The organism is Anaerocolumna xylanovorans DSM 12503 (assembly GCF_900143645.1).
GTDB classification, from domain to species: Bacteria; Bacillota; Clostridia; order Lachnospirales; family Lachnospiraceae; genus Anaerocolumna; species Anaerocolumna xylanovorans.
The window spans coordinates 57,672-115,342 of sequence record NZ_FRFD01000011.1 but is presented as its reverse complement, the minus strand read 5'-3'; the positions used below and the strand labels follow the sequence as shown (position 1 = coordinate 115,342).

At 38.2% G+C, this 57,671-nt stretch carries 39 protein-coding genes (2 of these 39 cut by a window edge); 34 read left to right on the top strand and 5 right to left on the bottom strand.

Features of this window, described 5'->3' with window-relative positions; translation table 11 throughout:
- The 21 genes from BUF11_RS18210 to BUF11_RS18100 all read left to right on the top strand — a co-directional run.
- A protein-coding gene (locus tag BUF11_RS18210) for an ABC-2 transporter permease (RefSeq protein WP_073590295.1) crosses the window boundary here: on the top strand, positions 1–525 show its 3' portion. Its footprint begins 114 nt before the window's first position; the window shows 525 of its 639 coding nt (coding positions 115–639); the start codon falls outside the window, past its left edge; its stop codon occupies positions 523–525.
- Between the two features lie 281 nt (positions 526–806).
- Positions 807–2,000, top strand: a complete 1,194-nt coding sequence (locus BUF11_RS18205) for a hypothetical protein (protein ID WP_073590294.1) — start codon at positions 807–809, stop codon at positions 1,998–2,000.
- A gap of 311 nt (positions 2,001–2,311) precedes the next feature.
- Positions 2,312–2,641: an ArsR/SmtB family transcription factor gene (locus BUF11_RS18200; protein WP_073590434.1), complete on the top strand. Its 330-nt coding sequence runs from the start codon at positions 2,312–2,314 to the stop codon at positions 2,639–2,641.
- A gap of 156 nt (positions 2,642–2,797) precedes the next feature.
- Positions 2,798–3,598 carry a nitroreductase family protein gene (locus BUF11_RS18195; RefSeq protein WP_073590293.1) on the top strand — a complete coding sequence of 267 codons (801 nt, stop codon included), beginning with the start codon at positions 2,798–2,800 and terminating at the stop codon, positions 3,596–3,598.
- A 34-nt stretch (positions 3,599–3,632) separates the two neighbouring features.
- Positions 3,633–4,340 (top strand): nitroreductase family protein, encoded by a 708-nt coding sequence (locus BUF11_RS18190; RefSeq protein WP_073590292.1) that lies wholly within the window; start codon positions 3,633–3,635, stop codon positions 4,338–4,340.
- 203 nt (positions 4,341–4,543) lie between these two features.
- Positions 4,544–5,203 (top strand): TetR/AcrR family transcriptional regulator, encoded by a 660-nt coding sequence (locus BUF11_RS18185; RefSeq protein ID WP_073590291.1) that lies wholly within the window; start codon positions 4,544–4,546, stop codon positions 5,201–5,203.
- Complete coding sequence (locus BUF11_RS18180; protein WP_073590290.1) at positions 5,193–6,371, top strand: macrolide family glycosyltransferase; 1,179 nt, start codon at positions 5,193–5,195, stop codon at positions 6,369–6,371. The genes BUF11_RS18185 and BUF11_RS18180 overlap by 11 nt, the downstream gene beginning before the upstream one ends.
- Before the next feature lie 685 nt (positions 6,372–7,056).
- Positions 7,057–8,055: a carbohydrate-binding protein gene (locus BUF11_RS18175; protein WP_073590289.1), complete on the top strand. Its 999-nt coding sequence runs from the start codon at positions 7,057–7,059 to the stop codon at positions 8,053–8,055.
- Between the two features lie 423 nt (positions 8,056–8,478).
- A complete protein-coding gene (locus BUF11_RS18170; RefSeq protein WP_073590288.1) occupies positions 8,479–9,054 on the top strand; it encodes a DUF4256 domain-containing protein in 576 nt (191 codons plus the stop codon).
- A 130-nt stretch (positions 9,055–9,184) separates the two neighbouring features.
- The gene (locus tag BUF11_RS18165) at positions 9,185–9,571 is read left to right on the top strand and encodes a GyrI-like domain-containing protein (protein ID WP_073590287.1); all 387 of its coding nucleotides are present in this window, start codon (positions 9,185–9,187) and stop codon (positions 9,569–9,571) included.
- A 550-nt stretch (positions 9,572–10,121) separates the two neighbouring features.
- Complete coding sequence (locus tag BUF11_RS18150; RefSeq protein WP_073590285.1) at positions 10,122–11,417, top strand: 6-phospho-beta-glucosidase; 1,296 nt, start codon at positions 10,122–10,124, stop codon at positions 11,415–11,417.
- A gap of 4 nt (positions 11,418–11,421) precedes the next feature.
- Positions 11,422–12,414, top strand: coding sequence for an N-acetylglucosamine kinase (locus BUF11_RS18145; RefSeq protein WP_073590284.1), 993 nt, complete (start codon positions 11,422–11,424; stop codon positions 12,412–12,414).
- Between the two features lie 89 nt (positions 12,415–12,503).
- On the top strand, positions 12,504–15,059 hold the full coding sequence (locus tag BUF11_RS18140) for a glycoside hydrolase family 9 protein (RefSeq protein ID WP_073590283.1): 2,556 nt from the start codon (positions 12,504–12,506) through the stop codon (positions 15,057–15,059).
- Between the two features lie 443 nt (positions 15,060–15,502).
- On the top strand, positions 15,503–16,414 hold the full coding sequence (locus BUF11_RS18135; RefSeq protein ID WP_073590282.1) for a carbohydrate ABC transporter permease: 912 nt from the start codon (positions 15,503–15,505) through the stop codon (positions 16,412–16,414).
- 14 nt (positions 16,415–16,428) lie between these two features.
- Positions 16,429–17,304, top strand: coding sequence for a carbohydrate ABC transporter permease (locus BUF11_RS18130; protein WP_073590281.1), 876 nt, complete (start codon positions 16,429–16,431; stop codon positions 17,302–17,304).
- Positions 17,305–17,380: 76 nt separating this feature from the next.
- On the top strand, positions 17,381–18,754 hold the full coding sequence (locus BUF11_RS18125; RefSeq protein ID WP_073590280.1) for an ABC transporter substrate-binding protein: 1,374 nt from the start codon (positions 17,381–17,383) through the stop codon (positions 18,752–18,754).
- A gap of 271 nt (positions 18,755–19,025) precedes the next feature.
- Positions 19,026–20,861: a sensor histidine kinase gene (locus tag BUF11_RS18120; protein WP_073590279.1), complete on the top strand. Its 1,836-nt coding sequence runs from the start codon at positions 19,026–19,028 to the stop codon at positions 20,859–20,861.
- Positions 20,836–22,458 (top strand): response regulator transcription factor, encoded by a 1,623-nt coding sequence (locus BUF11_RS18115; protein WP_073590278.1) that lies wholly within the window; start codon positions 20,836–20,838, stop codon positions 22,456–22,458. Before BUF11_RS18120 ends, BUF11_RS18115 begins: the two co-directional genes overlap by 26 nt.
- 29 nt (positions 22,459–22,487) lie before the next feature.
- Complete coding sequence (locus BUF11_RS18110) at positions 22,488–23,240, top strand: glucosamine-6-phosphate deaminase (RefSeq protein ID WP_073590277.1); 753 nt, start codon at positions 22,488–22,490, stop codon at positions 23,238–23,240.
- A gap of 9 nt (positions 23,241–23,249) precedes the next feature.
- On the top strand, positions 23,250–24,434 hold the full coding sequence (gene nagA / locus BUF11_RS18105; protein ID WP_073590276.1) for an N-acetylglucosamine-6-phosphate deacetylase: 1,185 nt from the start codon (positions 23,250–23,252) through the stop codon (positions 24,432–24,434).
- A 29-nt stretch (positions 24,435–24,463) separates the two neighbouring features.
- Entirely contained in the window at positions 24,464–26,254 is a 1,791-nt protein-coding gene (locus BUF11_RS18100; RefSeq protein WP_073590275.1) for a family 20 glycosylhydrolase, read from the top strand.
- Positions 26,255–26,354: 100 nt separating this feature from the next.
- On the opposite strand, the gene BUF11_RS18095 is transcribed toward BUF11_RS18100, so the two are convergent.
- Positions 26,355–28,094, bottom strand: coding sequence for an ABC-F family ATP-binding cassette domain-containing protein (locus BUF11_RS18095; protein ID WP_073590274.1), 1,740 nt, complete (start codon positions 28,092–28,094; stop codon positions 26,355–26,357).
- Between the two features lie 258 nt (positions 28,095–28,352).
- Here BUF11_RS18095 and BUF11_RS18090 point away from each other — a divergent pair, with 258 nt between their 5' ends.
- The gene (locus BUF11_RS18090; RefSeq protein ID WP_073590273.1) at positions 28,353–29,810 is read left to right on the top strand and encodes a DEAD/DEAH box helicase; all 1,458 of its coding nucleotides are present in this window, start codon (positions 28,353–28,355) and stop codon (positions 29,808–29,810) included.
- Between the two features lie 159 nt (positions 29,811–29,969).
- Here BUF11_RS18090 and BUF11_RS18085 read toward each other — a convergent pair whose 3' ends face one another.
- Positions 29,970–30,473, bottom strand: a complete 504-nt coding sequence (locus BUF11_RS18085; protein WP_073590272.1) for a cupin domain-containing protein — start codon at positions 30,471–30,473, stop codon at positions 29,970–29,972.
- Between the two features lie 354 nt (positions 30,474–30,827).
- On the opposite strand from BUF11_RS18085, the gene BUF11_RS24965 reads away from it, so the two are divergent.
- Both BUF11_RS24965 and msrB read left to right on the top strand, forming a co-directional pair.
- Positions 30,828–31,469, top strand: coding sequence for a CatB-related O-acetyltransferase (locus BUF11_RS24965; RefSeq protein WP_073590271.1), 642 nt, complete (start codon positions 30,828–30,830; stop codon positions 31,467–31,469).
- Between the two features lie 134 nt (positions 31,470–31,603).
- A complete protein-coding gene (gene msrB / locus BUF11_RS18075) occupies positions 31,604–32,053 on the top strand; it encodes a peptide-methionine (R)-S-oxide reductase MsrB (RefSeq protein WP_073590270.1) in 450 nt (149 codons plus the stop codon).
- Between the two features lie 159 nt (positions 32,054–32,212).
- Here the strand turns inward: msrB and BUF11_RS18070 are convergent, their stop codons facing one another.
- The 3 genes from BUF11_RS18070 to BUF11_RS18065 are packed head-to-tail and all read right to left on the bottom strand — an operon-like array spanning position 32,213 to position 33,680.
- A complete protein-coding gene (locus BUF11_RS18070; RefSeq protein ID WP_073590269.1) occupies positions 32,213–33,049 on the bottom strand; it encodes a nitroreductase family protein in 837 nt (278 codons plus the stop codon).
- A complete protein-coding gene (locus BUF11_RS24105) occupies positions 33,046–33,201 on the bottom strand; it encodes a hypothetical protein (protein ID WP_207665492.1) in 156 nt (51 codons plus the stop codon). Before BUF11_RS24105 ends, BUF11_RS18070 begins: the two co-directional genes overlap by 4 nt.
- Positions 33,201–33,680, bottom strand: a complete 480-nt coding sequence (locus tag BUF11_RS18065; RefSeq protein ID WP_330393909.1) for a helix-turn-helix transcriptional regulator — start codon at positions 33,678–33,680, stop codon at positions 33,201–33,203. The genes BUF11_RS24105 and BUF11_RS18065 overlap by 1 nt, the downstream gene beginning before the upstream one ends.
- A gap of 251 nt (positions 33,681–33,931) precedes the next feature.
- Here BUF11_RS18065 and BUF11_RS18060 point away from each other — a divergent pair, with 251 nt between their 5' ends.
- The 10 genes from BUF11_RS18060 to BUF11_RS18020 all read left to right on the top strand — a co-directional run.
- Entirely contained in the window at positions 33,932–40,123 is a 6,192-nt protein-coding gene (locus tag BUF11_RS18060) for a glucoamylase family protein (protein ID WP_084558748.1), read from the top strand.
- A gap of 177 nt (positions 40,124–40,300) precedes the next feature.
- Positions 40,301–42,733: a GH36-type glycosyl hydrolase domain-containing protein gene (locus BUF11_RS18055; protein ID WP_073590267.1), complete on the top strand. Its 2,433-nt coding sequence runs from the start codon at positions 40,301–40,303 to the stop codon at positions 42,731–42,733.
- Between the two features lie 329 nt (positions 42,734–43,062).
- A complete protein-coding gene (locus BUF11_RS18050; RefSeq protein ID WP_242952407.1) occupies positions 43,063–43,854 on the top strand; it encodes an AAA family ATPase in 792 nt (263 codons plus the stop codon).
- Positions 43,855–44,108: 254 nt separating this feature from the next.
- Positions 44,109–44,231, top strand: coding sequence for a hypothetical protein (locus tag BUF11_RS24960; protein ID WP_278277155.1), 123 nt, complete (start codon positions 44,109–44,111; stop codon positions 44,229–44,231).
- A 75-nt stretch (positions 44,232–44,306) separates the two neighbouring features.
- Positions 44,307–44,783 (top strand): GNAT family N-acetyltransferase, encoded by a 477-nt coding sequence (locus BUF11_RS18045; protein WP_073590266.1) that lies wholly within the window; start codon positions 44,307–44,309, stop codon positions 44,781–44,783.
- Between the two features lie 277 nt (positions 44,784–45,060).
- Positions 45,061–45,786, top strand: a complete 726-nt coding sequence (locus tag BUF11_RS18040) for a thioesterase II family protein (protein ID WP_073590265.1) — start codon at positions 45,061–45,063, stop codon at positions 45,784–45,786.
- A gap of 121 nt (positions 45,787–45,907) precedes the next feature.
- A complete protein-coding gene (locus tag BUF11_RS18035) occupies positions 45,908–46,606 on the top strand; it encodes an ABC transporter ATP-binding protein (protein ID WP_073590264.1) in 699 nt (232 codons plus the stop codon).
- Positions 46,607–46,645: 39 nt separating this feature from the next.
- Positions 46,646–48,874: an ABC transporter permease gene (locus tag BUF11_RS18030; RefSeq protein ID WP_073590263.1), complete on the top strand. Its 2,229-nt coding sequence runs from the start codon at positions 46,646–46,648 to the stop codon at positions 48,872–48,874.
- 16 nt (positions 48,875–48,890) lie between these two features.
- Complete coding sequence (locus tag BUF11_RS18025) at positions 48,891–57,119, top strand: non-ribosomal peptide synthetase (RefSeq protein ID WP_073590262.1); 8,229 nt, start codon at positions 48,891–48,893, stop codon at positions 57,117–57,119.
- 21 nt (positions 57,120–57,140) lie between these two features.
- On the top strand, positions 57,141–57,671 hold the beginning of the coding sequence (locus BUF11_RS18020; protein WP_073590261.1) for a non-ribosomal peptide synthetase. 3,747 nt of this gene lie beyond the right edge of the window; 531 of the gene's 4,278 nt are visible here — the first part of the coding sequence; it begins with the start codon at positions 57,141–57,143; its stop codon lies off the right edge, out of view.

Genomic DNA, 57,671 nt, shown 5'->3' with positions numbered 1-57,671 from the left:
GCAGGAATATTGGGCTTCGTTCTAATAACGATTTACTCAGTATTTATGCTTTTACAATATGTATCCTTGAAAGAAACTCAATATCCTAAAGCGTCGGCTTTGCTATGTGCTTTGCCGTATCCTCGTAAAGACGTTGTATTATCAAGATATATTTTCTGCCTGATTATTTACTTGGTGTGTTGCTTGGTCTTTGGAATTGAAACACTTATGTTTCCACGATTAGGTACTTTTGGATTTACAATGCCTGTTATGTTATTTCTGGTAATTTCTTTAATCCTTAGTATTTATTTGCCTGTGCATTATAAATTAGGATTTGAAAAAACAAAAATCTTTTTTATAATTATTATAATGGCATCTTCTTTTGCATTTCCACAATTTATAGAAATTAAAAGCGGTATATATTTAAGTTTTCTTGACATGCTTAGTCCTACAATATTATTAGGTGGTGTCATTTTATTTAGTATTATTATTTTGGCGGTATCTGCAACTATATCTATGCAGATTTATAAAAAAGCAGATTTATGATAATTCAAAAAGGGGGATTGTTTCGCATTCTGTTGACGAAAAAATCCATACTTCCAGAAATAGAAGGTAAATTTCACGATTTAAGTTTTGAATGCTAAGGCCCCACTAGGCTTAAAGGGCATCTTTTTATATCATTTAGTGACAATTTGTAGTAAAATATGAAAAAACTATAAGGCATTAGGGATGTTGCTATTATTCATTTGTCCAATTTTTATTTTGTTTACAGTAGTAAACGCGGCTTATTTACTAAAGGATTGCAGCAGAAATTTGGTCATAATACAATGTTGATTTTTCAGGATGTTGTGCGCAGAGACATCTGGAAGATTGAAGGCAAGCTGTTTATGCAGTCCATAGCACTGCAGCTGCTATCATACATCAGGAAGCAGATGGATAAGAACAATCTGTTCAAAAGATATACCATGCAGTTTTGTACCTTAAGAAAAGGGAAGGGAAAGGACATAAAAATGAAGAAAATTGGTACTATTTTTACGATTATAGGAACAATATTAATGCTGTTTATTGTATTTGCTACCATTATGGTTTACCAGACTTATGCGGATGCTTCTCTAAGTACGCTTTCAAATGGTTATTATAGTCTCATTATAATTAATTTATTGTGTTTTGCTGTTGGTGGCTTCTGTCTGGCTTATAAGCGGTTAAAAAAATGGAGTGGGCAGATAAAGCTAACGCTGGAGACAAGAAAGGCAAAGAGAAGACCGGCAAAAAAATCAATATCCCAGCAGAAGGCTCCGATTCCGGCCGCAATCCGGTTTCAAAAACCGAGTGTGCCTGATAATGTGTCACAACCACAGTGGATTCAGTCATTATACCTTTGTGAGAACATTCATCCGCTGGTTATGATAAGGTATATTGTGGGAATTATAATGATGGTAGGAACATTATTATCAATACCGGCTTTGGCGGATATGCTGCCGCCAGATTACGAATTGGCCTACATAACAGTTGCGACTGTATTATTTTGGAGCGGAGTTCTGATCTGGAGAGCAGCCAGGAGTAATATAAAGCTGCAAAAGACAACGGGTTTTGTAATAACAATGGATGGTTTTCTCTATTATCTTAGTATAGACCGGAGGATATATCAGAATAACAGGATGCCGTTCACAAAGCTCGGAAGAATTATATATAATAGCAAGAAAATTCAACAAATAAGTGAAGCCGAGAGAACACAGGAAGCATTTTTAAATAGTAAAGAGGCAAAAGAGGAAATTGAAGAATGCCTGAATGGAAATCAGGTCCGGGATCTACTTTGTATAACCCGTATGGATGCACCGCATATATTGCGAAGAAATACAAGTAATATTCAAATAAAGTTTTGGAATGAAAATCCGAATCGTATCGAAAGGATAACTTTATTCAAGAATAACAAAGGATTTGAGCAGATTTTAAGTGCCATAAATAAACTGGACCAGAAAATTGACTACAGAGAATTTCAAAAGGTTCTGCGCAGTAAGTGATTACGGCAGCAAGGAAAATTGCCATGACAAAGGGTGAAGTGAGGCTGAAAATGAAAATCTGGACTTAATAAGATTGGACAAGAAATTTGAGATTACATCGAGAAGTTAAAGGTAGAACACACAGGCAAATAGAATTTGTCGAGTAGTTTTGAACTATCAAGATTTGTGGGCTGTTTTTCTATATTTAAGCAGAAGAAAAAAGTTCGTCTCGTCTTGCTTTCTCAATGTTGTATTTATTCTTTTTCAGGGGTATTATGAATATATTAGTTTATTGGTGCGAACCAAAGAACAGACAAGGTGAGGTGCTGTTTATGGATAAAAAAGAACAAATTCAGATGATACAAGAAGATTTTAAGAATGCACAATCGGTTTTGACAGCAATTGGAGATGAAACACGCCAGATAATACTTCTGGTTTTAATGGAATCCGATTGCAAAAGCGGAATGCGTGTTGGCGAAATTACGGCAAAAACACACCTCTCGCGCCCTGCCGTATCACATCAATTGAAAATATTGAAGGATACAGGGATTGTAAGAATGAGAGAAGAAGGGGCTAAAAACTACTATTATATCAATGTTTCTGCGAAATTAAATTTATTAAAAAAATTGGTTTTGGATATTGAACATTTGATTTTGAGTTAAAAGACGGCGGCCTTAAGATGGTACTCAAATATGATATGCCGTTGGTTATATCAAAGAGCTTAGCGAGTTTCCATATCCTTCTTTGGAAGGGGAAAGAAGCAATTTTCATATAGTGACGAAATCGACTGTGTGAATGAGAATATTGAGGTGTGAATAATGAATAGGAATAGTACCGTAAAAATTGATATAGAAAAATGTATTGGCTGTGGGCTATGTTGTAAAGACTGTCCTCACCACGTGCTTGTGCTGCAAAACGGGAAAGCCGTAATGCTGGCTGAAAAATGCCTTGAATGCGGCCATTGCGTTGCTATATGTCCAAAAGACGCTTTTACTATGAGCGGATATGATATGAATGAAGTCAAAACATATGATAAAAACATCTTCGGTATTGATGAAGATATTCTGCTCAACACAATACAGTTCAGACGGTCGGTAAGGCACTATAAGGATGAGCAGGTCGAAAAGGAGATAATTAAGAAAATTGTAGAAGCAGGACGATTTACTCCTACCGGCAGCAATAAGCAAAGGATAAGATACATCGTTGCACAAAAAAGCATTCCTATGTTTGAAAATAACGCACTGAAAACATTCCGGAAGCGAAAACGTCTGGCGGAAGTCGTGAGCAAATTTGTCAAGCTGCCTTATGATCTAAGCGGATACAAATTAGAACCGGGCTTCTTTTTCCATGGAGCGCCAACAGTCATTTTTATTATTTCGGATGATGATGTGGATGCCTCACTTGCATCGATGAGTATGGAATTGATGGCCGAGGCTATGGGGCTTGGCACATTGTATGTCGGCTTTTTCACTGTAGCGGCAAAACGAAACAAGAGGATTAGAAAAGAGCTTGGTCTTACCAAACAAGAAAATGTAGTGACTTGTCTTGCAATCGGATATCCCGATGTTAAATATATGCGGACAGTTCCTAGGAAAAAGGCTGATATTGAATGGCGATAGAAGCAAATATATAAGAATAATTGGAGGTGATTTTATGCGCAGTGCGATAGAAAATAGAGTTTCACGGAGAAAGTTTGAAAAGGAGCCGATTACAGATCAGGAAAAGGAAAAAATCATTTTTCTGACTAACCAATTAAATGAAGCATCCGGTTTAACAATGGCATTCATGGAGGATGGAAGCGGTGCTTTTCAGAAGTTAAGAAAAAGTTATGGACTATTTACCAATGTGCGTTCTCTTATATTGATGAAAGGCAAGAAAGAGGAGAAAGATTTAAAGGAAAAGGTTGGATATTACGGAGAAGATTTAGTTCTTGCTATAACTGATTTAGGTTTGGGAACATGTTGGGTTGGAGGCACCTTTGATAAGGATGAATTAACTATTGATAGTGGCGAGGAATTGGCTTGTGTTGTCGTAGTAGGTAAAGTGGCAGTTCCCTCACTAACAGAAAAAATGGTGCGGTCAGCTACACATAGAAAAGTAAAGAGCATAGCAGAGAGAATCATAAGCGATCAACCTTTGCCTCAATGGGTACAAAACGGAATGAAAGCTGTATTACTCGCCCCAAGTGCCAAAAACACACAAAAAGCAATATTTAAGTATGAGAACAACATCTTAAGTGCTCAAATTGCGGATGATTATTCAATGGATTTGATTGATTTAGGTATTGCAAAGAAACATTTCGAAATAGGGGCAGGAGGAAAATTTGAATTTGGAAATGGCAGGATTTTCCATTTGAGCTAGTATTATATGTTATCGGGGTTAAGGTTTATAGAGCGAATAGTAAAAACGAATCAACAGCAGATCATTTCATGCCCTTTTTAATAGCATTGCTTTTCATCTTAGGAGAGTTAATTATATATTTGTGATTTATTGCCCTTGACAGCCGGAGGGAAAAATTGTATTATAAAACAAACAGTCAGTCTGTTTGTTTTATGGAGGAGAAGATGAAAAGAGAAGAAAAAACAAAAAGTGCGAAAGAGAAAATAATCAAAGGGGCATTTTCCTTGTTTGCAACAAAAGGTTATGAAGCGACTACAACTCAAGACATTATAGATATTACGCGATTATCAAGAGGTGCAATGTATCACCATTTTAAAAGTAAACAAGAAATATTGGAATCGGTCACAAAAGAAGCTCAACTTCAGGTAAATGTTTTTTTCGAAGGGTTAGTTGCAGATGATTCATTAACAGCTAAAGAAAAAATCTCCAAAATAATTACATACACTGCCAATAATGATGTTCAGAAACAATTGATACATTATAGTTGGATAGAAAAGATTCCTTTCGCATTGCTGGACGAAATACGCAACCTGAATAATATTATTGCTCCTTTTGTATCACAAATAATAAAGCAAGGTGTGGACATGGGAGAATTCCAATGCTCCTATCCCAAAGAATTAGCGGAAATTCTCGCATTATGTATAGATGTTTGGCTTGACCCTGTACTATTTAAAAGAAGTTTTGCTGAGGTATCCAGCAGATTAGACTTTCTATTGTTCATGTTGGAGAAGATTGGGACGCCAATTATTGAGGAAGAAGATATGAAACGCATCAAGGATTTATATAAACCTTTTCTGGATGAGGGTATACATTATGGAAATTAAAGAACAAAAGCTTAAAATATTGATGATAAACTTACCTTTTTCCGGACATACAAATCCTACGCTGGGTTTGGCTAAAGAATTAGTTAATCAGGGCTGTCAAGTCACCTATATTCAAGCTCCTGAGTGGAGAGAAAGGGTAATTCTTACAGGGGCCGGGTTTGTTGCATATGATGATTACCCTGACACACTAAGTCCAACTCAAAAAGAAATAAAAAGTTGGCGGGCGGCTTATAATACTGCGCTGCGCATAGGTTCGGACTATGACTGTATTATTTATGAAATTTTATTTTTTGTCGGAAAAAGTCTTGCGGACAAATTGCAAAAACCATCTGTTCGTCTTTTCTCCACATTTGCATTAAACCAGAATATACTTAATATGTTTGCAAAGACGGGTGGCCTTTACATGACCAGTATTTTCAGATTCAGGCTGTTGTATCGACTGCTGTCACAGGTTATATGCAAAAAGTTTGATTTGAGAACAAATGATATTATAGATGAAATCGTTTCTAACTTACCAGAGCTGAACTATGTTTATACAGTTAAGGAATTTCAAATACTCAATAAGGAATTCCCTGATACGAATTATAAGTTTATAGGCCCCTCCATTTCACATAGGAACAGTAATGTACATATAGCTTTTGATGAAATAAGAAACCCGCTTATCTACATATCACTTGGCACATTGCTCAACGATTCTATATCCTTTTATAAAAAATGCTTTGAAGCATTTGCCTGTGAGAATGTCACAGTCATTCTATCTGTCGGGCAAAACATTCCGCTAAAAAAACTTGGGCAAATACCCGAAAATTTTAGGGTCTACTCCTTTGTTCCGCAATTGGAGGTTTTGCAGCATACTTCTCTGTTTATTACCCACGGGGGAATGAATAGCGTAAACGAAGCTATATATTATGGAGTGCCCATGCTGGTTGTACCAGTGGGTAATGACCAGCCAACTGTTGCAAATAGAGTCAATGAACTTGGATTGGGAAAAAGGCTGAATAGAAAGAAGCTATCCTCCGAGAACTTAAGATGTACCGCCTTTGATGTGATGAATGATGTTAAAGTCAAAAAGACCGTACAAATATTTCAACAAGCAATGAGTGAAGCCGGCGGCAATAGCTTCGCCGCTCACGAAATAATTGACTACGTCCGTAACCAAAATTTCTAATGTGCATAAAGATTATTCATAGAACATAGATAGTCAGCCGACTTTAAAATATTATCAGACAATAAAATATGAGAAGTCGCTTGACAAGAGCCGTAAATAAATATAATAAAGGCATTTAAGAACACGATTGCCGGACTGCTTAAATTTGAGTAGAGGCCAACGTTTCCTTCAGACGGTTGATGAACTGAAAACCCTGATTGGGCAATCAGAATTAAAACACGCTTCGGTTACAAACATCATCTCGATTTACAAAATGGCATTTTGTGTTGTTATTAAATTACTTCATGGTAATATATACCTAATTATACCATTTCGTGTTGCAATATGTAAATAAATGGTATACAATGATTGTGTTGAGAGTATCATATCTATTAGCTAATAGGAAGTTATATATGCTAAAAATTAAAAAGACTTTTAACTTTATTAACAGTATTTGTACTGATGGTTTCCAGTAATAATCTAAATATTATTAGGGCAAATAGTGAAAATGATGATATATCCAAAATGGACATCTACGGTTAAGAAATATACCTCTACATGGGAGCGAAATACAGTATCAAGGAAATAATGATGAACTTGTTGAATTGACTTACCGTGCTTACTTTGATGCATTGAAATAGTACAGTTAAGCCTGTGGTTCACCTCATGAGTGAGCTGCAGAAATAAAATACAAGGAGGTCTGAAAATGGTTAGTAAAAAGTTTTCTTTTAAAGCTCTTATGGTAGTTTTAGCAGTATTCGTATCTACATTTTACCTGGTCTTACCGGTGAGCGCAGCCGCTAGAGGAGCATGGGCTCCAAATACTGCATATGCAGTAAGTGATACAGTAACCTATGATGGAAGCACTTATACCTGTCGTCAGGCACATACTTCCCTCGTAGGTTGGGAACCATCCAATGTTCCCGCTTTATGGGAGAAAGGCGGCAGCGGAACTACACCACCACCAACACCAACAAATGAAGTGACATTTTATGCGGATATAAACTATGGTGGAGCAGCAAAAACACTTGGAGCAGGCAATTATACACTGTCACAGTTGAATGCAAAAGGAATCCCAAATGACTGGATGTCTTCTCTCAAGGTTCCTGGCGGCTGGACGGTTGAAGTATATGAGCATGATAATTTTGGAGGAACAAAATGGACCTATACTTCAAGTTCTTCCTGGGTTGGCGATACTGTCAATGACAAAATGTCATCGGTTAAGATTTATATTGGTTCAACGGCTCCTTCAGTAACAAAGCCCTCCGAAGTTCCAAGCAACATATGGACATATACAATGAATGTGGACAATAAGTTTGGTAAGGGCGGAGATTTTGCTTTATTGCTGTGTGCTGTTATCAAAAAGGAAAGCAGCTTTGGAGCGGGCTTACCAGGCAGTCCATCAGCCGGCGACGGATTGATGCAGGTAGAACCAAACACACGTAATGCTTATTTATCCCAATTCAGCTCAACATTTGGCCGTGCTTATAATCACAGCAGTGAACAAGATCAGGTATGTTTGGGCGCACTGATTTTAAATGAAAAGATTGCTAAATTCGGCAACATATATAACGGTTTATTGCACTATAATGGAGGAGACTACTGGTATCCGGGAGCTACGGATTCTTATGGCCGTCCTATTCTGGCAAATCAATATGCAGATATAGTTTACGCTACATATAAGGGTTATGGGGGTAAGAACTAAGATGTTATTTATCCATTAGATGTAAAATTAAAAATTGTTTGCATATAAAGAAAAGTCAATTTACTGCATTGTTATATCAATATCAAATAGTTTCGTTCCGGCTTGTTCTGTATTTCTTCAATAATGTCAGCGGAATACAGAACAAGTTCAGGAATATATGAAAGTGTGCACTCATTTTAATTGAATGAGTGCATTTTTGCTATAGAAATATGGGGGAATACTTTGTGATTTGAATATTTATGTTATATAATGGAAATTAATAAGATATAATTAATAAAATAAATGAAGCTATTGGAGTGATTCCAGGACACTGTTTTTTAGAATGATCTGCACATAAATTGGATAATTCCTAAGCGTTAGTATATTTTTGGGTTAAATTCACGAGAGTATGAGTACAATACATTTATTCAAAGGAGGTTATATATGAGCAACATTAATGGCAATGTAAGGGAGTTGTCACCCGGACAACGTGAAGAACTATTAAGAGTTTTAAAGGCACGTTTTGAGAAAAACATGGATCGTCATAAAGATATTAAATGGGCCAAAGTGCAAGCAAAGTTAGAAGCTAATATTGAAAAATCGTGGTCCCTCAATGAAATGGAAAGAACGGGGGGCGAGCCAGATGTTGTTGGGTATGATGAAAAGACGGATGAATACATTTTTTATGATTGTTCAGCGGAAAGTCCCAAAGGCCGAAGAAGTATTTGTTACGACCGTGAAGCTCTGGAGTCAAGGAAGGAAAATAGACCAGAAAGTAACGTAATTGATATGGCTGTTACAATGGGCATTGAGCTTTTGACAGAAGAACAATACCGGGAATTGCAGAAACTTGGAAGTTTCGATATGAAAACATCTAGCTGGGTAAAAACACCCGTTAATATTAGAAAACTCGGCGGGGCTATTTTTGGTGATCGTCGCTACGACACTGTCTTTGTGTACCACAATGGGGCAGAATCTTACTATGCCGCCAGGGGCTTTCGTGGTTCCTTAAGGGTATAATTTATCACAAAGATATTTCTCCGTTAAGACCCTGCCAGATGGCGTCAGGCATCATTTTTATATCCTCAAAGCATACAGAATCAGTTCGCATGCTGAAATAAGCGAAAATCTTGATAAATAAGGGGTTCTGATGAATCTTAGAGTTCCGCTGATTAGCGATGGGCTTGTTTTAGAAATGAATCGCAGGATTTTAAATGAACCAATTGATTTTATGGGGATAATTGGTCATGTTCCTATTGCGGGGCAGTTACCCGTTGGAGAATCGACCGGTGTCGATGTGCCCGGCGAAATATGGAGGCGTTTCCACAAGGAGAAAGATCGGATTGCCCGCATACCGAATGGGCGGGAGGTGGGTGTTGCTTATATGGGTGATGCGCCGGAAGGATATTTTACTTACTTTGCAGGAGCAGAGGTTGAATCTGGGATGACAGATGAGAATTTTCAAATATGGCAGCTTCCTGCTCGGGAATATATCATCTGTGGATTTGAGGCAAATGATTTTTCTGAAGATGGGTGAGTACAATCCCAAGATAAAAGAGTTTATTTACTACTCATTCGATAAGTATGCCAGCATTGAAGAAGATGGTAAAAATACCTTTACTTTTGGATATTATTTACCATGCAAAAAAATCATCTGATTGATAGATACATAGATTAACGAGAATTCTGCCGCCAAAGTGATATCAGCTTTGTGCGGCATTTTCTGTCCCCATGCTGACTATCGCCCATCCTCAAGAACCAGTTCTGCCATCTTCTTTATTATATTTGTAACAGAGAGAGGCTGTACATCCAAAGCCCGTGCTAAACGCCTGCTCCGGTATATCCGCTGTCCTTGGCCAGACGGTATATCATTTCAGGATAATCTTTAACAGAAGGGGGGGAAGAAGTGCGTTCAATGGAATAAGAAAATTCAGTGAATTTCAGATTGTATTAAGTAAAAAAAGAAGAAATATCAGTAAAAATATGACATTGAGACTGCCATTGTGCGGGGATATAATTAAATTCATGGAACATATTAAAATAATAATTTATTATTGGTGGCATGAAAATATAGGAGAAACAGGGTTATGAAAAATTTGAAAATTGCAGTTATTGGAGCCGGCAGTACATATACGCCAGAGCTTATGAATGGGTTTATAACAAGGAATAAACAATTAAAGGTTGACAGTTTTTATATGATGGATATTGATAAAGAGAAAACAGAGATTGTAACAGGGCTTGGTAAAAGAATGCTTGAGGCGAATGGAATGAATTCAAGGGTTATAATTACCGACAATGTTGAAGAGGCAGTTGAAGGCGCTGATTACATACTGGGACAGATCAGAGTTGGAAAGCTGGATGCCAGAATAAGGGATGAAAAGATTCCTTTGAAATATGACCTGCTTGGACAGGAGACAACCGGTGCAGGCGGATTTATGAAAGCTCTGCGGACAATACCTGTCATGATGGACATTGCAAAGAAGATAGAAAGGCTTTCGCCGAATGCGTGGTTTATAAACTTTTCAAATCCTTCCGGTATTATAGCTGAGGCCTTGCTGAATAATACAAATGTAAAAATGCTGGGACTTTGTAATGCTCCTATCAATATGATTAAACGTGCGAAGGAAATGCTTCCTGAAAACGTGGCGAAATTTGATTACGATTTTGTAGGCTTAAATCACCTGTTTTGGCTGACAGCATTATATGCTGACGATAAGGAAATTCTGCAGAACTTATTTTTGGGAGGTTATAAGAATAACAGTTTAAAGAATATACCCGAAGTTGTTTACGATGAAGAATTACTAAAAGCAATAAAAGGCCTTCCGGTATCCTATCTAAATTACTATTATTTCAAAGATAAAATGATAAAAAAATGCAAGGATGCCGATATGACCAGGGGTGAGGAATGCAAGGTGATAGAAGCTGAACTCCTTGAATTGTACAAGGATACCAACTTGAAGGAGAAGCCCGGAGTATTGGATAAAAGAGGAGGAGCTCTATACTCGGAGGCTGCGGTTTCAGTTGTAGATGCGATAGAAAATGACAGGAATGAGGTACATGTGGTTGATGTTAAAAACAACGGTGCTTTGAGTTTTATGGATAAGGATGATGTAATTGAAGCCAAATGCGTGATAAATAAAAACGGCGCAACCCCTCTAAAGCTGAATGATTTTAACAATGACCATATTATCGGTTTAATGCAGGGGGTCAAAGCATTTGAAAAATTAACTGTTAAAGCGGGAATTGAGGGAGATTATACGGCAGCATTGGGAGCTTTACTGACACATCCTCTTATTGGGGATTACTCCAAAGCAAAAGATGTACTTGATGAGATGCTGGAAGCCAATAAAGAATTTTTACCTCAGTTTTTCGGAAGGAAATAAAATTATGAAAAAATATGTGCTTGGAATGGATGGAGGAGGAACGAAGACCCATTGTTCGATTTTTGATTTGGATGGAAACATGGTTGACCTGGTAAGCTGGGGAAAAACAAACCATGAGTGCTTAAGCGGCGGCTATGACGAGCTTAAGATTGAGTTGGGCAGACTTTTTACATATATTCTTAATAAAAACGGCATAGGCACAGAGAAATTGGGAAAATGTGTGTTTGGATTGGCCGGAGTGGATACGAAAAGACAGCATGAATTTATTTCTAATATGATCAGGGACTTAGGGATCAGAGACTTTATTCTTTGCAATGATTCTTACCTGGGAATAAAGGCAGGCTGTGAGAATGGTTTTGGAATCTGTGCAATAAATGGGACAGCTTTTTCCATAGGCGGGATTGATTCCAAGGGCAACATGCTGCAGATTGGCGGATTAGGGGAAATCAGCGGAGGAGACTTTGGAGGAGGAGAATATCTGGCAGGTAAGGCTATAGCAGCAACCTATAACTCTATATTTAAAAGAGACCCGGAAACGCTGATAACTGAATTGTTTTTTAATATTTTAGATATAAAATCAAAGTTCGATTTTGTTGAAGCGCTAAAAGGCAAGATTGATGACGGCACCTATAAATATGACGATTTTAATAAATTGGTATTCGAAGCTGCTAATAAAAATGATGCAGTGGCACAGGATTTGCTGGACGATATGGGCAGAGAATATGCAAGGTGCATCAATGCAGTCATAGCCAATCTGGATTTTTGTAAGCAAGAGCCTGTTGAGGTCATATTGGCCGGTTCAATATTTGTCAAAGGTGAAAATCCAAGGGCAATAGAAAAAATCAAGCAGGATGTTTCTTTGAAAAATGAAGACAGAAAAATTTCTTTTAAGGTTTTAAATTCACCGCCTGTGGCAGGAGCTATTTTATGGGCACTGGAGCAAAATGGATGTAAAAAGCATGATAGGGAAAAAGTCTTAAGAGCTTTTGAACAATAGAATTATCACGTTCTAAACACATTTGAGAACTGACAGAATGATTTGGAAAGTCATAATCGAGTATATTAAAGTTTAGGGGAGGGTACAAAATGAAAAGACAAAGCAGGATTATTTCATTTCTGGTCGCGGTTATCATGATTGCAACAGTAATTATGCCGGCAACTGTTGTCCAGGCAAATGCAAGTGGAGTTTTTATCAGAGTAAACCAGGTGGGATACAAACCTTCGGCAAATAAAGTGGCCATGGTTTTATCCAGTACCAATTTAAGCGGAGTAAGATATGATGTTTTTAATTCCAGTAATACATCAGTTCTAAATGGAACTATTTCATCAGCCAATAAAGGAAGCTGGGGCGATGCCGGCGGTGCAAATTGTGCCTACACCTATGCTCTTGATTTCAGTGCTTTAAGTACAATAGGCAGCGGATATTATATAAAAATCAACACATACACTTCACCGGCGTTTTCTGTCAGCGATTCCGTTTACAGCAGTTTAGCCGATCTATCAATGCAGTTCTTCAAGGTACAACGCTGCGGAAATACAAATCCAAAGGATCATGGAGTCTGCCATATATCAGGAACAGGTTCATCGGTGGATGGAAAACCTGATGGAGCTTCCAGTACAATTGACGTAACAGGCGGCTGGCATGATGCCTCGGATTACATCAAATTCATGAGTACGATCGGACATGTCACAGATGTAATGCTTACAACCTATATTCATCATCCGGAAGTTTTTCCTTCACCCGGAAGCACAAGCGGCGTATTGACCGAAGCCAAGGTTGGGCTGGATTTTATACGAAAGATGTGGGATAACACAAACCAGATATTGTATATGGAAGTTGCTGATGGTCTTGATCACGATGTTGAGAATGATGATCTTGATTCCCGCAGTAAATGCTGGCCGGAAAATGACAACACCATATATGGTGCATCCAGGCCCGTCCATCCATGCCCGGCGGGAAAAGGTGCAAATCTGGCGGGTAAAGCAGCAGCTGCCTTGGCACTTGGAGCTAAAATTTGGGGAGACCAAAGCGGACCCAGCTACAATGCCACATTAGCCGGCAGTTACCTTACGGCAGCACAGCAGATATATACCTGGGGCAAGACCAGAACAGGTATTGCAGGAGATGCAGATGAGTTCTACGTGGATACCGATTATAAAGATGATATGGCCTGGGCAGCAGCTGAACTCTACCGTGCTACAGGAACAGCTTCTTATCTGGCAGATGCAAAGTCTTATTGTGACAGTGCCGGAGAATGGTATAACAAATCTGATACCAGCCTCAACTGGTCAAGGGCTTACGCCTGGGCAAACTATGAAGTTGCTTCACTTGATCCGGCCTATAAAAGTACAGTTATAAGCCGCATGAATAATCATCTCAATGTAAAGAAAACCTATGCAGATGCACAGTTCTGGAATAACAGCAGCCAGCCAAAATGGGGCAGTTATGAAGCAATGAGCAATAATGCAATTGAGGCTTTGATGTATCAGGAACTTTCAGGTAATTCTACTTATTCAAATCTGGCGGGACAGCAGCTGGACTTTATGTTGGGTAAAAATCCATGGGGTGTCAGCATGTTAAATGGTGCGGGTACCACCTGGTTTCAAAATCCCCGTCATCGTGTGACAACACTGAATCGTGCAAGCAATCCCGGATATCAGCTGCTTGGAGCCTGGAGCGAGGGATTTGAGACAAGCGCCCAATATGCAGTAGATCAATTGGATCCATTGCTTTCGGGACAAGAAAACCCGAATATAGTGCAATTCAATGATAGTCGTATGGTTTGGCACGACAACAGAAGAGATTATGCAACAAATGAAGTTACTATTTCCGGAAATGCGGCAGGTATGGCAATGGTAGCTTTTATGGGGGGAAGTTATACACAGAGCATACCGTCGGTACCAACCGGGTTGGCGGCTGCTGCAGGGCCGTCTCAAATAAATGTGACCTGGAGTGCAGCAGCAGGCGCAACCAGTTATGACCTTGAAGTAGATGGAACAACAATAAGCAATGCAACCTCTCCTTATGCGCATACAGGTTTGACGCTGGGTTCAACCCACAGCTATAAAGTAAGAGCCGGTAACAGCGCTGGTACAAGTGCATGGAGTACAGCCGTAATTGCAACGACATCTGCCGCTGCTGTTGATTATCCGGCCAATGCCGATGCCTATGTAAGGGACGGAACTTATGCCACAACGAATTATGGCACGGCAACAACAATCGATATCAAAGGCGATCCGGATGCCGGATATAACCGGAAGGGCTTTTTGAAGTTTGACCTTACCGGTCGTTCAGGAACATCAGTTGCATCAGCAACTTTGAAGGTGTACTGTAATGCGGCATCTGCAAAAACACCGTTAGTGATATACGGTCTTTCCGGCACTGATACCTGGGTGGAATCGGGGAGCGGAAGTATAACCTGGAATAATCAGCCCAGCAGTACAGGTGCAGTAACAATAGGAACTTTGAATGTTACAGCTGCCGGTTGGTATACCATAGATGTTACAAGCTATGTGAACAGTCAGATGAGCGGGGATAAGAAGGTGACCTTCAAGCTGCAGGTTGAGAACAATAATGGAGCGACTTTAAGCTTTAACAGCAAGGAGAATGCATCAAATAAACCTGCTTTAACAGTTAATTAGCTTCCAGTATATGATTTGCAAAAGGTCAGTTTTTCACAATGGGACAGCAGGCGCATTCATTCTTTCTATTTTGTGCAAACTGCCTGTAGGCATATTGAAACAGGGCATTTGCCGGGCGAATCATTATATATTTATTAAAGTAAATTAAATATCAGAGATTATAAAAAGGCGGCTGAGAATATTTCAGCTCGCCTTTTTTGCGCCAAACGGAAAGCTGTCTATAAATGAAATTATGGAAGTGACTCCACCCTTGCAATTAAGAGAGATCCTGACCTGGGTAAATCACCCTGTGCTTATTGTAAAATAATCTGCCAAAGCCAAAAGGTAAAAATATAAATATTATACGTAAAAATATAAGATTGAGGCAGTGCAGCCCTGAGTATATAATAAATTTAAGGATTTGGATCAGCATAGTTAAACAAATAATTAAGGAGTCGAAAATAATGGAGTTAACTACTAGAAAGACAAAATCTCTGCGTAAAAATGAAATTTTTGCTGGGTATATGTTTATTTTACCATGCTTGTTTTTTCTGCTGTTTATGGCGATTTTACCAGTTTTCCTAACTGTTTTTATCAGTCTTACCAATTGGGGTTCCGTTGCTACCGATCTTTCGAAGATATCATTTGTCGGATTCGAAAATTACAAGGATTTATTCAAGGATGCTACTTTTTATACAGCTCTAAAAAATAATATTTTGCTGCTTTTTTATACAATACCTATCCAGTTAATATTAAGTTTTATATTAGCCGTATTGATAAACAAGTATTGCTATTTTAAAAACTTTTTTAAGTCCATTTATTTTTTGCCGTATATTTCAAGCACAGTAGCTGTTGCAACTATATGGATGGTTGTTTTGCAGCCATCCTATGGCCCGGTTACAGAAATGCTGAAAGCGATAGGAATTGAAAATACGCCGAAATGGCTTTCTGACTTGCATTGGGCGCTTCCAAGCTTATCAGGAATGGTTGTATGGCAGAACCTGGGGTATGATATTATAATTATTTTAGCAGCACTGCAGACTGTTCCGCTTGAACTTTATGAGTCAGCTGAGATGGATGGGGCAAATTGGTTTGTAAAGATCAGAAAGATTACGCTTCCTATGATAACTCCTACGATATTTTTCCTTATAATCTATGAAACGATGGAAACTTTCAGGATATTTGACCAGATCAGTGTTTTGACGGATGGCGGTCCCGGTGACGCAACACAAGTCCTCGTTTACTATCTATACAAACAAGCATTTAGAAATAGCCATATAAACTATGGAGCAGCGATTACGGTCGTACTTTTTATTATAGTTTTTGTAATTACGCTGGTTCAATGGATAGGCAGAAAGAAATGGGTACATGAATAGAAAAGGGGATTCTTATGAATGATATTGCAGTTAATAACAAAGTTAAGGGTTTGCGCTTAAATAATAAAATTAAAGTAGGAAAGATAGCGGTTACAATCGGTTTATTGACTTTTGGCTTAGTAATGATTCTGCCGTTTATTTGGATGATATCTACATCTATGAAATATGAAGTCGATGTTTTTACTTTTCCAATCCAATGGATCCCTACGAAGTTCAGAATTATCGAAAATTATAAAGAAGTTTGGTTTGGAGACGCTCCATTTGCTCTGTATTATTTTAATTCCATTAAAGTTACAGTAATAACAACCTTCTTTTCTTTATTAATTTCGAGTATGGCAGCATTTGCTTTCTCAAAGCTTAATTTTCCGGGCAGAGATAAAATATTCGTTTTAATAATAGCGACAATGATAATTCCTGATCAGGTTACGCTTATTCCAAGGTTTTTATACTTCAAATGGCTTCATCTGTTTGATACGCATCTCTGTCTGATAATTAGTATGCTGTTCAGCCAGTCAAGTATATTTTTTATTACACAGTTTATGAAGTCATTACCGGCAGAACTTAGTGATTCGGCTAAAGTCGATGGAGCCGGAACGTTAAGGACATTCTTAAATATAATGCTGCCTCTGTCTAAACCGGCTATAGCAACAATGGCAATTGTTAAGTTTATTTGGTCATGGAATGATTATCAGAACGTTCTGATTTTTATAACAAATGCAAAGCTGTTTACTATTCAAATCGGAGTACGAATGTTTACTGACAGATACGGATCATTTTATTCATTAATTATGGCTGCCTCGGTATCGGCAATTATTCCGCTATTCATCGTGTTTGCAATTGGACAAAAATATATAATTGAGGGTCTGACTGCCGGAAGTGTTAAAGGTTAAAAATCTATATTCAAGGTAATTAGGCGTTATAATATAAGGAACGCCGTTATTATAAATACAAAAAAGGAGAGATTTTATGAAAAGATTTGCGAGACTTTTATCAACGGCTTTAACTGCAATATTTTTAATGTCAGCAGCACTTTCCGGCTGTAGTGCTAAAACTGGTGATACACCGGCAGCGCCATCTACCGGAACGCCGGCTAAAACAGTTACCCTTAAGTTCTATACTCCTACAGATGAGGTTACAAACAAGCAGCTTAAATGGCCTGAATTTATTGATGAGTTTGAGAAGAAAAATCCCGGTATTAAGGTTGAAATGGCTCCTTTGGTTGCAAATGTAAATAATGATGAGTATAAGAAAAAAGTAGACCTTATGATTGCGGCAGGTGAACAGATTGATTTGGTGAAATCTTCTGCTTTATATGAATTAACAGAGTGGATTGATAACGGCGTAATCGAACCTCTTGATGACTATGCCAAGAATGCCGGCATTAACTTGTCAGATGAATATAAAGGTGTTACACCTTACAACGGCAAAATTTATGCAATACCTGAGGAAATAACACCATGGTTGGTATTTATTAATAAAGATATGCTTGATGCAGCAGGACTTCCTATTCCTTCAAGAGACTGGACCTGGGATGATTACAGGGAATATGCCAAAAAGCTTACGAAAGGTGAAGGCGCAAATAAGGTATATGGTTCCTTTATGAATGATTGGTCAAATTTCTTCGCTGTTGGAACACAGAGCGAAATAATGGATGATCCTTTTTTTACAGAGGATAATAAACTGAATTTTGAACACCCTGCGTTCAGAGATGGATTACAGTTTAGATATGATATGGAAAATGTGGATAAGAGCCAGGTTCCATATGTAGATATGTCATCACAGAAACTTTTATACAGGAATCAATTCTTTAGTGGGAAAGTAGCTATGGTGTGTATGGGAGCTTGGATGGTTTCTGATATTCAGCTCATTGATAAATATCCGCATACGTTTAAAACAACTTTTGCTACATACCCAAGATGGAGTAATGACAGTAAACCCAATACATCTCAGCTTGATGGGGCTGGATTTGGCTGGTCAATTAATGCAAAGTCTGCAAATAAGGAAGCTGCATACAAATTCTTAACAGCATTAACATCTGAAGGTTTGGAAATGGGACATAAAAAGTGGACACCATGGAAAAAAGCTAATTCTGATGAAGTAATAAAAGGTATTATTGGTCCTGATGAAAGTTTATATGATTTGGAGGCACTTAAAAATGTTATATTTGATCCGCAAAGGGTTGATAACGTTGTGACAAGATCTGGCCCTGGAGAAAGTGAAATCATTGACGCATTTACATCGGAAGCCGAAAAATACTTTGTAGGCGGACAGTCTTTGGATAGTACTATGAAAAACACAATTGATAAGGCAAATGCTATTGTCGAAAAAGCAAAGAAATAGAAAGAGTTCAGGCTTTAGCAGGTGAGATTGGGTAAATGAAGATTAGTTCTATCATTTACCCAGTCTTGTATAGTTTTAGAATTCAATGTTTTAATTATAGGCATAGTTTGAAAAATGCGATGCATTTTTCAAATTTCTATTTGGGCAGTATCGCAAGCGTGCTTGCAATATGCATGGGACATAGTTTGCAGTCTTTGGGAAAGGCATGGCAATTAGTGGGGAGATATGGATATTTGAATTGTGGAATGATATAATGTGAATAGGTGATTTTATGAGAACTATTATCGGGAAATTCCGAAATTTAAGTATAAGAAGAAAGTTAATAATGTCCTTCTCTGTTATTGTGGTGTTTCCATTAATAATTTCTTTATTATTGTCCAATAATATTGTAACAAATTTTATGCTGGACGAAATAGCCAGTTTAAACGAAAATTCAATAAATGATTCTTCAAAAGTATTAAACAGAACACTTGATGATATTGCTTTTACATTATTAAACATATCCAATAATAGTAATGTAAGAGAAATACTTAGTGATGACAATACTAATTATAAAATCCAGTCTGGTAAAATCCAAAGATATGAAAAACAAAAGAAATTTGATAACATATTTGAGAACATTCCAATTTCATTAATGACCTATAACACAAGCATAACCATATTAGGAGAAAAGAATTTTGATTATGGGAACTGGGGAGAGTATTCAAGATATACAAAAGAAATGAAGCAAAATAACTGGTATAAAGAAATAATTAAATCAAAAGATATGAGGATTCGCTGGATAGGAGTCATGCCTGGTGTTGAAAATAATGGTGATTATTTTTTGGAAGCAGCTATGCCTATAAAGATAAGCAGCAGCAGTTTGACCAGAATAGGTGTGGTACATATATGTATAAATGAGAATAATATTTATAAGGCACTAAACTCAAATAACGAAACAAATGAAATTTATCTTTTACAAAATAATGGCAAAATTCTATCATGTAAAAATAAAACAGAAATTTCTAAAAACATAAATAGCAGGCTTAATGTCTCAAAAATAAACGAAAACCTGGGGAAATCGTATATTGATGTAGATAAAAACGGAAAAAAAATAGTTGTTAATAGTGTATCTATTGATAAGGGTAACTGGATACTGGTATCAATGATATCCTACGAGAAGTTGGTAGCACCTTTGACCAATATTAGAAATATTCTTTTATTTATCAATTTGATCTTTATGATTTCTTTTTTAATTGTAGCATTATTTATTTCAAATATAATAAGTAAGCCAATCATTAAATTACGAATGAGTATGCTGAAAGTAGAAAACGGAGATTTTAATGGAAAGGTAGAGGTTGAAAGTGAAGATGAGATTGGAAAACTGAGTCAAAACTTTAATAATATGCTGGATAAGGTCAGTGAACTTCTAGTGCTTACAAAAGAGCAGGAAAGATTAAAAAGAGATGCTGAATTTGAAGCACTGCAAGCCCAAATTAATCCACACTTTCTTTTTAATACCTTAAGCTCTATAAGGTGGGCAGCGGCAGCTTATGGAGATAAAAAGGTTGAAGATATGGTACATGCCTTATCAATATTACTCAGAGCCAGTATTACAAACGGACAGGAGATGGTTTCTCTTGAAAGTGAGATTAATATACTAAAGAATTATCTTGATTTGGTTCAGATGAAGCAGGGTACTGTCATTATTTTTGAATGCAATATAGATGAAATTATTATGAAATACAGGATACCCCACCTTCTACTGCAACCCATTGTGGAAAATTCAATCCTGCATGGGTTTGGGGATTTAAATGAGCCAGGTGTTATCAGTATGACTGCAATAGTAGCAGAAGATTTGTTAAAGATAGAGCTGATAGATAATGGTAAAGGATTACAAGGTAATACTTTAGACAGCATTTTAAATAGAGAGTCCGAGGCACTGGATGATAAAAAGTATTATAAAAGTGTTGGTTTAAAAAACATACATGACAGGATTAAGCTTATTTATGGACAAAACTACGGAATAAATATTTGCGACGGAGAAAAAAACGGGACAAAAGTAACCTTATATCTGCCATTCCAGAAAGAGGGTGTACATATTGCTGACAGTAATGTTAGTAGATGACGAAATTAATGTTATAGAGGGTCTGAAGGTTTCGCTGGATTGGGAAAAACATGGATTTGGGATTATCTGTACAGCGGGTAGTGGGGAAGAGGGATACATAAAGGCTATAGAACATAAACCTGACTTGATAATTACAGATATTTCAATGCATAAAATGGATGGGATTGAAATGGCTGAGAAAATAAGGGAAAAGCAGCCGGAACTAAGCATAATATTTCTGACATGTCATAAGGATTTTGATTTTGCGAGGAAAGCCGTCAACTTAAGTATTGATGAATACCTTATAAAAGATACTATGACAAGAGAGGAAATCTATTTGGCATTGGCTAAAGTCAAAACTGGCATTGAAGAAAGATGGCTAAAAAAGAAAAAGACCAGGGAGCTTTCAATAGAACTAAATCGCAATCGCTGTCAACTTAGTGAAAAACTTATTAATGAATTACTTAAAAAAGAGTTGGCAGACATTAATAGTTTTGAAAGACGTTTAAACATTTACAATTATAATTTATCGAAACAAAAGTATATATTATCATTACTTACGATAGACCGATATATTAATTTGCTAAACAGTAATATGTTTAACAAAGATGCAGAATTAATACAATTTACAGTTTTAAATGTTGTTGAGGAGATTCTTAAAAAAAATGATATCGGGGAAGTATTTCCTAAGAGTGAAAATAATTATGTGATCATTTTTAATTACAACCCTAACCTCAAATATAGTATGTACGAGAAAATAGCTGCTGTTTCAAAAGAAATCCAGAGTTGTATCAAGGAAATCTTAAAAACAACCTGCACAATTTATATCGGAATTCAGGTGGGTTCAATGCAGGAAATTAAGGGTGCATATGAAGATATTTTAACATTAAAAAATAATAGATTTTATATGCAGGATGGCTTCCTTTTGTCTTATTCAAAAAGAGAATCCAAGTTTTCAAATATTGATTTTCATTATGTAAATGATCTGATGAAAGAATTTGATCATCATTTGGAAAATCGGGATATCGAACTGCTCACACATTTGGAATATGTTTTTTTTGATAAAGTTAAGAAGGAAAATATATTTGCTGTAGATGTAAAAATGGTTGTTGAAAGATTGGTTAATAGTTTGAATAAGTATATCGAAAAGAATGTTTTCATGTACCAGCATGTCATTCCGGATTCTTATTTGAAACAACTTTGTATCATTGATAATGTTTATGAATTAAATGAAACATTTCACAGCTTCTTGAAAAATGCCGTAGATGTTTTAAATAAGAACGCTGCATATACTTGTACGCCCGAGATGAAAAAGATTTTAAATTATATTACGGAAAATTTACAGGAGGAAATTAGCCTTGACACCATAGCTGCATTTGTAAATATGAACAGCAGCTATTTCAGCAGATATTTTAAGAGTAAAACAGGAGGCAATTTTATTGACTTTCTAACCAGTATGAGGGTAGAAAAGGCAAAAGAACTTTTAGCGGAGACTGATTTATCAATAGAAGAGATTTCAATAAAGGTTGGACATGTAAATAAAGCTTACTTTACAAAAGTTTTTAAAAAGGTAACAGGCTTTAATCCCGGCGAATTCAGGAAGAGAAGATATTCATAGTTTATAGAAAATTTGGAGGCAGTAAATAGATGTCAAAGGATAAATTGAAGCTTAATGTTTACATAAATAGATCAGAAATGGGTAAGGCAGCCGCGGGAGCAGTTGCTGAAAGAATAATCAGCCTTTTGGAGGTTAAGAGTGAAGTTAATATGGTGTTTGCAGCGGCTCCATCCCAGAACGAGTTCCTTGATACTTTAGTCAGTAATAGGGAAATCAAGTGGGAAAAGATAAATGCCTTTCATTTGGATGAATATATCGGGTTGAGCAGTGAGGCGTCACAAGGCTTTGGGATTTTTTTAAGAAGAAAACTGTTTGGCAAGGTGGGTTTTAAGTCTGTGAATTATTTAAATGGAAGTGATAACGGTGAGTCCGTTGAATGTGACAGATACTCTAACCTTTTAGTGCAATTTCCCCTGGATATAGCGTGTATCGGCATTGGGGAGAACGGGCATCTTGCCTTTAACGACCCGCCGGTAGCAGATTTTAATGATAAATCCTTGGTCAAGGTGGTTGAATTGGATGAGGTTTGCAGGAAGCAGCAGGTAAACGACGGATGCTTTGAGGCCCTTGATATGGTGCCTGCCCGTGCACTTACTCTTACTATTCCTGCAATTATGTCAGCTAAATATATTTACTGTATGGTACCTGGAAAATCCAAAGCGGCGGCTGTTGAGAAAACGATAAATGGTGAAATTTCAGAGGCCTGCCCTGCCTCCATACTCAGAAAACATGAAGCTGCAGAGCTATTTCTGGATGCAGACAGCGCTGCAGGAATAATGTGAGGGAGGACTATGGATAGAATAAAAATTACCAATGGTAAAATCATAACCCCGTACAGGTTGCTTGAGAAAGGAACAATCATCATTGAAGACGGAATCATTTCATGCGTTACAAAGGAAGATGTGCCTGTACAGGATGCGGTTGTAATAGATGCAGAGGGGCATTATGTAGCTCCCGGATTTATTGATATTCATACACATGGGGGCGGTGGCTCTGACTTCATGGATGCAACTGTGGAAGCATACCTTAAAGCGGCAGAAACACATGCCAGGTATGGAACAACCTCTATTGTACCGACTACCCTGACCAGTACAAATGAAGGTCTTAAGCAATCCTTTGAAGCTTTCAGAAAATCAAAGTCCTTAAATAAACTAGGTGCAGAGCTGATAGGAATACATCTGGAAGGACCGTATTTTTCGCAGGAACAAAAAGGTGCACAGGATCCCAGATATATCAGGGTACCATTAAGAGAAGAATATGAAAAAATTTTTGAATGGAGCGACGATATTATAAGGTGGAGTGCAGCTCCCGAAATTGAAGGGGTACTGGATTTTTGCAGATATGCCCGAAAAAAAGGAGTTTTAATGTCCATAGGGCATTCCGATGCAATAGGGGAAAAGGTGGCAGAGGCTTTTGAAAATGGCTTTTCACATATAACTCATTTGTATTCAGCTATGTCGGGTGTAAAAAGAATGAATGCATTACGGGTTTCAGGAGTAATCGAAAGTGCTTTTCTAATAGATGAAATGACGGTTGAGATAATTGCAGACGGAATTCATATTCCGGCTGACCTGCTAAATCTGGTTTATAAAATAAAAGGACCCTCCCGGACAGTACTTGTTACTGATTCCATGCGTGCGGCAGGTATGGGTGAGGGCCCGAGCATACTGGGGAGCTTGAAAGATGGCATGGAAGTCTTTGTAGAGGATGGAGTTGCCAAGCTGCCCGACCGGAAAGCTTTTGCAGGCAGTGTCGCCACGGCAGACAGGCTTGTCAGGACGATGGCAGGGCCCGCGGGAGTGCCGTTGGTTGATGCCGTAAGAATGATTTCCATCACACCGGCCAAGGTTATAGGGATCGATGATAGAAAGGGAAGTCTGGCACCGGGGAAGGATGCCGATATCGTTATATTTGATTCGGATATCGACATCAAGACAACAATCATAAAGGGAAAAACAGTTTATAAAAAGAAATAAAGGAACATTAAAATATAGGGGGTGGACTCATGAATATAATACCAAAGCCCAAAAATATAACAGAAGGCCGGCCTTTGCAGAAGGGTATCTCTTTTGAAAAGAAAATATATACCAATGTAAACGGATTTATGCTGGAATATGCAGCAGTTCTATTCAACCAGGATGTTTTGCCGAAGGAGACAGTCCCATTCTCTTTTTTACAGATTTCGGATGAATTTGGCTTGGAAATGAAGCATTTGCCTGAAGTATTACAGGATAAAGAGGAGGGATATCTATTAAAGGTTGATGCGAAGGGAGTTGTTATTGCAGCTGGGAGCAGCAAAGGTTTATTTTACGGAATACAAACCTGTTTACAGCTAAAAGAGCAGGGCTGTGAAAGGGAACTTGAAATAATCGATTGGCCAGATAATGATATCAGAGGATACCATTTTGAATCAAGATTTGGTATTCCTAAATTTGAAAGAATGATAGAAATAATAGATGAACTGTGCAAATATAAGTTCAACACCATTTTGATGGAATTGGAAGACAAATTCCCCTATGAAGAGGCCAAGGGAATAACTTCGGTGAATGCCCTGGACAAAGATCAATTAAAAGAAATAATCAGGTATGCAAACGACAGATACATTGATATAATACCGCTGCAGCAGACCTTGGGACATGTTGAATACATACTTAAAAATGATGACTATTATCCTATGAGGGAAGTGAGAAGTGGCGCGGTTAACAGCGAACTTCCCTTTTCCTTCAATCCCATTGGCAATCTTTCCTTCAACGATATAGACGAGTTTTGTCCTTCAAATGGAGAAGTCTATGGGCTGATAGAAAAAATGTGCAGGGAGATGGCAGAAAAATATCCTAAAAGCAAGTATATGCATATCGGCTGTGACGAGGCATGGAATTTGATCAATTGTGAATTGTGCAAAGCAAAATATGGAGAAAAGGGCTTTCATAAGGTTTTTCTGGAACACACAAACCGTGTGGCCGGGGTTATTACATCTTTAAATAAAATACCTGTTATCTGGGATGATATGCTAAGGGGCTTTTCAGAAGAAGAATTTGAGCTTCTGGATAAGAACATAGTAATAATGTGCTGGCTTTATTATAATGGTGATTTAGAAAAAGGTATATCACTGATTAAAAAATATAGGGAAGCCGGCTTTCATGTGATAGGGGCCTCCTCGGCGAAATGCTGTGAAGGAATGAGTTCTGATTACCTTGATATGCCCAATATGAAAGACCGCTTGATAAACATAGATGACTGGAGCAAATTATCAACAGAATTTGATTTAATGGGAGTAATAACTACAGTCTGGTCAAATTACACCGGTACAATAGCTCCTCCACATCCATTTTTTGATACCATGTGGTATCCGCTTATTTTTTCGGCAGATAAATATTGGAATACAGCTTCCGACAGTAAGGAATTTGAGGAGAGATTTCTGGAGAATTTCTTTGGGGTGGAGGGGATAGAAAATTGCTTCGGAAATGAAAACGAGTTAGTATATGAAAAAACTTCCTTCATTGCCCGGAACTGCAAAAGAAATAAGTATATTGCAGAGGTGTATAAATTCGCTTCCTTGCTTTCCATCTACAGGCAAAAAAGTATGGCAACCTACAGGGAAATGTACAAATTGTACGACGGATCATCAAAAAGAGAAAAAGCTATTGTGGTCAGGAAGGTCAAAGAGCTGGAGACCATGAGGGAATATCTTAAGCCTGAAATTTCAAGACTGATAAGTATAAACTTTAATAAAACCGACGCAAAAGAATTTGTAAATTCCAGATTTCTAATGGATGAAATGGTTAATCAAAGATAGGAAGCAAATAAAGTTTGAGTAAAGGGGCTGTCGCAAAATACGAAATATATATCATTTTGCGACAGCCCCTTTGTACCAATATAATATCTTATATTGAAATTTAAAGTAACTTAATCAGCTCTTCTAATTCTTCGGATAAAACTTTTGCAAGAGCAAAATCAGTATCTTTTAAAGCTAATTCTATTTTCGTTTCCACTGCTTTTTTCTTTTGTTCAGTTTCTAAATAGTCTCTATCGAAATGACCGGCATAAATCATCTTTCTGAATTTTCGCATACTCATTTTCCGAATTGTCTTATCTTCAATGATTAAAACATAATCCATACAGTTTACGATAGAATAGAAATCATGAGAAATCATTAGAATCGCACCATTATAGTTTTCGATAGCTTTTTCCAGTGCTATTTGTGAATAGGTGTCCAGATGGCTTGTCGGTTCATCAAGAAGTAACAGGTCTGCTTTACCGGCAGAAATTTTGGCTAATTGAAGTATATTTTTTTCTCCGCCGGACAGAGAGCCTATCTTTTGATGAATGATTTCTTCGTCAAAACCATAGTTTAAAAGATAGGATCCAATCTCATCATAAGTTTTGAAACCCACATTAAAAAACTCTTCCATTACGGTATCAGACTCATTTAGCATTTCACCTTGAAGCTGAGATAAAAAAGCCATTTTAACGCATTCATTTATCTCAATAGAATCATGATTATTTTTAAAGATTTCTCGGAGTAAAGTCGTTTTCCCGGTACCATTTGAACCGATCAGGGCCACTTTATCGGTAGACTTGAGCTCAAAGTTAACATTTTCTAAAAGAATATCATCAAAGGCAACATTGTAATCTTTGACTTTCAAAGCAATCGTTTCTCCGAGTACATTATTTGTAATAAAATTGATTTCCGGCTGCTTAATATCTACAAATGGTGCTTTAATTCTGCGAGCTTCTAGTCGCTCCTGGATTTTAATTCTGGCGTTTAGTGATTTCCCTCTGGAAGCTTCGGTATGGATGGTTGAGATGAATCTTAGATTATCAATTAAGATTTCATTTCTCTCGATTTCTTCCGTATCAGCAATTGCCAGTTCCTGTAACTCAATTTTACTTTGAAGTAAGGAGAAATTATAATCAATATATCGTCCATCAAATTCTTGGAGCAACCTGTTTTCAAGGTGTATGATTTTATTAAAACAATGATTCAATAGATATCTGTTGTGTGTAATAACCAGCATGCTTCCCTTGTGCGAATTAATTAGGTTTTTAAGAGAATCAAGGTTTTCGAAGTCTAAAAATACATCGGGTTCGTCCATAATCATTAAATCCGGACCGGTCAGCATTTCCTTAATCACCTGAATCAGTTTGAATTCCCCGCCACTAAGTTTAGATACCGGCAGATCTTCATGCTTGCTTAGGTTTGCCAGAGTTAGCTGCTTATTCATATTGCTTTCGAAATCCTCTCCGCCAATTGCATGAAATGCGTCCAAAGCTTGTTGGTATTTTTCCAGTAGAGAATCAATATCCGAAGATGTTTCCATTTCGGTACAAATAGATGTTATCTCATTTTGCAGCTTAATAAATTCTTCCCCTATATATTCGAAAACGGTTATTTCTTTTGTTTTGTCCAGCTGTGAGAACTGGCTTACATACCCAATCCTGCAATTGGAGGATATCTCCAACTTTCCCTCGAACATATATCTTTCCGGATCCATAAGGATATTGAGCAGTGTACTTTTTCCACTGCCGCTTGTTCCTATAAAGGCACAATGTTGACCGTCTTCTAATGTGAATGAAATTTTATTATATAGATCCTTTTGTGGAAATGAGTAGGATAAGTTATCAACTTTTATCATATTAATCCTCCTTTATCAGTAAAAAAGAGCCTATCAAAATAAGCTCTTCAACTATGGTAGCATAACACTTTTTACGGATGATTTCAATCATTTTATATGAAAACTGTTTGTGCCGTTGGAAGATTTGATACCATTCTTTCCTGGCTATATTTAAAAAAGAAAACAAGACGGATACAAGGTAATCTTTTATCCATTGCTAATATTCAATCTTTCAAGTAAAATTAAGAAGAGAGATGGTTAATCAATGGAGGTTTCAATATGGACAACAGAAGTTTTCACGATTTTTCTGTAAGCGAAGAGATAAGAAAGGCATTAAAGGGTTTAGAGTATGATATACCCACCGAAGTTCAGGAGCGTGTCATTCCCTTCGCATTAGAAAAAAACGATCTTTTCGTAAAAGCACAGACCGGCAGCGGTAAGACTGCCGCATATGCAATACCAATCTGTGAATTAATTGAATGGCTGGAAAATAAACCGCAAGCGCTTATTTTGACTCCAACAAGAGAACTCGCTGTTCAAGTGAAAGAGGATTTTACTAATATCGGCAGATTTAAAAGGGTAAAAGCGGCGGCAATCTATGGAAGACACCCATTTTCTATGGAGAAGACGGAACTAAAGCAAAAGACGCATATAGTTGTCGGCACGCCGGGACGTGTCATGGATCATATTAAGAGAGGGACATTAATCCTTGACAGGATTAAGTTTTTGGTAATTGATGAGGCGGACCGGATGCTGGATATGGGATTTGCTGAACAGGTTGAATTCATTCTAAGGGAGCTTCCTGGGGACCGGGTTACAATGATGTTTTCAGCTACCATGCCAGAAGAAATTAAAAGAATCTCATCAAGTTACATGAAAGATACGATGTATATCGATGTCAGTGAGGCCGGTATTACAACAGATGATATCAAGCATTCCCTTTATTTCGCCAGGGATGAAGAAAAGTTGGCACTGCTTACGGATGTTACTGTTATTGAAAAACCGGATAGCTGTATTATTTTCTGCAGAACCAAGGAACGGGTGGACAGGGTATGCAATCAGCTGGTGGATAGGGGTTATCGCTGCAATAAAATCCACGGCGGTATGGAACAGGATGACCGGCTAATTGCCATGAAGCGCTTTAAAAGGGGAGAGTTTACTTATATGGTTGCTACTGATGTAGCAGCAAGAGGAATTGATATTGAGAATATTTCTTTGGTTATTAATTATGACATTCCTTTTGACAGGGAAGTATATGTACATCGTACAGGAAGAACCGGGCGTGCAGGTCAAAGCGGGAAAGCGATTACCTTTGTGACACCCACGGAGCTTCGGTATTTAAATGATATTGAGAAATATATTGGGTTTGAAATTGACAAAATGACAAAACCGTCGAAAGAGGAAGTCTCTCTTCAGAAGTCTGCTTTTGATGAAAAAGGAAATGCAGCGCCTGTCATCAGACAAATGAAAAGCGATCAATTACATAAGGAAATTATGAAGCTGCGATTTAACGGGGGGAAGAAAAAGAAGCTTAGAGCAGCCAATTTCGTCGGAGTGATATCGAATATCGAAGGTGTCACGGCAGAGGACATCGGAATTATCACCATCCAAGATACCCTTACTTATGTGGAAATACTGAACGGCAAGGGGTCCCTGGTATTGGAGACAATGAAAAATACAATGATCGGCGGTAAGCAGTTGAAGGTATCCAAGGCAGCAGAGAAAGAGAGCAAATAAACAGCGGAATGAAAGGAAAGCAGGCAATGCGCCTGCCTTCTGCGAGGACAGAAGGAAGGATAAATAATTGAAAAGTTTTCCAACTATCACAATTATATATAAGAGCCCTTTCTTTACTATTCACATTTGCTATTGTTTTATCATTATCTTCCGGAATATTTATTCATTGGAAGTCAGTTTATGAATTATCTGCTGATGATTAGGATATTTTTCTAGCAAATCATTTTTTTTAAATAACTCAAAGTCTCTAAATTCAAATCCTGGCGATACCATGCAGCCAACTAATGCATACCCTTTATTATTCATAGCGGAACCAAATATATAATCTTTTGGCACCAATACTTGAGGTTTTTCACCATTTTCAATATTAAGTCCAAGCTGTTCGGTAAAAAGCTCTCCTTTTGGGCTGATCATATAAATAGTTAGAGGAGAACCTGAATGATAGTACCACATTTCATCAGATTTTAGTCTGTGAAAATGAGATACTTCTCCGTCCCTAAGTAAAAAGTAGATACTTGTCCAAAGTATTCGTGAACCTTCAAAGTCAACTTTTAATTCTTTTGATGTTATATTTTCTTCCGACGCATAAATTTCTTTATAAAACCCACCTTCCGGATGCGATATCATGTTTAAATTTTTAATAAAATAATCTGCTGTATACATATTGATACTCCTTTCAATTTTTCCTTATTATATTATATCGGATTATATCGATATGTAAATTTAATTCCATAAATTTTATATAGTTAATAGCATTTTCTTAATTTGTCCCGCAACGGAAATATTAAATAAAAGTTATGACATATACTTTTTCTGAAAAAACATGGCATAATCGATAAGAATAAATTCCTTATAATTAGGAGGGTTTCTTATGTTAAATGATATTCACGCTCATGCGGCAGGCGATTACAAAATTAATATTAGACTTGGGTAAGGCATATATTGTATATAACTGCATTTGTTTTCTGAAATTTTGATGAAGTATATTGGTACATATCATAAGGGAGGAGGATTAACATGCTGGTATTAAAATCAATATTTGCCCCGTTTGCCTCAAAATATCTGCAAGAAAGAAAAAACGCCCAGTGGCGAAAAATGAATCGGCATAATCTTACTACAATAAGTTATAATAGTCCCATGAATATTATCCGGGTAGGAAAGGGTACCTATGGGCACATTAATGCTCATTGGTATGGTTCGAATGAGGAGCAGCTCAATATTGGAAATTTCTGTTCCATTGCCAGTAATGTAAATTTTGTTCTCGGCGGTGAACATAATTACAAACGAGCAACAAATTATCCATTTCCTGAACTTAAATATCATACACAATATGATGGAGTTTGTAAGGGGCCAATCAACATTGAAGATGATGTATGGATTGGTTATGGAGCAACCATACTTTCCGGTGTTACATTAGGAAGAGGATGTATTGTCGGAGCGGGGAGTGTAGTTGCAAAAAATATACCTTCCTACGCCATATATGCGGGAAATCGCATTCTAAAATATCGTTTTAGTGATGAAATCATCGATAAGTTAAAAAAGATAGATTTTAATAATATCAATGTAAAGAATTATGAAAAATATTCACAATATGAAATTACAATAGAGAATGTTGATGCAGTTGTTGAGTCGATGACGTTGAATAATAGAGGTAATTAGTATTTCTGTTATCTGGTTATTATAATAACAGGCATTAATGTGTTAAGTCCATTTATCCAATGAAATATTTATTCCATAGGCTGTAAGGGTTATCTGCCATTATTAAATCAATCAAAGAAAGAAGTGTGTTACGTATGAATAGTAACAAATATTCGAAGAAGTTAAAAGAAGAATTAGAAACAACTTTAACAAGAATCCAGTATGAAGTAACTCAGAACAATGCCACAGAGCCACCTTTTAAAAATGAATACTTTAATGAATTCAGAAAAGGGATATATGTAGATATCACTACTGGGGAACCGCTTTTTATATCCAGTAATAAATTTGAATCTGGCTGCGGATGGCCTAGTTTTGCTAAGCCGATTGATGAAAACACTATTATGGAAATTACTGACTATAGTCATGGCATGAAACGTACGGAAGTGAGAAGCAAAGTAGGAGATGCACATCTGGGACATGTATTTGAGGATGGACCGGCTGAAATGGGTGGCTTGAGGTACTGCATCAATAGTGCATCACTGAGATTCATACCGAAAGAAGAAATGGAGAAGGAAGGATATCGGGATTTTCTCAATGCTATTTAAAATATCTTCATGCTATAGATTATGTTAAAGGTATCATTTTGTATCCTCAAGGCATGTTGAAAGGATAGTTTTGATGACGTCTTGTGGTCAGAAGGGGAAAAGGGCGTTTTTATAGATGACCACAAAAATACGGATCTGAAAAAGATGATGTGCACAACATCATTGCCAGGAAATTCGTAAGGGATCTCTGTCTACCAGCCGTTTAAAAGAATAAACCGGGTATCCCACAATGATTGCACCGGTAACGCTTCTGTTTTCGGGGAGATTTAGAAGCCGAAGCAGAGGCTCGTGCTCAACCGCCGCACAATACTCAAGCAATCCGGACCAGCAGGTACCCAATCCGAGAACGGGCGCATAAAGCTGGGCATATGTGAGTGCAAAATGGGTATTGTCCCGGCCGAGTGCGAAACGATCTTTATCCGCCGTGGCGATGATCAGGCAGGGGGCATCCCTTAGAATAGTATCCTCGCCATTTTCGTGGTAACATCGGATCGTATTGGAGGTGTTTTTCGACCATGGGGATTTCCCCAAAGCTCCATGGTTTAAATCTTCCTCTGCCCAATCCGCAATCATAGCCGCGATTTCTTTTAAAGTAACCGAATCATCTACAACATGGTAAGATACTCCCTGTGAATTGCAGGCCGTTGGTGCGAAATGAGCAATATCAAGAAGCTCTCTGATTGTCTCGCGCGGTACACGTTTCTTTTGGAATGAACGAACAGACCGCCGCGAGCGGAGAAAACGAGCCGCCGTATTGGCGTCCGGCATTGGCGTATTTTCGAGCAAGGCCTGCTTTTCAAGCGGAGCCAGTTTGTGATCTAATGCACCGTTTGGACAAACGGCTACACAATGCCCGCAGGCAATGCAGAAATTATCAACAACCTCCGGACCATGTTCTCCCATACCAAGGGTACCTCGGCAGACCTTCACGCAAAGACCGCACTTTATGCATTGCTCCTGATTTATCTGAATCAAGTTATCTGCTGTCATATTCATTCACCCGCCAATACAGCATCTATTACGATAGCATCCTGGGTAAGGCGCGTTACTATTGCTTCACCCATTCCTCTCTTGGTACCGCCGGTAACAAGAACACGTTTACCGTCCCGTTCCTTGGGATCAATAATTATATGGCTGGAATTCTCCATTAATGGAACCTCCTTTTTTCACCGGATGAACTAAAATAATTAAATTCAATGATTCGATGGCTTAAGATAGCGTCTTTTATAATGGTAAATTGGTATGTCCTGTTTTCGTCACTGCCCCAGGGACTAAAATCTATCTCAATCCAACTGGTTTTGCTTTTGTTGAATAGACTGCTTAGTTTGGCAAGTACTTTATCTGTCTCTGGAGCCTGCGTTATTGACAGGCTTTGCAATGCATACAATATCTCGTTTTGTTCCCTTTCTGAAAGAACGGATTTATCGAGCACATAATCGTCAAGCAAAGAGATACCGCCGCCCTTTCCCTGGCTTGCATAAATAGGTATCCCTGCTGAAGACAGTGTGTCAATATCCCGGTAGATTGTTCTTACTGATACCTCAAATCGTTCTGCCAATTCTTTTGCGGTTATGGATTTTTTACTAAGTAAAATATATATAATTTCAAACAGTCTGTTTACCTGCATATTAATCCCCATGCATATCGCAAGTTTACTTGCGATACTGCTCAAATAGAAATTTGAAAAATGCAATGCATTTTTCAATCTATCACCTTGATTACATTATAAAATAAATAACCTGACAATAGTATGTCAGGTTATTCGTTAACTAGTATACCATATTCAGCCAAGGCTCGCAGGAGCATTAAGTTTGTATAAATTTTATAAATCTGACAGAAAATATAAAAATGCCATAATAAAATATTGTGCTATTTTTTATGGAAAAACAGACAAACTATCTAGGAGTAGATGCCATCTTGTCTGAAAGGCATTTTATTAATAAGGAGGAGATTCAATTGCTGATCTCGTTGGATGGAATTAATTTTTATATAAATTCACCGTTTCTGCGGGTTGTTTTATTGATACTGATTGCATTAATCGGTTTTGTTCTATTAATGCTATATAACCGGTTTAGCCATTTTGGAAAGAAAGTGCATTTCCCGAGCTATTCCCTGGGAGAAGGAGATAAACCGGGACCGAGCGAATGGGAGAAGCAGATGCTTAATCTGGCAGAAAGCCACAGTCAGGTCAAACTAACCGGATATAGCTTTGTTCTTAATGATTATAATCAGGTCGCGTATAAAAAACTGAATAAAATCAGAGATAGAATCTCTGTCTTGTCCACTGATATCATTTCCCTGATTCCGGCAGCACGCTGGCTTTTTGACAATTTCCAGATGATGTACCGGGAAATTAAAAAAGTGCGCACCTCAGGAACGAGCTATGCCGTATTGCCGGTCCTAAAGGGAAAGGAATACCGTAACTTTCCCCGTATTTATGTTGTGGCTAAAAGAATCGTGGCTCTTTCCGGCGGACACTTAAGTGAAGAAAATATTTCCGTGATGTTAACGGCTTATCAGCAGAAGATACCGCTCACGGATAAGGAAATCTGGGTTTTGCCGGAAGTGCTGGGCTTTTGTCTTCTTGAAGAAATCATTGTAATTGCAGATGAAATTCTTTCTGTGATTGATGTGAAGTCAAAGGCAGAAAAGTTCTTACGGGAAAAGCTGGAAGGCAAGCAGAGTACAGCCGATATATCGGTACTGTTTTGCGAGATAGAAGATAACTTAAGGCTGAACTATTCGTTCCACGCCCATGTAATATACCTGCTGAAAAATATGTCCTTTGATGAGGCTTCCATTCAAAGATATCTGGAATATCATTTTGCTTCTTTGGGAAGACAGGTGAGAACCTCCGAAATATTTCTGGAGGAAGGAAAGATGGAAGCATTTCTTGAGGCAAATATACGGACTTTAATTGTCAGCCTTAGGGATATCAATGAAGTGGACGAGGAAAAATTCTTTGAGGAATATTCCTGTCTGGAGCAGATTTTGTCACAGGACCCGGATGGTGTCTATTCAAAGATGGATTTAGAGGCCAGGGGAATGTATCGGGGAGTTATTGTTAAATTATCGCTCCGTTATCGGCTGATGGAAGAAAAAATAGCGAAGGACTGCCTGGAACTGGCGATTCAGGGAAGGGAGGATCTGCACTGTTCTCATCATGTGGGAGCCTATCTTTTGGGTAAGGGCTATCCGATTCTGAAAGCAAAGACATTAGGGAAACCGATTCCCCAAAGCATTAAGAAAAAGAGGAATGTAAAGGGCTTCTTCTATTTCCTTTCTCTGTTCCTTATCATTCTGGGACTGAGTGCCTGCCTGCTCTATGCATTTTGGGCACTTGGCGGCCTTACAGCTGCCAATAGGCATGTAATTACCCTTCTGGTGGTCATGCCGCTGCTTATCGGTATTTCCATAGAGATTACAAATTATATATTTACCAGAAGAATCAGAGTTAAGAAGATCCCTTCCCTGGATTATCAAAAGGAAATACCGGAGGAAGCAAGAACCTTTGTTGTCATGCCGGTCATCGTCTCCTCGAAGGAACAGGGTCTGCAGTATATGGAACGTCTTCAAAAGCATTATTTGGCAAATAGGCAGCCGAATCTTTACTTTGCATTGCTGCTTGATTTTGAGGATTCCCCGAGTCAGTCCATGCCAAAAGATGAGGTGATCCAGAGTGCCCTTGCTGCACGTATGAAGGAATTGAATGAGCTTTACCCGTCGGAACACCAGCGCTTTTCCCTGTTCTTCCGCTGCCGCAAATGGAATGAAGCGGAGAACTGTTATATGGGATGGGAGCGCAAGAGAGGAAAACTGGAGGAATTTAACAGCCTTTTAAATGGGGCGGGAAAGGAGAGCACCACCTTTTCGTCCATTTATTGTGACGAAGAGCTTTTTACCACCTTCCAGTATGTGATTACGTTGGATGCGGATACGAATCTGCTTCGTGACAATGCCGCGAAACTGGTTGGACTGATTGATCATCCTTTAAATAAACCGATTCTGGATTCCACAGGCGGGAAGGTAAAGGAGGGCTATGTCATCATTCAGCCCTCGGTAAGAAATCATATCGTAGATAAGCATGGCAGCAGGTTTACGAAAATCTTTGGAGGAGAATCGGGCCTTGACCATTACGGAACCGTAATATCAGATATCTACCAGGATATCTTTGGCGAAGGTATCTATACAGGGAAGGGCATCTATGACAGGAAAGCCTTCCATAAGCTGCTTCATAATAAGGTACCGGAAAACCGGATTTTAAGCCATGACCTTTTTGAGAGCTGCTATGCACGAACGGCTTTTTCCAGCGCAGCCAAGATTATGGACAGTTTTCCGAACAGCGTTTTATCCTTTACCAAAAGGGAACACCGATGGCTGCGCGGAGACTGGCAGCTCCTGCCCTGGCTGTTTATGAAAAAGACCCCGGACGGGGGAAGCCTAAGCCCATTGTCAAAATGGAAAATCTTTGACAACTTAAGACGAAGTCTGGTTCCGCTAAGTAAGACTCTGTTTATTTTGCTGAATCTGGCATGGATGCCGGGAGCATATTATCTTTGGATACCCTTCGTTTTCTTTAGTGATATATTTAACCTGATTATTTTATTAATTGCAGTGATTACCCAGAAGCTGATCCGGCCAAATCTTGCTCTTATTTATAAAGGTTTCCTTAAGGAGCTTGCTGCGATGGTGGAAAGAACATTCCTGGAATTTACAATCACTCCCTACCGGGCTTATGTTGCATCGGATGCAATTGCAAGGACCCTGTATCGGATCTTTATCAGCAAAAGAAATCTGCTTCGCTGGAACACGGCAGAAGCAGTGGATGCCTCCATCATCAATACCAGAAAAGGATATTTTCTTACTATGTGGAGCAATTTTCTTCCGGCGTTCGTGCTTTTGGTAATTATATTTATGGGACATTTGAACCCGGCAGGAATTATTTTGGCAGCAATCATAATTGCTGACTGGAGTATTGCCTTTGAAATCGCATACCGGATCAGTCAGCCGGAAAAGAAGTATCTGATGGATAAAGCACAGGATAGTGAGATGCTTATTTGTACTGCACGCAGAACCTGGCTGTTTTTTAAGGAACTTTCCACGAAGGAAAATAACTGGCTCTGCCCGGATAATTACCAGATTGGGGCAGTCACAAAAGTCAGCGACAAAACATCACCGACCAATATCGGCCTTCAGTTTCTGGCAATTCTGTCAGCCAGGGATTTTGGATTTGAAACTCTAAGCTCTACGGTTGAAGCCGTGGAGAATCTGCTGGAAACGGTTCATAAAATGCAGAAATGGAAGGGACATCTCTATAATTGGTATCATATTGAAACCTTGGAGGTGTTAGACCCTGCCTATATATCAACCGTAGACAGCGGTAATTTCTTTGGACACCTGGTAGCCTTGAAAAACGGCCTTTTAGAGCAGGTAGACAAGCCGCTTTATCCGGACAATATACTATCTGAACTTGAAGCCTTGGTAAAGGACAGCAATGAGGAAATTCAGCAAAGAACGGGCAATTCTGCCGGAAATGAGCTTAGACTTAAGTATACAAGGATAGGTGAACTGATAGAAGATATTGCGGATATCTGGGAAAACTTAAACGAGAGGGAGCTTAGTCCGCCTGCAGATTATCGCTATACCAGGCAGTTGATGAGTACTATTGACAGTATTGTAAATGAGACCTCTGCTTTAAAGCTGAAGGAAGAGAGCTTTTCTTCTTATCCTACGCTTCGCTGCATTGCAGCAGAGGACAATAAATTTGCGAATAACATGATTAACCGGATCAGAGCACTCAGTAATAAGATAGACTGCCTTTTGACAAATGTTGATTTCCGCTTTTTATTCAATGATAAGAGAATGCTGTTCCATATCGGATATCATGTATCCTCGCACATGCTGGATGACGGCTGTTATGACTTGATGGCGTCGGAATCGGCACTTACAAGCCTTCTTGCGATAGCGAAGGGGGAAGTACCGTTAAAGCATTGGTATAAACTGGGGAGGCCGCTGACCATTGTAGGAGGTGTTCCGTGCTTCGTATCCTGGAGCGGCACGATGTTTGAATATCTGATGCCGAATCTGGTATTCAAAGAATATGAAGGCTCCGTTTATGCACAGACCTCCAGGGCAGCGGTACTCCAGCACATGAAATATGCAAAGGAGGCGGAGATACCCTGGGGAATATCAGAATCCCAATATTATCGTTTTGACTTAAACTCAAATTACCAGTATAAAGCCTTTGGTGTTCCGAAGATAAGACTTCAGCCGGTCCATAGGAATTCCCTGGTGGTTGCTCCTTATGCAACGATGCTGGCACTGGATATCGCAGAAGAGGAATGCGTAGAGAATCTGAAGCGGATGAAGGAATTAGGAGCCTTCGGCGATTATGGTTTCTATGAGGCAATTGATTTTAACGTACCGAATTCTGTGGAACTGACACCTTATTGTATTGTGAAATCCTATATGGCACATCATCAGGGGATGAATCTGGCTGCGATTAATAATTATCTGAATGAGGGTATCCTTCGGGAGAGATTTCATGCAGAGATGATGATAAAGGCAACAGAAGTCTTGCTGGAGGAAAAACGCCGGTCTCATTTGATTTCCATTGCCAAGCAGGGATATACAATAAAAATCGGTAAGCCCCTCTTTAAAGAAGTTATTTACAGTAACCGGTATGTGGGCAGTGTGGCTGTGAATCCAACCGTTGCAAATTACCTGTCAAACGGTAAGTATTCACTGATGATAACAACCGATGGGGACGGCTTTAGTAAATATGAGGATAGGATGCTTTACCGCTGGCGATCGGATATTTACGCAAATACAGGTAATTATATCTATGTCAAGGATATGAAGCAGGGTAAGGTTTGGAGTACCACATATCATCCTACAAGAACAGAGCCGGAGGATTACCAGGTGGTATTCTGGCCGCACAAGGCGGAATTTAAACGCAGGGACGGGGATATCTCAACGCACATGATTGTCAGCCTGGATGCGGACCATAATTTTGAGATACGCAAGGTTACATTTACCAATCATGGGAATGAGGAAAAGCAGTTGGAAGTGACCAGTTATCTGGAGGTGGTGGATGATACCCATCCGGCAGAGTTAAGCCATCCTGCGTTTAATAAGCTCTTTCTGGAAAGTGAGTATCTGGAAGAGGATGAAATCTTTCTTGCAAAAAGACGGCGTAAGAAGGAGGAGGATAATCCTTATCTTATCCACATGGTAAGAACAGGAGCAAAGCTTTGCAAAAAAGTAGAATACGAAAATGACAAAAAACGCTTTATCGGAAGAAACAATACCCTGGAGAATCCGGATTCGGTAGTTAACAGTATTACCTTTTTCAATAATTCGGGCTTTTGCAATGATCCGATTATGAGCTTGCGGGTACGGTGCTGCATAGAGCCGGGTGAAACAGCCTGCATATCTTTCATTACCGGAGTATGCGGCAGTAAGGAGGAAGCAATAAAAATTGCAGGGGAATTTAATGTAAGTTACCGGATTGATGATATCCTGGAGAAATTCCGGCTTCAAAAGAATCTGGAGTTGAAGTATCTGGAAATTACTAAACTTCAGCTGAACGCATTTCAGGACCTGATCAGCCCGATTTTCTATTCTGCGGGTATTTACCGCGGCCCTGTTGAAAATATTAGACGGAACTTTAAGAATCAGAGCTTTTTATGGAAGTTCGGCATATCCGGCGATAATCCCATTTTGCTTTTGAAGGTTGCCTCCATGGAAGACGGAAGACTTGTGAAGGATGTATTGAAGGCTTACGAATATTTAAGAATCAACCGTGTTATGGTTGATCTGGTTATCCTGATTGATTCCAAACATGGTTATTTTCAGGAGGTAGATATGTTAATAAGCGATATGACAAGCTCTCTTCGGATTTATGATTCCGGAAGCGAGAAGCCAAGCTTTTTTACGCTGCATACCTATGAGATGATACCGGCGGAGATTGATTTGTTGTATACGGTAGCGAGAGTCGTATTTTCGGAGAAGACGGGTATTTATTTTAATCATGTAAAAGAAAATATGTATGAGTTACTTGAAGATTAGTGTGAAAAATAAAAGACATTTTTCACTTTCTATTTAAGCAGTTTTGCAAGTAAACTTGCGATATGCAATGGGAGCTAGTGTGAAATAAAGGACATTTCACACCCCTTATTTAAGCAGTATCGCAGACAAGTCTGCGATATGCAATGGGAGCTATTAGGTTTTAAGGAGGAAGAGGCTTTGGACACAGCAGATGCACCAACGACACAGGAGAAAGAAACAGAAAATTATGAATTTTTTAATGGCTTCGGGGCATTTGCCTGTGAGGGCAGGGAGTATGAAATTCTGTTGGAGGGCAATAACAGACCGCCGGCACCCTGGATTAATGTTGTCTCAAATAAGAGCTTTGGATTCCAGATATCGGAGTCGGGTGCAGGCTTTACCTGGAGTATCAACAGCAGGGAGAATAAGCTCACACCCTGGTCCAACGACCCCGTAAGTGACAGAGCCTCTGAGGCAGTCTATATTCTGGATGAAATAACCGGTGAAGTAATGACACCGATGTCCCTGGGAAGATCTGACAGGGGCATTTACCGGGTAAGGCATGGTTTTGGATACAGCAGATTCCTTCATGAAGAAGCGCTCGTAGACCAGGAGCTAACGGTTTTTACACCCTTGGATGAATCATTGAAGTTATGGAATCTTAATCTGACAAACCATTCGGATAAAGTAAAATATTTGAGCCTGACCTATTATGTGGAATGGGTTTTGGGCACGCAGGGGGAGCATACCAATCCCTATATCCTGACCTCCTACGACAATGAGCATGAGTATTTATCTGCAAAGAACATCTATACCCTGAATTTTGGGAACAGCTATTCCTACCTGTTTTCCAGTGAGATGATAGTCGGTTATACCGGCGACAGGCAGGAGTTTCTGGGGCAGAAGGGCAGCATCCGGGAACCGCGGGGAGCGGAAGTTAAACTATCCTGTAGTACGGGTGTGTGCTATGATCCCTGCGGAGCAATTCAGGTATCTGTGAGGATACAGCCGCAGGAAAGCAAGACTGTATTGTTTGGGCTCGGGCAGAGCAGTGACCTTAACGAGATATATAAGCTTAGAGATAAGTACAGGGATGTTGCTGCTGCCAAAGTGGAGCTTGACAGGGTGAAAACTTACTGGGACAGGTTATTAGGGACAGTTCAGGTGAAGACGAAGGACAGGGCGATGGATATCCTGGTTAACGGATGGCTGCTCTATCAGACGGTATCCTGCCGTATTAATGCAAGGGCTGGCTTTTATCAGTGCGGAGGGGCTTATGGATATCGGGATCAGCTTCAGGATACCCTTTCACTTCTCTTTACAGATTCAAGTATTCTGCGCAATCAAATTTTAATTGCCTGCAGCAGGCAGTTTGAGGAAGGTGATGTCCAGCATTGGTGGCATCCTCCCATGGGTATTGGTGTAAGAACGAGAATAACCGACGATTTACTGTGGCTGCCTTATTGCACCGCCGCTTATATTCGAAGCAGCGGGGATGCTACGATTTTAAAGGAAGAGGTGCCTTATATTAAAGGTCCGGTGTTAAAGGAGGATCAGCATGATGTAATGTTTACCCCGGAAATATCCGAGTGTTCCGAAAGTGTTTATGAGCATTGCAAAAAAACCATAGACCGGACCTGTTTCGGAGAACATGGACTTCCTCTCATGGGGGGAGGCGACTGGAATGACGGTATGAATGAGGTGGGAATGCTGGGGAAGGGAGAGAGTGTTTGGCTGGCCTGGTTCTTATATACCGTATTGGGTGACTTCATTCCTTTATGCTATCAGGAAGGTGATGCAGATTACGGCCGGGAACTGGAGCAGAAACGGGAAGCTCTGCTTCAAAGCATTGAAGAACATGCCTGGGATGGGGAGTGGTACCTTCGGGCCTTTTATGATGACGGCTCGAAACTTGGTTCAAAGGAAAACGATGAGTGCAGAATAGATTCCATCAGCCAGTCCTGGAGTGTGATATCAAAGGGGGCGAAAACGGAACGGGCAAAAATGGCAATGCAGTCGGCATGGCGTTATTTAGTAATGGAGGAGGAAGCCCTTTCCTTACTTTTGGCACCGCCCTTTAATAAGACAACCAAAAACCCTGGTTATATCAAAAATTATATCCCCGGTATCCGGGAAAACGGAGGCCAGTATACCCATGCGGCAGTTTGGCTGGCGATCGCCACATCAATGCTTGGTGACTGTAACATGGCAGGGACCCTGTTCACCATACTTAATCCGATTAACATTACGAGGAACAGGAAGGATGCGTTAAGGTACGAGAAGGAACCTTATGTAATGACAGCGGATATATCCCTTAGCCAGCCCTACACCGGAAGAGGCGGTTGGAGCTGGTATACCGGTTCCGCAGGCTGGATGTATCAGGGGCTGTTAAGCTGGTTTTTGGGCATTCGGAAAGAGGGGAATGAGCTGGTCATTGATCCGGCTACACCGGCAAGTTTCGGCGATTTTTCCATTGAATATAAGTACGGAGGGTCCCTCTATGAAATCAGGGTTGAGAGCAGAAGCAAGGGAGTGCTGACAACGGAAACAATCACTGTGGATGACAGGTTAATTCAGGGGAACAGAGCTTTGTTAGTGGATGATGGAGAAAAGCATCGGATTATAGTATAGCTCTCTGTTTTTGGGATTTATTCACGGACAGTAAACTTGTTAACCCGCCAAAGCTTTCGGGAAATATCTATATCCAAAATAAAAACGGGGCTTTTGCCTTATGGAAGTTTAAGTTCCTTGAAGTAATGCGGCATACTTAATACTTCGAGAGAAATGATTTGTTATTATGAGAAGAAAGGGCAAAGAGATACTGCAGTGAGGCCCATGAGCATAATAAATAACATTGTCCTGCATATAAAAATGGTGTATAGTGTATTTTACACAAGGTTACAGCGGCATATTTTATATGAGAGAAGGTGCAATCTATAATATATTTAAGCAGCTTTTTATTGTCAGGTGAGACAGTGGGTAATCCGAATATTTATCCATATAATGTATTTGCAGATAAAGAAGAAAGATTATTAATCTTTGGACCAATTACGATTTTATACGGCAATAATGCCTCCGGAAAATCTACCCTGCTGAATATTATAGCAAATAAACTGCAAATTGAAGGAAAAGAGTACGCCACCAGCAACAAATATGGAATTACGCCTTATTTCACAAAGTTCGCAAGTGAATGTGGCTATACTTTAGGTGAAGATGAAGACGGCAGGCAGATTGGCAGGCTTCCCGGGAGAAGCAGGTATATTAAAAGCGAAGATATTTTATATGAAATAAAGAAAATTCAGCAGGAACAAATTTTGAATGATGGATATGTATATGAACATATCAGGAGAGGAATGCATAAGGAACAAACAGAGCAATTAAAAAACTCCGATAGGATGAAACAACAAATGGAATATTTAAAATTTGCGCAGGAAAAGTATTCGAATGGAGAAACTACTTTGCAGCTGTTGGATGATTATGTTGAATCGGATGCACTTTATTTGTTGGATGAGCCGGAGGTATCCTTGTCGCCGTCAAACCAGACATTGTTAGCAGAGAAGATAAATAAAATGTCAAGGTTTATGGGATGCCAGTTTATTATTTCCACACATTCACCATTTATGATGGGGACATTAAATGCAAAAATCTATAATCTTGATTCAAAGGAATTAAAAGAAACGAAATGGACAGAACTTGAGAATGTAAGGTATTTCTATGACTTTTTTGAAAGGCATAAGAAAGAATTTGAATAATAAGGGGTTGCTATCTGATACATCATTTAATTTATAACAGTAACAATAATGATGAAACCATTCATTAAGACGGTTGAAATAGTTTAAAGAATATAGTTATAAATAAAAAGCTTCTTCGGCATTTGAAGAAGCTTTTTTAAGCATAGAACATTATACATCATACCATAAGTTGGAATTAAAGTCTAGTAATTTTTTTGATACGCAGTACAATGAAATTACCGGTTAAAAAGGATCCTAACTCAAGGAGGTTATAAATGAATTCAAATGTATCAGCATGGTATGAAAAAAGAGAACATAATATAGGCAGTGGTATGGGCAGGGAAGGTTTGCTCTTTATCATCAGGAATTTGAAGTGGCAGGACTGGACAAATTCCTAGAATTGCATGGCTTTGTAAAATTCCGATGTATTTGTTTATGGAACTTAAAAAGAAAGAATGGGAGAGAAAAATATTATGATAACTTTAAGCAAAATTACATTGGATAATCGGAGGGAATTGTTCCGACTGGAGGTAACAAAGGAACAACAACGTTATGTGGCATCCAATTTATCAAGTGTAGCATCTTGTTATGTTTTGGCAACCAATGGAGGCTGTCCGATGCCTTTTGCTATTTATGCTGACGGACAGATGGTAGGTTTTGTTATGATTGTTTTTGGAAATACCGGATATGATCAGCCTGATATGGCGAAGGATAATTACTGTATATTACGGCTGATGATAGGAGAACAATATCAGAATCGTGGGTATGGACGTGAAGCAATGGTAAAAATCCTGGAGTACATACGTACATTTCCGGCAGGAACAGCAAAGTATTGCTGGATACCATATGAGTCAGATAATGTAGTGGCTAAAAAATTATATGAAAGCTTTGGTTTTTGCGATAACGGTGAAGTTTATAATAATGAGCCAATAACAGTTTTAGAATTGTAAGTAGTACTGTTTTTAATATAGTAAATTTTTGAGAGTAACAGACTGCACGTTGAGACGGTAGTTCTGAATTGATAATAAAGTAATAAGTTTAAAATCAGGAAGCTAAGTTTTTAAGTTGACTAAACGACCTATAGACTTGGCTTCTTTCTTGTACCCCAAAGAGAGGGAAGGGCATTCCTTATGCAGACAATAATATATACAGATATTGGATATTTTTGTTGAAATTGATATTTACATATGATAATATGTTCATATGTATAGGAGGTAATCGAATAGTATGAATAAAAAGAAATTATTCATTTTTCCACATGCCATTGGTGGGGCGTCAAGTTATATTAACCTGGAAAAACAATTGAATCATTTAATTAAAGTCAAGCGCATGGAATATCCTGGACATGGGTCGAGATTTAAAGAGAAGTTGATGTGTTCTATTAAGGATATGGCAGACGATGCTTATGTACAGATTAAGGATAGTTTGGAATCAGGATACTGCCTTTTAGGGTATAGTATGGGAGGACTTGTATGCTACGAATTATATCATAGAATCAAAAAAGACAAGAAAAGGCTTCCGGATGTTATATTCCTGATGGGAGTGGAGGCACCATGCTCGGTTAATCGGATATTCGATTGTGATAATATGAAGATGGAGCAGGCAATTAAAATTTTAAAAGATATGAATGCTACTCCCAATGCCATTCTGGATAATAAAGATATGATGCTTCTTCTATTTGACTTAGTGAAGAATGATTATAAGGCCATAGAATATTATGAACCTACCGACTGTGATATTGGAAAAATCGAAAGTAAGGTGTTATTGATTCATGGAAGCAAGGAGGAAAATCTTGAAAAGAGTCAAATGGAATGGAGCAGGTACACATCTACGGAATGTAACCGGTATATTTTTAATGGGGATCATTTTTTTCTGTTTGGACAGGAAAATAGTATTGCGAAGTTGATTAGTGATGAAATTCTTAATTACGGTAAGGTCTGCGAAGCATTATAATATATTTTTAAAACCAATAAATGAATATATGTACATATATTCATTTATAAAATGATAATAAACGGACCGGAAAATAATGTGTTATGTAAAAATGAACAGACAAAGCAGGGAGGATGGAAAAATGTTTATTAAAGTAAAGAATCTTAAAAAAAGTTATGGTGAAAAAGAGAATCGAATGGTAATTATAAACGATATTAATTTGAATGTCGAAAAGGGACGGATATGTACTATATTGGGACCGTCAGGCTCTGGAAAATCTACTCTTTTAAATCTGATTGGAGGGTTGGAGGAGCCGGATTCAGGGAGTATCGAAATCGACGGAATCGATATTACAGAATTAAACAGTAAGAAGCTTGCGTTATTTCGCCGTAACAAACTTGGGTTTGTGTTTCAGTTTTACAACTTGATTCCTAATCTGACTGTAAGGGAGAATATTGAAGTCTGTGAGTATTTATCTAAGGACTCGCTAAAGGTTGATGAATTAATTGGAACTCTTGGGCTTGAGGATCATCAAAAAAAGTTTCCAAGACAGATTTCAGGTGGGCAGCAGCAGAGAACAGCATTAGCAAGAGCATTATCAAAAAATCCGGCATTGCTATTATGTGACGAACCCACAGGTGCTCTTGATTACAAATCATCAAAGGAACTTCTGGCTCTTTTGGAACAAATTAATAAGAAATATAATACGACAATTCTAATAGTTACACATAACAATGCCATAGCCAATATGTCACATCAGGTTATCAATCTTCGGGATGGGTTGGTATCAGAGAATTATGTCAATGAGAAGCCGGTTCAGGCTGCCGATTTAACCTGGTAGAAAATATCACAGGACAATATTGAAAGGGGTAACGTGTATATGAAATTAAATAGAAGGATATTGCGTGAGATTAGAGACAACTGGACGAAATATACAGGTCTTATGCTGCTGAATATTATCAGTGTTATGGTAATCGTAGGCTATAGCAGTTTTGCGGAAAATGCAATAGGTGCGGTGGATAGTTTTCAGGAGAAAAATAACCTTGAAGACGGAAATATGGTTGTCAATAAAGAAATGGATGAAGTGCTTATCAATAACATAAAGAATCTGGGATTCGATATTGATGCGACTTTTTATATTGATGCGAAAATATCAGAGGGAAAAACCTTAAGGATATTTCAAAATCGGGAAAAGATGGACCTTATAGAAGTAGTTAAGGGAGAAGGGTTTCATCAGGATGATGATATTCTCATTGATGAAAACTTTGCTAAAAGTAATGCCTATGAAATAGGAGATACTCTTGTAATTGATAATAGAAATATGAGTATTGCCGGCTATGGCAGCAGTCCTGATTACATAATGATAGTTAAAAATATTACAGATATCGTTCCTAATCATGAAGCATTTGGAATTGCTTTTGTTTCGGAGGAAGGCTTTAGCAAATTTGCTCCAGATAGAGTTGTTTACAGCTATGCATACAATTTTAGGGATAATTCGTTGTCAGAGGAACAGCAAAAGGTATTGCTTGATAAGATGAAGGAACTTGTTTCTAAAGACAACTATGTAGTTGATTCCTATAAAACAGAAAATAACCCCAGAATTAATTATTGTAAAGAAAAGCTGACAATGAACAATAATATAGTTTTCCTCCTGTGCAGTATATTGATAGTGATTTTGTCATATGTAATTGCAATAAGTGTCATAAGTATTATCAATGAAGACAGTGCCAATATCGGAACGCTGTATGCTATGGGATATTTAAAAAAGGAAATTGTGAGGCATTATATGTATCTGCCATTGGTAATTATGTCTGTTTCCTCAATAATCGGTTGTGCCATAGGAATGTCATTTATTAGGAAAATTGTATCCCGAACACCTATGTCATTTTTTAATTTTCCAATAGTAAAGTCATCCATCTCTGCCAGATTAATAGTGATAGGGATTGCACTTCCGGTAATAATTGTTGTCATTGTAGATGAAATATTGCTTAATAAGAGACTTTCAAGCCCTGTTCTTAGATTGCTTAGAAAAGAAGAAAAAATGATAGGCAGCAACAATATAGACTTAAAGCATTTTAAATTTATGACAAAATTCAAAATCAGGAATGTAATGAGCGGTATGAAAAATTATATTACTTTGTTTATTGCCATATTGTTTGTAGTCATTCTTCTTTTATTTGGTTTAGGAATAAAATATTCTTTGGAGAAATATCCGGCAGATGTGGAAAAATCAATTCCGTATGAATATTCCTATTATCTGAAGGCGCCCTACGAGCTTAAGAATAATGGTGTCGAAAAGGTTGTGGATGTGAACTGCATGTATAACGATGATTATACCATTACGCTTAGGGGAATCGGTAATGATAACCAGTTTTATCCCCTTGAAACTTCTGACGGTAATAAAGATGTGTATATTTCCAGTGCAGTAGCAGAAAAATTCGGCTTGGAAGAGGGAACGGAGATAGAACTGAAAAATAAGAGCAACTATGATGTATATCATCTGAAAATTGCGGGTATTTATGACTATGCCAATGGACTCTATATTTTTATCAATGATAAAGCATTAAACGGGATGCTGGGTAATAATCCGGAGTTTTTCAATGTGCTGCTTTCTGATAAGGAGGTAAACATTCCGAATACGTATTTATATGCTTCTGTCAGCAAGGAAGATGAAGTTGATGCGTCAAGGACGATAGTATCTATGATGAAGTCCATGATCGTCATGCTCATTGGGGCAGCGGTGATAATCAGTATCGTTACCATTTATCTTCTGGTAAAAATCCTGGTGGATAAGGATAAAAATTATATATCACTTGCAAAGGTGTTTGGGTATAACAACAGGGAAATCAGAAAAGCATATCTTAACAGCTCATTCCTTGTTGTAGTGTTAAGTGTTTTCATCTCGATACCTGTCAGTAAGCTGATGATGAATGTGCTCTGGCTTAGAATGACTTCAAGCATACAGGGGTACATCGGATTTTTTATGAAAGACATATCTTATTTGATTATTATTTTGATTATTTTAGCAACGTATTTATTCAGTCATGCGTTGTTAAACATCCATACAAATAAAATTCCAATGAATGAAGTATTAAAACAAAGAGATTAAGGGAGAGGGGTTATAGATGAACAATATCGATAAAATGTACTATCTTACGCCAATGCAGGAAGGAATGCTGTTTCATGTTTTAAAAGGAACATATTGTAATGCGTATTTTGGGCAGGGCATATTTAAGCTTAACGGAACGATAGAGGCGGAAGCTTTCAGAGAAGCACTTAATCTGACTTCCAAAGAGTGCGATGCATTTAGGACTAAAATTGTTTATAAAAAAATGAAAAAAGCAGTTCAGCTGGTCGTAAAGGAAAATACACTGGATTTTGTATTTGCTGATCTTACAAATGAGGAGAATGCAACAGATAGCTTGAAGGAATATATCTTAAGAGACAGGGAAAGGGGAATGGTACTGGAGAAAGATAATCTGGTACGTTTCCAGCTTTTCAAAACAGCAGAGGATACATATGAATTCATTTTCAGCTTTCATCATATCATTATGGATGGCTGGTGTGTGGGGATTTTGGCTGAAGATATTTTCAGAACTTACAATTCATTAATAAGTAAGCAAGCTGTTGAACTAAAGCATAACGCATATTATATGAATTATGTAAAGTGGCTTGAAAATCAGGATAAGATGAAAAGTGACCGATATTGGGAAAAGTATCTGGATGGAATTGAAAATGTTACGGATATCCCGCCTGATTTAGATATTGATAACCAGCAGTATAGCAGAAAAGAATACAGATTTTCTTTGGATAGTGAAATATATCAGGGAATTTTGAAAACGGCCCAAAAGATAGGTATTACAACCAATATTATTGTAAGCACAGTATGGGGGATTTTATTACAAAAATATAACTATACGGATGATGTCGTATTTGGAACCGTTGTATCGGGAAGAAATGCAAAGGTAAAAGACATAGACAAAATGATAGGCTTGTTTATCAATACACTGCCTTTTCGGGTACAGACGAAAGCCGAAGAAAAGTTTTCGGATTTATTAAAGAGGCTGCAGCAAAATTATTTACATTCGAGTGAATTTGAATATGCTTCGTTGAACCGTATCCAGAAAGTTTGCCAGTTGGGAGATAAAACTATTTCCCATTTAATTGCATTTCAAAATTTCCCATTAGGGAATATGCAGAGTATTGAAAGTAAGAATTCAATATCAATTACAGATTGGGAGGTCTACCAACAGACAAATTATGATTTTTGCATGGAAATTATGCAGAAAGAAACTTTGGAATACTACATTGTATATAATGGAAATAAATATAGTGAACATTTTATAAAAAAAATAGAAAAGCAGCTGACCTATCTGTTTCAACAGGTTATCGGCAGGGAAGATATCAGGATAAAAGATATACAAATAACGGATAAAAAGATTACGGATAAAATACTTACTGTCTTTAATGAAGAATTGGACAGCTCGTGCCTGGTAAAATCAATTCCTGATATTTTCAAGGAGCAGGTTTCCTTGTATCCGAATAAAAAAATAGTGTTTCAAAAAACAAAAGCCCTTTCTTATCAGGAGCTTGATGAAAAATCAGAGCGGCTAATGAAAGTGCTGTTATGCAAGGCGGTTAAAAAGGGTGAATTAGTAGGTGTTTTTGCAAATGATTCGATTGAAATGGTTATAGGAATGCTGGGGATATTAAAGGCCGGCGGGGCATATTTGCCCATTGAACCATCTTACCCCACGGGCAGAATCCATGATATGCTGGAAGAAGCAGAAACAAGAATCGTATTAATGACTTCAGATATGCCAAATGTTTTTGAAAGTGGCCTGGAGATTGTATATTTGGATAAGGAAGACAGATGGAAGGCAGAAGAAACTGTATTACAACCCGAGATATGCGGCGATGACCTGGCATATGTCATGTTCACCTCCGGAACTACGAATAAACCGAAAGGAGTAATGATTAAACAGAAAAGTATCATCCGTCTTGTAAAGAATACTAATTATATCCAAATAAATGAAAAAGATAAAATACTAAAAACAGGCTCGATTGTCTTTGATGCGTCTACCTTTGAAATATGGGGAGCACTTTTATGCGGGGCGGAATTATATTTTGTTCCGAAGGAAACTGTTTTGAATCCCAGGGAGCTGAAACATGAATTAGTAGATAAAAAGATAACTATTTTGTGGCTGACGACAGCTTTATTTAATCAATTTGTGGAAAATGATATTACTATGTTTTCCAACTTAAAAAAGCTTCTTACAGGTGGGGATATTGCTTCAGCCACTCATTTCAATAAGGTAAAGGAATGCTATCCGAAGCTGGATTTGATCAATGGCTATGGGCCTACGGAGAATACCACATTTACAGCCTGCTATTCGGCCGGTGAGGCCAAGAAGGGCAATGTTTCAATTGGAAAGCCGGTTACGAATTCAACTGTTTATATTTTGGATGTCTACGGAAACCTTTTGGATTCAGGTATGTTGGGTGAAATATATACGGGAGGGTATGGTGTAGCAGCCGGTTATTTCAAGGATAAAGAACTTACAAAGCAGAAATTTCAGCCTGATCCGTTTATAAAAAACGGTATTATGTATCGGACCGGTGATTTGGCGTACTGGGAGGAAAATGGGAATATCGGTTTTATGGGGCGCCTTGACAAGCAGATAAAAATACGGGGGTTCAGAGTCAGCCTGAGTGAAATCGAGGACTGCATTCTAAATATGAATAAAGAAATAGAAACTGCTGCTGTTGTGGTCCATGATTATGAGAATGGTAATAAAAAGTTGTTTGCATTTATTGTTTCCCGGCAGACGATTGATGTGGAGAAGATGAAGGAAGCAATGTCCGAAATACTTCCCCATTATATGGTTCCATCTTGTATTATACAAATTGAACGTATTCCTGTTACTTTGAATGGAAAAGCGGACAGAAAGAAGCTCATGAGTTATATTCCGGAAGTAACAGCCGGCAATTATGAAAAGCCGCAAAGCAATATGGAGGTTGTGCTGACAGATGTATGGCAGGAAGCACTCACAATCAGAGAAATAGGAATTAACGATAATTTCTTTGATATAGGCGGAGACTCTATAATTGCTATGACATTGACGTCCTATGCTAATAAGAAAAATATCGCAATATCAGTTTCGGATTTATATGCATATCCCACGATAAAAAAGTTAGCTGCATATGTAGAGAATATGGATGCTAATCAAGACAATAAGATAATGGAAATGGACAGAATAAATACCTATGAACCTGATCTTGAAAACCGGTATAAAGAGTTTCCGTTAAATGATATTCAAATGGCGTATCTGATCGGAAGAAATAAGCAATTTGAGCTGGGCGGGTTTTCAACACATTTCTATGCCGAATTTGAAACGGGTATGGATATGAGCAAGTTGAACAAAAGCTTAAATTGTGTCATAAAGCGTCATCCCATGATGAGGGCAATCGTGATGGAATCCGGAAATCAACGGATATTAGAAGACGTACCGGAATATAAAATGGTTATTGAGGATATGACAACTGTCTCGGAGGATTTCAAAAACCGCAGATTAATGTCAGAGCGCAGCAGAATGGAGAAATATGTTTTTCCGTTAGAGCAATGGCCTTTATTTGAGTTGAAAGCATTTAAGCTCGGTGATAATAAATATCAGCTAAGCTTTGGCATTGATATATTAATCATTGACGGAGCCAGCCTGTTTATTCTCATGAAAGAATTGATGAAATATTATAATTCGTCAGAACAGCAGGACGAGGAAATTGAATTTACTTTTCGGGATTATACGTTAGCCCTAAAGGATTTCAAAACAAAAGAAGTATATCAAAAGCATAAAGATTACTGGATGAATAAATTGGAGGATTTCCCCTTTCCACCGGCTCTTAATCTAAAAATTGATACGAATACCCTTGATACAGTAGAGTTTCAGAGAAAGCAGTTTGTTTTGCAGAAACGAAGATGGAATATGGTGAAAGAAGCTGCTAAGAAGCATAACGTTACGGTAGCAGGCTTATTATGTACAATTTATTCAAAAATATTAAGCTTTTGGAGCGGTAACAGCAGACTTGCTATTAATACAACGGTATTTAGCAGATATCCTTTTCATGAAGAGGTCAAAAAGTTAGTGGGTGATTTTACCTGCATTCTGCTGCTGGATATTGACTTAAGCAATAGCAAGGATTTTTGGGATCAGGTAGAAAATGTCCAGAAGGTATTAGCAGAGGCCTTAGAGCACAGACACTATAGCGGGGTTGAATTTACACGTGAGATTGCAAAGTACCGCAATCAGGTATCACAGGCGGTAATGCCTTATGTGTTCACCTGTGCCTTGTATGAGGATGCGGCATCTTTATATAAGGATATGGTTCAGGTGAAATATGCAAGAAGCCAGACGCCGCAGGTATATCTGGACAATCAGATTATTGAAACGGATGGTGAACTGCAGGTTGTATGGGATTATCCGGCTGGAATTTTTGACCAGGATATGATTGATGAGATGTTCCGTGAATATGTTGATATAATTGATAGTATTGCTGATGATACGGTCAGAGAAATCACATTAAGCCAAAAAAATCTGGAGCTGTTAGCCAGATATAACGACACCTATGAAAAGATAGAACCGGCTACCTTGCAGGGTATGTTTAAAAGCAGTGCTGATGAATATCCGGACTTCCCGGCAGTAAGCTGCGGTGATAAGGAATATACCTATAAAGAATTAGAGGAACGCTCCAATAAGATGGCAAATTGTCTAAGCAAAAAAAATGTGGCTGCAGGCGATCATGTCAGCATCATTGTGGAACGCTGTATTGAAACTATTGTAAACCTTCTTGCGGTTCTAAAAATCGGAGCGGCATATGTTCCTATTAACCCCGAGTATCCTGCGGAACGTCAGAAATATATATCAGATGACAGTAATAGTGTACTTTGCCTAAAGAAGGAAAGCTATCAGGAATATGGGGCAGATATGTGTGAAGCTTCATTTACCCATGATACGGATGTCAACAGAGTGGCCTATATAATATATACATCGGGCAGTACAGGAAAGCCGAAAGGAGTTGTAATAGAACATAAGGCGGTTTCAAATACAATCTTTGACATTAACAATAAATTTCAGGTAACAAGTACAGATAAAATAATCGGTCTTTCCTCCATGTGTTTTGACCTTTCTGTGTATGACATTTTTGGAGCATTTAGTACAGGAGCAGAATTAGTTATGGTTAAGGATCAGAGGAATGTGAAAGAAATCTTAAATGTTATGAAAAGCAAGAAAATCACATTCTGGAATTCTGTCCCTTCTATTATGGAAATGTTGCTTAATCATCTGGAGGATGATTTTAAGGATACAAATTTAAAAAATATATTGATGAGTGGAGATTGGATTCCATTAAATATAATAGATAAAATCAGAAAATATTTTATACAAGCTGATATTTGCAGCCTTGGAGGCGCAACGGAAGCATCCATATGGTCCATCTATTATCCCATTCATGAGGTACAGGCTTCGTGGTCAAGTATACCGTATGGGAAACCTCTTGCAAACCAGAAAATTTATGTGCTGAATGATGAGGGGAATGCTTGCCAGATCGGTGTTATAGGAGAAATATATATTGGAGGAACAGGAGTTGCGAAAGAGTATGCCAACGACAAATTAAAGACAGATATGACTTTTATTTGGCACCAGGAATACGGAAGAATCTATAAAACCGGAGATTATGGGCGAATGTGCCCGGAGGGCTGCGTAGAATTTATGGGGCGCAGGGATTCCCAGGTTAAAATCAGAGGTTACAGGGTGGAGTATGGAGAAATTGAGTCTGCATTAAATGAATGTGAAGGGGTTTCTAATTCTATTGCTGATCTGTATCAGGCAGAGAATGGAGGAAAGCAGTTAATTGGTTATGTGGTGTTAGATACAGGGATTGACAAAGCTTACATACCAGATGAAAATGACAGGTTCATTTATGATAATACCCAAAATGCTTCTGAGAAATATCAGGGAGAGGTATCTCTTGGTTCTTTAAAAAAGCTGAATGCTGTCATAGAGCAGATTAGTACGGCTTATATTTTGAATGCACTTATTGAACTAAAGATAAATGAGCTTACTAAAGAGAACCTTTCATTCGAAGAAATTGACGAGAAAGTGCAGATTTTACCTGAATATTATAAATTGTTCCATAGCTGGCTGGACATTGCGGCAGAAGATGCTTATTTAAAATATGAAAATGGCGGGATTCGATTACTTAAAGAAATTACACCATATGATATTAAAAAATTATGGGATGATTTATATGAAATGGAGCCGTCGGAGGATTTGCAGACACCATTGGAGTATTTGAAATTAAGCGGAATGAACCACGTTAATATGATGAGGGGAAAGGTAAATCCACTTACGCTGTTTTTCCCCAAGGGATCATTTAATACAGCTGAAAGTTTGTACAAATTTAGCCCGATTGCAAAATATATGAATTCCATTGTGGTGGAAACGGTAAAGAGCATTGTTACATCGCATAAGGGTGAGAAGAAACTAAGAGTATTGGAAGTCGGTGCGGGAACAGGAGGAACTACAGATGAGATACTCCCTGTTTTTCGACCGGAATGTACAGAATATACTTTTACGGATTTGTCGGACTTTTTCCTGGAGCAGGCTGAAAAGCGTTATGAAAACTATCCTTTTATAAAATATGGCCTGCTTGATATTAATGTGGATGCGCAGATACAGGGTTATGATTTTGCTGCTTATGATTTAATTATTTGCGCCAATGTTATACACGATGCGGAAAATATACAGGATGCTTTGGAAAGGTTAAAAATCTTGCTGGCAGATGACGGAAGGCTGTTAATAGTAGAAGGGACAAGGAATTCAAGGCAGCAGCTGGCAAGTGTAAGATTCATTGAAGGCTTGAGTCAGTTTCAGGATGAACGTATCGAGAATAATCAACCCTTACTAAGTGTGGAAAAGTGGAGAAATCAATTTAATAAAGCTGGTTTTGTCAATTTTGATGCTTTTCCTAAGAAAGAGGAACTGTCCGGGGTTTTCGGGAATCATGTGATGATTGGTAAAAAGCATGTAGAGGGTCCTTCTGTTACAACGGACAAATTGAAAAAATACCTCTGTCAGAGAATACCGGATTACATGGTGCCTGCAAAGTTTATTCAGATAAAGGAAATACCCCTGTCCGGAAATGGTAAGGTCAATAAAAAGAAGCTGATAAAGCCTGTTACGGTAAAAAATAAGAGCAGTGCTTATATAAGGCCAACGACAGACAATCAGGAAAAGCTTGTAAAGGTATGGCAGGAAGTTCTTGGCATGGAGCAGATCGGGATTAAGGATGATTTTTTTGACTTGGGAGGAGATTCCTTAAAGGCAGTTGAAATTGTATCGAAGGCGGAAAATGAAGGAATATCAATATCATTAACGGAGATGTACTCAAATCCCACAATTGAAGAATTGACCAAGAGAATATCAGAAAAAGGTACTTCAAAAAATACAGATAATATCGGAAATATGATGCTGATAAAAGAAGGTACGGATCAGGAGAAAGATATATTCTTCGTACATGCGGGAAGCGGTGAAGTAGGGGTTTATGTAGAATTGTGTAAATACATTGACAGCAGCTACTATTGTTGGGCATTTAATGCTATTAAGTCAGAGAGTATAGCACCGCAAAATGTAACGGTGGAAGAACTTGCGGAAAAATATATTGAAAAGATGCTCAAGGTCAGACCACATGGTCCATACGAAATCGGCGGGTGGTGTGTAGGCGGCACAATAGCATTTGAGATTGCCAGGCAGTTGGAGGCAAGAGGCGAAAAGGTCAGTCATCTCATATTGATTAATTCAAATGCGCCAAGCAGGATACGCAAAGAAAAAGTCATGGCATTTGAGACAGGCAGTGAAATCAGGCTGCTTAAGCAGATGATTTCTTTGCCGGTGAAGCAGCTGTCGGAAATTAGCTCATTGGACGATATTTGGAGCGTAATTACCGAATATGCGAAGAAAGGCAATATGGATATTAATCTTATGAAACAGATGGTGCCTTCCACTATCTTAAGAGTCATTCCGGAGAAGAACTCAGAGGATGCAAGAAGCTTTGTTATGTATCTGAACCGAATCAGAAGCTTTGTAAATGCGAGGGATAGCTTCATTCCGGAAACATCTGTTAAGGCAAGGGGATTATTTATCGGTGCAGAGCAGGAAATGATTGAGGACAGGCTGGAATGGAGCAAATACATAGAGGAAAAAATCCAGTATGAAGAAGTACCCGGAGATCATGTTTCTATTTTTGAGAGTAAAAATGTTGTAGGCTTAGCGGAAAAAATTAATGAGTTCCTAAATTAAGAAAGGACAAAAGATAAGTTTATGAAGAAACTACCTTTATCAAATATTCAAAGAGCATATTTTATGGGAAGAGATGACTTACTGGAACTGAATGGGGTATCAACCCATATATATTATGAATGTAAAACCAAGCTCGATTCTAAGAAATTTGAAACAGCCTTTAATAAAGTGATAAAAAGCCAGCCAATGTTAAGGGCTGTATTTGATAATAAAGGCTATCAGATTATTCTTGATGAGGTACCGGAATATCATATAGAAGTGGAGGATCTGAGGAAAAACAGTATAAAAGAAATTGATGGTTTGATGAAAATGCACCGTGAGCAGATGTCGCATAAAGTATTTGATGCTGCAAAATGGCCGCTTTTCCAGATAACCTTTAAAAGAGTAACGGATGAAGAAAGCATAATGACAGTAGGCTTTGATTTGCTGATTGCAGATGGGAAGAGCCTGGTGGATATGTTCGGAATGGTAATGGATCAATATGATAAGGAAACGGTTATATTGCCGCAAATGGAAAAGGATTTTGAAGACTATATTATTTTAAAGGAAGAA

Bases quoted from the DNA above. Each gene is read 5' to 3' on its own strand.
- BUF11_RS18165 (WP_073590287.1), top strand. From the start codon at position 9,185: ATGAATCTTAGAGTTCCGCTGATTAGCGATGGGCTTGTTTTAGAAATG.
- BUF11_RS18180 (WP_073590290.1), top strand. From the start codon at position 5,193: ATGGAAATTAAAGAACAAAAGCTTAAAATATTGATGATAAACTTACCT.
- BUF11_RS18090 (WP_073590273.1), top strand. From the start codon at position 28,353: ATGGACAACAGAAGTTTTCACGATTTTTCTGTAAGCGAAGAGATAAGA.
- BUF11_RS18135 (WP_073590282.1), top strand. From the start codon at position 15,503: ATGGAGTTAACTACTAGAAAGACAAAATCTCTGCGTAAAAATGAAATT.
- BUF11_RS18170 (WP_073590288.1), top strand. From the start codon at position 8,479: ATGAGCAACATTAATGGCAATGTAAGGGAGTTGTCACCCGGACAACGT.
- nagA (WP_073590276.1), top strand. From the start codon at position 23,250: ATGGATAGAATAAAAATTACCAATGGTAAAATCATAACCCCGTACAGG.
- BUF11_RS18085 (WP_073590272.1), bottom strand. From the start codon at position 30,473: ATGTATACAGCAGATTATTTTATTAAAAATTTAAACATGATATCGCAT.
- BUF11_RS18145 (WP_073590284.1), top strand. From the start codon at position 11,422: ATGAAAAAATATGTGCTTGGAATGGATGGAGGAGGAACGAAGACCCAT.
- BUF11_RS18175 (WP_073590289.1), top strand. From the start codon at position 7,057: ATGGTTAGTAAAAAGTTTTCTTTTAAAGCTCTTATGGTAGTTTTAGCA.
- BUF11_RS24960 (WP_278277155.1), top strand. From the start codon at position 44,109: ATGAATTCAAATGTATCAGCATGGTATGAAAAAAGAGAACATAATATA.
- BUF11_RS18200 (WP_073590434.1), top strand. From the start codon at position 2,312: ATGGATAAAAAAGAACAAATTCAGATGATACAAGAAGATTTTAAGAAT.
- BUF11_RS18035 (WP_073590264.1), top strand. From the start codon at position 45,908: ATGTTTATTAAAGTAAAGAATCTTAAAAAAAGTTATGGTGAAAAAGAG.
- BUF11_RS18095 (WP_073590274.1), bottom strand. From the start codon at position 28,094: ATGATAAAAGTTGATAACTTATCCTACTCATTTCCACAAAAGGATCTA.
- BUF11_RS18110 (WP_073590277.1), top strand. From the start codon at position 22,488: ATGTCAAAGGATAAATTGAAGCTTAATGTTTACATAAATAGATCAGAA.
- msrB (WP_073590270.1), top strand. From the start codon at position 31,604: ATGAATAGTAACAAATATTCGAAGAAGTTAAAAGAAGAATTAGAAACA.
- BUF11_RS18190 (WP_073590292.1), top strand. From the start codon at position 3,633: ATGCGCAGTGCGATAGAAAATAGAGTTTCACGGAGAAAGTTTGAAAAG.
- BUF11_RS18195 (WP_073590293.1), top strand. From the start codon at position 2,798: ATGAATAGGAATAGTACCGTAAAAATTGATATAGAAAAATGTATTGGC.
- BUF11_RS18205 (WP_073590294.1), top strand. From the start codon at position 807: ATGTTGATTTTTCAGGATGTTGTGCGCAGAGACATCTGGAAGATTGAA.
- BUF11_RS24105 (WP_207665492.1), bottom strand. From the start codon at position 33,201: ATGGAGAATTCCAGCCATATAATTATTGATCCCAAGGAACGGGACGGT.
- BUF11_RS18070 (WP_073590269.1), bottom strand. From the start codon at position 33,049: ATGAATATGACAGCAGATAACTTGATTCAGATAAATCAGGAGCAATGC.
- BUF11_RS18100 (WP_073590275.1), top strand. From the start codon at position 24,464: ATGAATATAATACCAAAGCCCAAAAATATAACAGAAGGCCGGCCTTTG.
- BUF11_RS18185 (WP_073590291.1), top strand. From the start codon at position 4,544: ATGAAAAGAGAAGAAAAAACAAAAAGTGCGAAAGAGAAAATAATCAAA.
- BUF11_RS18140 (WP_073590283.1), top strand. From the start codon at position 12,504: ATGAAAAGACAAAGCAGGATTATTTCATTTCTGGTCGCGGTTATCATG.
- BUF11_RS24965 (WP_073590271.1), top strand. From the start codon at position 30,828: ATGCTGGTATTAAAATCAATATTTGCCCCGTTTGCCTCAAAATATCTG.
- BUF11_RS18150 (WP_073590285.1), top strand. From the start codon at position 10,122: ATGAAAAATTTGAAAATTGCAGTTATTGGAGCCGGCAGTACATATACG.
- BUF11_RS18120 (WP_073590279.1), top strand. From the start codon at position 19,026: ATGAGAACTATTATCGGGAAATTCCGAAATTTAAGTATAAGAAGAAAG.
- BUF11_RS18060 (WP_084558748.1), top strand. From the start codon at position 33,932: ATGGAAAAACAGACAAACTATCTAGGAGTAGATGCCATCTTGTCTGAA.
- BUF11_RS18025 (WP_073590262.1), top strand. From the start codon at position 48,891: ATGAACAATATCGATAAAATGTACTATCTTACGCCAATGCAGGAAGGA.
- BUF11_RS18125 (WP_073590280.1), top strand. From the start codon at position 17,381: ATGAAAAGATTTGCGAGACTTTTATCAACGGCTTTAACTGCAATATTT.
- BUF11_RS18040 (WP_073590265.1), top strand. From the start codon at position 45,061: ATGAATAAAAAGAAATTATTCATTTTTCCACATGCCATTGGTGGGGCG.
- BUF11_RS18065 (WP_330393909.1), bottom strand. From the start codon at position 33,680: ATGCAGGTAAACAGACTGTTTGAAATTATATATATTTTACTTAGTAAA.
- BUF11_RS18130 (WP_073590281.1), top strand. From the start codon at position 16,429: ATGAATGATATTGCAGTTAATAACAAAGTTAAGGGTTTGCGCTTAAAT.
- BUF11_RS18045 (WP_073590266.1), top strand. From the start codon at position 44,307: ATGATAACTTTAAGCAAAATTACATTGGATAATCGGAGGGAATTGTTC.
- BUF11_RS18030 (WP_073590263.1), top strand. From the start codon at position 46,646: ATGAAATTAAATAGAAGGATATTGCGTGAGATTAGAGACAACTGGACG.